This window comes from Stenotrophomonas sp. GD04145, from assembly GCF_029835135.1.
In the GTDB taxonomy this organism is placed as follows: domain Bacteria; phylum Pseudomonadota; class Gammaproteobacteria; order Xanthomonadales; family Xanthomonadaceae; genus Stenotrophomonas; species Stenotrophomonas maltophilia_P.
This window is the reverse complement of record NZ_JAODZG010000010.1, coordinates 1-57,126: the sequence shown is the minus strand read 5'-3', so window position 1 is coordinate 57,126 and position 57,126 is coordinate 1. Positions and strand designations below refer to the sequence as shown.

Below are 57,126 nucleotides of genomic sequence, written 5' to 3'. Positions count from 1 at the left end.
TGCACAAGCCCGTTGAGGTCAGCCCCGCTACCGTGGCGGCAAATCGCTTCCCGCAGGTGCTGGTCGAGACACGGGACCTGACCGCGGTGGCCGTTCTTGGCTACGTTGATGGTGGCCGGCAGCAGTGGTACGCCGGCACGCATGCCGTGATCGAGCTGGACGGCAACGGCGTGCTGCTGGGCTCAAGCGGGCTGGGACGTCAGTTGCAGACGCGGATCATCGGCGCGTCCCCCTTCGACCGCCTGACGTCGTTAAGCGGACCGGCACAGGTGCAACGCCAATACGACTGGATGTCGTCGTATCAGCTCGGCGTTGTCGTCACCGGCACGCTGACACCCGGCGCCACCGAGGAGGTCAGGATTCTCGGCCGCACCCGCACCCTGCAGCGATTCGTCGAGCATCTCCAGGGCGGCGGAATGGAAGCGCAGAACATCTACTGGGCGGACCCGGCGACCGGATTCATCTGGAAGAGCCGGCAGCATCTTGCCCCCGGGTACGTCGTGGAACTCACCCAGCTCAAGCCCTACCGTGCCCCGAAGGGATGACAGGCATGAACACTCGAATTCTCTGCCTGATTCTGTCGGCACTACCGTCACTGTGCTTGGCGCAGGCACCGTCTACCGTGCGCGTCGAGGGTGCGGTCGCCCATCCCGGTGACCAGGCCATCCAGCCGGAGCGGCGACTGGCCGATGCGGTTGTCCAGGCCCAGCCTGCCGCCGACGCCTATCTGCTCGGCAGCAGCTATCTTCGCCGCCAGGCGCTCGTTGAACAGGTCCGACTGCGTGCCGGAATCCTGCATGGCCTGACGCAGCTTCAGCTCAACGCGGATCCGGCCGTCGTCGAAACCGCGGCGGCCCTCCAGCAATGGGTGCAGGCGCACGCTGCAACCGGACGTGTACCGACGGTGATCTCGCCACGCCTGATGCAGGTGCAGCCGCAGAGCAATCCGGTGCTCATGGCCGACGACGTCCTCCGCATTCCCGCCCGACCTGATCACGTCACGGTCCTCGGCGCGGTCCGAACCAGCTGTACTGTCCACCACTCCCCGCAGCGCGATGCGCGGGACTATCTGCGTGACTGCCCACCCAACGCGGCCGCCGATCCCGACTCGCTCTATATCGTGCAACCCGATGGCCGGGTTCAGAAGCAGGGCATTGCGCTCTGGAACCGCGCAGATCCCCAGGCGGTCGCCCCTGGCGGTTCGATCTATGTTCCGCTGCGCGAATCGGTGCTGAAATCCATCGACCCGGCATTCAACAACGACGTTGCCACCTTCATCGCCACCCAGCCTGTCAGCCCGTAATGACCGACATTCCCCAGCGTGCACGCGTGCCGCGCCCAGCCCGCTTTGCGCTGACCGCGCTCGCCTTGTCACTGAGTGCCGCGTTGCAGGCCCAGGAAGCCCCTCCGCCGACCGCCAACGAATGGGGCGGCATCGGCCTCCTGCAGACACCGACGGCACGCATGGCGCCCGACGGCGACCTCAGCTTCACGGCCTCGCACAATTCCCCGTACAGCCGCTACAACCTCACGCTGCAACCGTTCCCCTGGCTTGAGAGCACGTTCCGCTACATCAACGTGTCCAACATCCGCTATGGTCCGAACATCGCGGGAGACCAGAACTACAAGGACAAATCGATCGACTTCAAGCTGCGGCTCTGGCAGGAGTCACGATGGCTGCCGGAGCTTGCCTTCGGTGTACGCGACCTCGGTGGTACCGGCTTCTTCTCCAGCGAATATCTGGTTGCCAGCAAGAATCTGGGGCCCATCGACGCCTCCATCGGCCTTGCGACCGGCTACATCGGCAACCGCGGCGATTTCGCCAATCCGCTGGGAGCGATCGACGATCGATTCAAGAATCGACGCCCCATCGCGGGCAGCAACATCAACGACGCCGGTCGCTTTGGTCTGGACAACATGTTCAAGGGGCCGGTCGGCGTCTTTGGCGGCATCACCTATCAGACGCCGCTGGATTCGCTGCTGGTCAAGGTCGAGTACGACGGTAACGACTACCGCCGTGAGCCGCGCGGGAACAATCTGGAACAGCGCACCCCCATCAACGTGGGGCTGGTCTACGTCCCCAACCGCAACGTGGAACTCACCGCCGCGTGGGAACGCGGTGACGCGGCGATGTTCTCGCTGACCTGGCGCGGCAATCCCGGCCATGCAGTGTCTGCGCCCAAGCCTTTCGATCCCCCGCCGCAACGGATCGTGCCTCGCGACCCGCAGGCAGCCGCGGTTGCGGCGACCGCAGCGCCCGACGCCGGCGCCACGACAGCAGAAGGCGGCCCGGACTGGGCTGCCATCAGCGCCGACCTCACCCGGAATGCAGGCTTCCGGGTCGAGCGCATCTCCCGTCGCGGCGATGAGCTCTACGTGGACGGCTACCAGAACCGATACCTCCACAACGCCAAGGGCCTGGGCCGCGCCGGCCGCATCCTGGCCAATGCGACGGGCGATGAGTACGAGTGGTTCACGCTGCGGACAACGCGACTGGGAATGCCCATCGTGGACACGTCCGTCTCCCGCAGTGCCCTCGTGGGCTATCTGGATGGTCGGGTCAGCGAAGACGTGCTACGTCGCAGCACCGAGGTGCAGTCTCCCGACGACGTCACTCGCCAGAGTTTGTATGAGCCCAGGACACGCCCCTATGGCGGCGGCTTCAACATCGGCTACCGACAGAATCTCGGTGGCCCGGATGGTTTCATCCTTTACCAGATTGCCGCCAATTATTCCGGAAGCCTGTTCGTACGCCCCAACATGTGGCTTACAGGAACCGTCAGCGCCAACCTGATCAACAATTACGACAAGTTCAAGTACAACGCCCCAAGTCGACTCCCGCGCGTGCGCACCGATCTGCGCAGGTACATGGTGGACTCGGACGTGGTGTTGCCAAATCTGCAGTTCAATGTGGCTGGGCGCCTGGGCCGCGATCTCTATGGCATCGCGTACGCGGGTTATCTGGAGTGGATGTATGCCGGCGTAGGCGGTGAACTGCTGTATCGTCCCGGCGGTGAGCGATGGGCCGTCAGCGCGAACCTGAATCGCGTGCAGCAACGCGACTTCGATCAGCGCTGGGATCTGCGCGACTACAAGGTCACGACCGGGCACGCCACCTTCTACTACAGTTTCGACGCCCGCGAGCGCATCGTCGGCTCGCTGTCCGTCGGCCAGTATCTGGCCGGGGACAGGGGCGCAACCCTGGACGTCGCCCGCGTCTTCGACAATGGCGTCACGATGGGTGCCTATGCAACGAAGACCAACGTTTCCGCACGCGATTTCGGCGAAGGCAGCTTCGACAAGGGAATCTACATAAGCGTCCCGCTGGACGGATTCCTGCCACGGTCGACACGCGGACGAGCCGCGTTCAACTGGAATCCCCTGATCCGCGACGGTGGCGCGATGCTCAGCCGCAAATATTCGCTGTACAACATCACCGGCGATCGCGACGAGCGATTTTTCTACGACAACATCCGCTCGATCGACGATTGACCTGCTGCACGTTCGCCCGGTGAAGACCTACAGGTACCGCACCCAACTTTCGATGCCTTCGGCCATCAATCTGTAGACATGCTCGAAAGCAGGACGCTGCTGGCGATAAGGATCGGGGATTTCCCGGTCCTGCTGCCACTTGCCCAGCAGGAAGGTCTTGCCCGACGCCTGCGGCGCGATCTCGGTGATGCGGTGAATGTGCTTACGCTCCATGGCCAGCACCAGATCGGCCGCCCCAAGGATCGCATCATCGATCTGGCGTGCGCGGTGAGCCAGCCCATCCATGCCCTGCTCCACCAGCAGCGCCTGGGCAGTGGCGTCGATACCATGCCCGACGAGTGCTCCCAGACCTGCGGAAGACACCTGGATGCCTCTGCCCTGAACCGCCCGTCGAAGCATCACTTCAGCCGAGGGACTGCGGCAGATATTGCCGACGCAAACAAAAAGTACGTTATTGAACACTGACCTGGATCCTGTGGCATTCCATGCAGGCCCCGCCGCGAAACGGGCGGAGCGCTGACAGCTGCACAGATTACCTTACAGCGCCGCTGCTGGCGAGAAAATAGCCATGCAACTCATGGAATTACGTCGCAGTTCGCAGTTCTGCAGGCTCAATAAGCCGACTTCTGCCCGAGAACCTTCAGCGCCGTCAAGGCAATGATCCGAACATCGAGGGTCGGGCTCCAGCGACGGATGTAGTCGATGTCGTACTGCACGCGCTTCTTCATCGACCGAAGTTCCGGCGTCTCGCCCCGCAGCCCGTGCACCTGCGCCCAGCCGGTGATGCCCGGCTTGACGTAATGCCGGTGCATGTAGCGTTCGATCACCCGTTCATAGTGATTGTTGTGCTGGATCGCATGCGGACGCGGGCCCACCACCGACATGCTGCCGCCCAGCACGTTGAAGAACTGGGGCAGCTCGTCCAGGCTGCTGCGCCGCAGGAGGGCACCGAACCGGGTCACCCGCGGGTCGCCCCGGGTCGCCTGCGTGATCTGCCCCGTCCCTTCCTCATGCACGCGCATGGAGCGGAACTTCAGCATCCAGAACTCCTTCCCGCCCAGGCCGTGGCGGCGCTGGCGGAACAGGATCGGGCCAGGTGAACTGAGCTTCACGCCGATCGCCAGCACCACGAACAGCGGCGCCAGCAGGATGACCGCCACGCCGGCCACGAGGATGTCCTCGATGCGCTTGAACAGGCGGAAATTGTGGTCCACCAGGCCCTGGCGCACGCCGATCATCGGCACATCGCCCACCTGGTGCACGCCCGGGTTCAGTGCTCCCAGGCCCGTGGTATCGGGAATCAGGCGGATCGGCACCGGGAACCGCTCGATCTGCTTGAGCATGTCACGGATGGGCGCGGTATCTCCCAGCGGCAGGGACACCCAGACCTGGTCGAACTCCCCCCGGTGCGCATCCAGGTAGCGCGGCACATCATCCAGTGCGCCCAGGCGCTGCGGGGCATCGCCGCCACGCCGGGTGGCAATGTCGCCCTTGCTGGTGAAGTAGCCGATCACTTCCTTGCCCATCTCCGGCTTGCCGCGCAGCAGGCGATGCAGCCTGAGCGCCGGCGCCCGGAGGCCGACCAGCAGGATCCGCTCGTGATCCAGTCCCCGCGAACGCAACCGATGCAGCTGGACACGCAGCAGTACGCGCAGGCCGACCATCGAGGCCAGACCGCCGATGTACCAGCCCACCAGCCAGCGCGACGGAACGGCATCGGCCAGCCCCACCAGCACGGCATACAGGGAGAACAGGGCGAAGCTTCCGGACCAGGCCAGCAGCAGCAGCCAGAGGTCGGCCAGCAGGCCACGCAGGCGCCAGTTGCGGTAGACCGGTGCGATGGAGAAGCAGACGATGGCGCTGAGAATCACCGCACCGAAGACGATGCGCTGGGACTGATTGGGCGCCGCCGTCCCGTAGCACACGACGTGGGCCAAGGCAGCCATGCCGGGCAGGAGCAACAGGTCTCCGAGGCGAAGCCCCAGTTCCAGGGCCGCCCGGGCTTCGACCCGGCGGCGGCCGGCGTCGGCACGCTCTGCGGGGAGGTCATCTACCGATCCATGTAGCACTGCACTTCTCCAAGCTGTTTTCCGATCCAGCACTACAATGTGATGGCTGTCGCATACCAAGCCTCCCCAAGCCGGTGCGAACAGACGGAATTGCGTCAATAAGTCGAACGTGATTGTGAATGATGTGAAAGGCAATTGGTAGGAAGCGGCAGCCCGTCGTGCGCCCATTCACCCGCCCGCCCCCCCCTAAGTCATTAGAACTATTCCTATTTTTTAATATTTCAAAATGCGTCAAAATGATTCTCACTGCGTCCGACAGCGTCCAGAAATTGACGTTTGATGCACGGAATCATCCCATCACGCCCCGAAGGATCAACCCGATTGGCGCCGCCGGGACGTCCCGTCCCAGCACGTCCGCCAGGCCTGGCACCCTGCACTGCACCAAGGCCGCTCATCGCCCTCTGCTACCATCGGCGGTTCTGTTCATCGCCCCCCACCCGCCCGCGATGACGCCAAACAACGTAACGAAACACAGGAGTCTGCATGTCTTCCGAGCTGCTCAAGTCCCTTGGCCTGGACGCGATCAACGCTGGCACGTACCTGGGCAACGGGGAGTGGTCGAGCGCTGCCAGCGGTGAGCTGATCACCCCGGTCAACCCGACCACGGGCGAGCCGATCGCACAGGTGCGTGCGACCACCGAGACTGAATACGAAACGGTGATCGCCCGCGCCCAGGAAGCGTTCAAGCAGTGGCGCACCACCCCTGCCCCGCGCCGTGGCGAAGCCGTGCGCCTGTGCGGCGAGGCGCTGCGCAGGCACAAGGACGCGCTGGGCTCGCTGGTTGCCCTGGAGATGGGCAAGAGCAAGCCGGAAGGCGATGGCGAGGTGCAGGAGATGATCGACATCGCCGACTTCGCCGTCGGCCAGAGCCGCATGCTGTATGGCTACACGATGCACTCGGAGCGCCCCGGCCACCGCATGTACGAGCAGTACCACCCGCTGGGCCTGGTCGGCATCATTTCGGCCTTCAACTTCCCGGTCGCGGTGTGGAGCTGGAATGCATTCCTGGCGGCGATCTGCGGCGACGTGTGCATCTGGAAGCCGTCCAACAAGACGCCGCTGACCGCCATCGCCTCGATGAAGATCTGCAACGACGCGCTGCGCGAAGCCGGCTTCCCGGACATCTTCTACCTGGTCAACGATGCCGGCACCGCACTGTCGGAAAAGCTGGTTGATGATCGTCGCGTGCCGCTGATCAGCTTCACCGGCTCCACCCAGGTCGGCCGCACCGTCAATGAAAAGGTGGCGCGCCGCCTGGGCCGCTGCCTGCTGGAACTGGGTGGCAACAATGCCATCATCCTCGACGAAACCGCCGACCTGAAGCTGGCTGTGCCGGGGATCGTGTTCGGCGCCGTCGGTACGGCCGGCCAGCGCTGCACCACCACCCGCCGCCTGATCGTGCACCGCTCGATCTACGCCGACGTGCTGGCCACGCTGGTCAAGGCGTACAAGCAGGTGGAAGGCAAGATCGGCGACCCGACCGATGCCGCCAACCTGATGGGTCCGCTGAACAGCGAAGGTGCCGTGCAGCAGTTCCTCGACGCCATTGCCCAGGCCAAGGCCGCCGGCGGCACCATCGAGACCGGCGGCACCCGCATCGACCGCGCCGGCAACTTCGTGCTGCCGGCCATTGTCAGCGGCCTGAAGAACAGTGATGCCGTGGTCCAGCACGAGACCTTCGCGCCAATCCTGTACGTGATGCCCTACGACAGCATCGACGAAGCCATCGACATGCAGAACGGGGTGCCGCAGGGCCTGTCCTCGTCGATCTTCACCCAGAATCTGAAGACCGCCGAACGCTTCCTGTCGGCCGCGGGCTCGGATTGCGGCATCGCCAACATCAACATCGGTACCTCCGGTGCGGAGATCGGTGGCGCGTTCGGTGGCGAGAAGGACACCGGTGGTGGCCGCGAGTCGGGCTCGGACGCATGGAAGGTCTACATGCGCCGGCAGACCAACACCATCAACTACTCCGATTCGCTGCCGCTGGCCCAGGGCATCAAGTTCGACCTGTGATGCATCCCGGCACGGACGGCGCCGAGGGTGGGGCCCCGGCGGGGGCTCCAATCCTCGACTTCAGCGGCCGCCGGGTGCTGGTTGCCGGTGGCAGCAAGGGCATCGGCCGTGAGATGGCCCTGGCCTTCGCTGCGGCCGGCGCCCATGTCTCGGTCTGCGCACGAGGACAGGCGGGGCTCGACGCCCTGCTGGCCGACGCAGCGGCCCAGGGGGCATCACTGCACGCCTTTGCCGCCGACCTGGCCGACCCCGGCCAGATCGACGCCTGGCTGTATGCGGCCGCAGCGTCCCTGGGCGGCATCGACGTGCTGGTCAACAATGCCACCAGTTACGGCATGGCCGACGATGAAGACGGCTGGGCCGCCAGCCTGCAGGTCGACCTGATGGCCGCGGTGCGGGCCTCGCGGCTCGCCCTGCCCTGGCTGCGCGAATCGAGCGACGCCTGCATCCTCAATCTCTCCTCGATCGCCGCGCAGCAACCCCGGCCGGGGGGCGCTCCCTATGCGGCTGCCAAGGCCGCTCTTTCGCACTACACCACGTCGCAGGCGCTGGCACTGGCGCCGGACCGGATCCGGGTCAACGCGATCGCCCCGGGCTCCATCGAGTTTGCCGACGGTCTGTGGGACCGGCGCAAAACCAGCGACCCGGCGCTGTATCACGGCACCCTGGCAAGAATTCCGTTCGGCCGCTTCGGCCAGCCACGCGAGATTGCCGATGCCGCGCTGTTCCTGTGCTCGCCGCTGGCGCGCTGGATCACCGGTCACGTGCTGAACGTCGATGGTGGCCAGGTACTGATGGGCTGAACCGCTCGGGCCGGGCACTGCCCATGGGATTGCCCGGACGGAGGCACTATCATGTGCGTACTGCAAGGAGGACCCGATGAGCGTGGCACCCCGACAGACAAGCGCCCTGGCCGTGGTCAGCCTGGTCATGGGCATTGCCGCCTGGACTGTCCTGCCCTTCGTGGCCAGCATCGTCGCCATCGTCACCGGCCACATGGCCCGCGCCGAGATCCGCCGCCGCCCGCATGAACTCGAAGGCGATGGCCTGGCCGTCACCGGGCTGGTGCTGGGCTGGGTGATGGTGGCAGCCGCCCTGGCGGCAGTCCTGGCCTTCATCCTCTTCTTCGGTGGCCTGGCCTGGCTCGCCGCACTGTCGAACTGACCGCCATGACCTCCTCCGACAGCACCGAACGCTTCAGCAGCCGCGTCGCCGATTATGTCCGTTATCGGCCTGACTACCCGCCGGCGTTGATGGAATGGCTGCATGGACCGATGGGCGTCGACCACGATGCACGGGTGGCCGACATCGGCGCCGGTACCGGCATCTCCAGCCGTCTGTTCCTCGACACCGGCCATCCTGTGGTCGCGGTCGAACCCAACGCCGCCATGCGCGCCGCCGCCGAAGGCTGGCTGGCTGCATATCCGTTGTTCCAGGCCGTCGATGGGCGTGCCGAGGCCACCGGCCTGGCAGAGCACAGCGTCGATCTGGTCAGTGCCGCGCAGGCCTTCCACTGGTTCGACACCGACGCCGTCCGTGTTGAATGGCAGCGCATCCTCCGCCCCGGCGGACTGGCGCTGATCTACTGGAACTCACGCCTGCTCGATGCCAGCCCGTTCCTGGTCGGCTATGAGCAGCTGCTGCTCGATTACGGCACGGACTATTCCGCCGTGGCCGAACGCTACCAGGATGACGCCACGATGCAGGCATGGTTTGGTGCCGGGTTGCGCGGCCAGGTGGAACTGCCGAACGTGCAGCATCTGGATCTGGACGCCCTGCGCGGCCGCCTGCTGTCGTCCTCCTATGCGCCACAGCCCGGGCATCCGCGCCATGCGCCGATGCTGGCGGCACTGCAGGATCTGTTCGCGGCCCACGCGGTCAACGGCCAGGTCGCCTTTGAATATCGAACCCGAGCCTTCCTCGGCACGCTGGACTGAACCGACGCATGTATTCGCTTGCCCGCCCCTTCCTGTTCTCGCTCGACGCCGAGCGCGCCCACGGCCTCGGCCTGTCCGCATTGGACGTGGCCTACCGCACCGGCACCACGCCGCTGCTGGCCGCACGCATCGCGCCGCTGCCGAGCACCGTGTTCGGGCTGACATTCCCCAATCCGGTCGGCCTGGCGGCCGGCCTGGACAAGAATGGCGAGCACATCGATGCGCTGTTCGCGCTGGGTTTCGGCTTCGTCGAGATCGGCACGATCACGCCGCGGCCACAGGCGGGCAACCCGACGCCGCGGCTGTTCCGGCTGCCGGCGCACAACGCCATCATCAATCGCATGGGCTTCAACAACGCCGGCGTGGATGCACTGGTGCGCAATGTCGAGCGCGCGCGCAACCGTCGCGGCCTGCTCGGCATCAACATCGGCAAGAACAAGGACACCCCCAACGAGCAGGCCGTCGACGACTATGTGGCCTGCCTCGACAAGGTGTACCCGCTGGCTGACTACATCACCGTCAACATCTCCTCGCCCAACACCGCCGGCCTGCGCGAGCTGCAGGAGGAAACCGCACTGCGCCAGCTGGTCAGCCAGCTGCGTGACCGCCAGGAAGACCTGGCCGCGCGGCACGGCCGGCGCGTACCGATGCTGGTGAAGGTGGCGCCTGACCTCAGCGAGCGCGACATCGACGCTGCTGCGCGCGTGCTCGGCGAGCTGCAGGTGGACGGCGTGATCGCGACCAACACCACGATCGACCACAGCAAGGTGGCCGGCGATCCGCTGGCGAACGAAGCCGGCGGTCTGTCCGGTGCCCCGGTCCTGGAACAGTCCACCCTGGTCCTGCGGCGGCTGCGCTCGCGCCTGCCCGAGTCGGTGCCGCTGGTCGGTGTCGGCGGCATCCTGTCCGGCGCCGACGCAGTGGCCAAGATGGCGGCGGGCGCCTCGCTGGTGCAGTGCTACAGCGGCCTGATCTTCCGCGGGCCGGCGCTGGTATCGGAATGCGTGGAGGCGATCCGCCGCCGCCGCGAAGCGCCCAGCCGTGGCGCGGTGGCGCCGCTGTGAGCGCCCCCATGGATGGACTCGACACCGCCGCGCCGCTGCGCTGGACACTGACCCGGAACGCGCCGCTGCAGGCGCTGAACACCTTCCACGTGCGTGCCAATGCCGCGCAGCTGCTGGAGCTGCATGACGCATCGCTGCTGCCGGAAGTGCTGGCGCTACCGGAGGTTTCCGGCGGACCGCTGCTGGTACTGGGCAGCGGCAGCAATGTGCTGATCGCCGACGATCTGCCTGGCACCGTGCTGGTGTTCGGCAACCGCGACATCAGTTTCCTGGAGCATCGCGCCGATCATGCGGTGATCCGCGCCGGTGCCGGCGTGCCCTGGCACGGCCTGGTGATGTGGTCGCTGCAGGAAGGCCTGTCCGGGTTGGAGAACCTGGCCCTGATTCCAGGCACGGCCGGTGCAGCGCCGATCCAGAACATCGGCGCCTATGGCGCACAGGTCGGCGAGTTCATCCAGGCAGTGGAAGCCTGGGACTGCCGCGAGCAGGCCTGGGTGCGGCTGGACAACGAACAGTGTGGCTTCGCCTACCGCGACAGCGTGTTCAAGCAGCAGGCAGACCGCTACCTGATCACCGCCATCGAGCTGAAGCTGCCCTTGCTGCACGACCTGCGCATGGACTATGCCGGCATCCGCGAAGAACTGCAGGCGCAGGGCGTGGAGCTGCCCAGTGCCGTGGACGTGGCCAACGCAGTCATCGCGATCCGCCGCCGCAAGCTGCCCGATCCGGAGGTGCTGGGCAATGCCGGCAGTTTCTTCAAGAATCCGGTCCTGCCCCTGGAGCAGGTCGACGTGCTGCTGCAGCATTTCCCGGACCTGCCGGTGTTCCCGGCCGATTGTGAGGACCGGCGCAAGGTCTCCGCAGCGTGGATGATCGAGGCCTGCGGCTGGAAGGGCTTCCGTGAGGGCGATGCAGGCGTTGCTGCCAGCCATGCGCTGGTCCTGGTCAACCATGGCAACGCCACCGGGGCCGAGCTGCTTGCGCTGGCGCGGCGCATTTCCGCGTCGGTGCTGGAGAAATTCGGCGTGCCAATCGAACCGGAGCCCCGCCTGCTCGGCGCACAGTGGTGAACACCCCCGCCCTTTCCACCGGCGCCACCCCGATGCGGGCGGCGCTGCTGATGCTCGGCAGCACCCTGGCGTTCGGCATGATGGCGGTGGCGATCCGTTACGCCACCCGTTACGTACCGACCCAGGAGGTCGCCTTCTTCCGCAACGCGTTCGGCCTGCTGGCACTGCTGCCGATGCTGCTGCGGCCGGGCCATGCGCCGCTGAAGACCCAGCAGCTGCCACGCTATTTCGTGCGTAGCGCGATCGGCCTGGGTTCGATGCTGTGTGCGTTCTGGGCGTTGGGCCATCTGCCACTGGCGCAGGCGGTATCGCTCTCGTACTCCACACCATTGTTCGTCACCATCGCCGCCGTGCTGTGGTTGGGCGAAACCGTGCGTGTGCGCCGCTGGGCCGCAGTGGTGGTCGGTTTCATCGGTGTGCTGGTGATCGTGCGGCCGGGCACCACCGGCTTCACCGCTGGCAGCCTGGTCGCCGTCGCCGCTGCGGTGCTGAGTTCACTGGTGGCCATCCAGATCAAGCAGCTCACCCGCGTGGACAGCGCCGATACCGTAGTGCTCTATACCTACGTCTTCTGGGTGCCGCTTTCGCTGGTTCCGGCAGTGTTTGTCTGGGTCTGGCCCAGTGGCGTGGCCTGGCTGTGGCTGCTGGTCACCGGCGTGATGGGCACGGTCGGCCAGCTGCTGTGGACGCGCGCGCTGCGCCTGGGAGAAGTGTCGGCGCTGACGCCGATCAGCTTCCTGCAGCTGCCGCTGGTGACCCTGTGCGGGTGGCTGCTGTTCAACGAGACCGTGGACCGCTGGACCATCGTCGGTGCGGGCATCATTCTGGCCGCCAACGCTTACATCGCCCACCGCGAGGCCGTGCTGTCGCGGCGGGCGGCGACGGCGGCGGCGTCAGCGGCGGCCAAGCCCGCCGAATGATCCACCGTCAACGCTGCAGCGGCGACGCGTCCAGCGCGCGATACGCGCGTTCGGCTGCGTCGAACACATTGCCCGGCGCGAACTGTTCGCCCAGGTAGTGCAGCGACTGACGGCGCAGCTGCGGCGAGCGCTCCAGCGCGTCGCCCCCCAGCAGCACCTGTTCGAACTCGATCAGGTCCTGCAGGATCCGCCAATGCCGGTACCAGGCGATCCAGCGTGGGTCCCCCAGGTCCGGGCCATACCCTTCCACGAAACCGAGCGGACGTTCGCGCCCCCAGCGTCCACCCACCGCCGCGCCGGGGAACATCAGATCCCGCTCGCGCGGCGCCAGGGACAGGCCATCCCAATCAATCAGGTGAAGGTTGCCCTCGTTACCCATCAGCAGGTTTCCCGCATGCAGGTCGGTATGGCACAACCGCAGCGGCGGCCGTTCGTCGCGCAGTTCATCGTGCAGTTCCGACGCGCGGCGGTGGACCTCGGCAATGCGTTCGCGGCGCAGCTCCCAGACGGCCAGGAACGCGCTGCCCAACCGATCCTGCGCGACCGGCAAGGCATCGCCCGGCTGCAGCCAGCGCCCAACGGTGGTCAACGCATCCGCTTCAAGGCGCAGGGTCGGCAGCGCGCGTTGCAGCGATTCGGGCACCTCAGCGTCATGCAGCCGGCGCAGCACGTTGCCCAGGCGCAGCCACTGCGCATGGCTGAGCGGCGCCTCGAAACCGGACTGGCCCTCGATGTAGGGAAACAGCGTGAACTGCAGGCCCCAGCGCTGGACCGACGCGCCGCCGGTCAATGCCGGCCAGGGCGCCACGATCTCCTCGATGCCCAGGGTGCCCCGCAGCCAATGCAGCGTGTCCCAGACCGCCGGTTGCACCTGGTAGGTGCGGCATTTCAACCACCACTGACCGCGTCGCGCGTCGATGCGGTAAACGCTGGCATTGGCGTCTGCGCCAACCGGGCGAGGCACCACGGCGGCGGTGGTGATGCCATAGGACTGTTGCAGGACTTCGCCGATATGGCGCGCCGAAGCGGATGACATGGAAGCAATCGTGCATTGATACCCGACGTCACTATCGCAGATGGCGCATCGACGGCACAGACATGTCCGTCACAGCACTGTGCTTGCGGGCCGGGCGAGCCATGCCGACGCGGTTGCCATGGCGTCAGCGCGCGTAGTGGCCCAGGAACATGGCGACCGCCGATGCCGCCACCCGCGCGCGCTCGTCGGCCCCCAGCGGCGCCTGCCCCATCGTTACCTGCGGCCAGAAGGCGAAACTCTTCACCAGTCCATGCAGCTGATGGGCGGCGAATTCGGGATCGACCGCACGCAGCCGGCCATCGGCGATCGCTGCACGGATCCAGGCGCTTTCCCCACTCTCCTTCTCGCCCATGCGACAGACGATTGCCTGCGCACGTTCGGGTGAATGGATGATCTCCGCCATGGCAACGCGGGCCAGGTCGATGAAATTGGCATCACCCAGCAGTTCCAGCTTCTGCTCCAGCAACGCGAGCAGCTGCGGCTCCAGTGGCTGCTCCGCACGGTAGGGCAGCTCGACGCCGGCCATGCTGCGTTCCCAGAGTTCCTCCAGAATCAGCGAGAACAATTCTTCCTTGCTGGGGAAGTGGTTGTAGACCGTGCGTTTGGATACACCGGCCGCTGCCGCGATCCGGTCCATGCTGGTGGCTTCATAGCCGGCCGTGCGGAATTCCTCCACCGCCGCGCGCACGATGGCCTCGCGTTTGCGGTCGGTCAGGCGCTGCGGCGGACGGGACATGGCGACACCAGATAACTGAACGGATACCCCCATTTTACACCGATGAGTATACTTTTCCGCAGCAGGAAACTACACTGTGCAGTGTACCCTGCGGACGTCACCCATGAAGCGCCTGCTCCTTGTCCTCCTGCTTGGAATCCTCGCCGTGACCGCCTACACCTTCTGCAAGTCCTGGTCCCTCCCCGACTTCCCCGACTCCCCGCAGTACCGCGAGGGCAAGTTCCACAACGTACTGCCGCGGCCGGCGATGGGCCTGCGCAACGGGCTGGAGATCTGGTGGACGTTCCTGTTCAACAAGCCGAAGGGGACCGTACCCGCGGGCGCCATTCCGGTGCAGGCGCTGGATCGTGCCGCGCTGGAAGCCGCGCCGGATCGCAGCCTGTTCCGGCTGGGGCATTCGACGATCCTGCTGAAGCTGCGCGGCCAGTATTGGCTGACCGACCCGGTCTTCTCCGAACGGGCGTCACCGGTGCAGTGGATGGGCCCTGCGCGCTTCCACGCCCCGCCGATCAGCATCGAACAGCTGCCGCCGATCGCCGGCGTGATCCTCTCGCACAACCATTACGACCACCTGGATCACGCTGCGGTGATGCAGCTGGCGGGCAAGACCACGCGCTTCATCGCGCCGCTGGGTGTGGGTGATCAGTTGATCGCCTGGGGCGTGGACGCGGACAAGGTCGAACAGCTGGACTGGTGGCAATCGACCGAAGCCGATGGCCTGCGCCTGACCGCCACACCCGGCCAGCACTTCTCCGGCCGCGGCCTGGGCGACAGCGACCGCAGCCTGTGGGCCTCGTGGGTCATCCAGGACGGCGACTTCCGCATCTTCTTCAGTGGTGACACCGGCTACTTCGATGGCTTCAAGGCCATCGGCGAGAAGTACGGCCCGTTCGATCTGACCATGATCGAAACCGGCGCATACGATCCGCGCTGGGCATTCGTGCACATGCAGCCGGAGCAGACGCTGCAGGCCCACCTGGACCTGCGCGGCAAGTGGCTGCTGCCGATCCACAACGGCACCTTCGACCTGGCCCTGCACGACTGGCAACAGCCCTTCGAGCGCATCACCGCGCTGGCAGCCGCGCACGATGTGCCGATCGCCACGCCGATGATGGGCGAGGCGCTGGACATGCAGGCGCCGCAGGCAGGCACGCGCTGGTGGGAACAGGTGGCGCTGCGCTGAGCTTGCCTGGCAACGGTATCGCGCGCATGGATCCTCTGTCGGACATTCTTTCCACGTTGGCCAACCAACCGCTGTACTTCGGCGGGCTCAGGGCCGGTGGCGCGTGGGCGCTGCGTTTCTCCCCGCTGGATGCACTGAAGTTCAATGCCGTGCTGCACGGCGCGTGCTGGCTGCGGGTGGACGGCATGGACACGCCGATACGATTGCAGCAGGGTGACTGCGTGCTGCTGTCGCGGGGACGCCGGTTCGTGCTGGCCAGTGACCTTGGGCTGCCTGTGCGGGACGCGGACGATCTCTATCGCGACGCGGTGGAGGGTGTCGCACAGTGCGGCGATGGCCAGGACCTGCAGTTGCTCGGCAGCCGCTTCAGTTTCGGTGAGGCTGCCGATCTCCTGCTCGGCAGCCTGCCGCCTGCCCTCGTCATCCGCGGCGATTCCGAGCAGGCGGCGGTGTTGCACTGGGCGCTGCAGCGTATTGCCCGGGAACTGTCATCCCCCTCCCCGGGTACGGCCGCCATGACCCAGCATCTGGGACACATGATGCTGGTACAGGCGCTGCGCATCCATCTGAGCCAAGCTCCGCCCGAGTGCCCCGGATGGCTGGCCGCGTTGTCCGAGCCTCGCCTCGCGCCGGTGATGCATGCCATCCATGCCCATCCTGCGCGCCGGTGGACGGTAAGCGAGCTATCCGCCCTCGCGGGCACGTCACGATCCAGCTTCGCTTTGCGCTTCAAGCAGGTCTGTGGACTGTCACCCCTGGAATACGTGACGCGCTGGCGCATGCACCTCGCATCGCGGTGGCTGCGGGACGGGCAGTTGACGATCTCGGTGATCGCCGAGCGTCTTGGATATGAGTCCGACAGCGCCTTCAGCAGTGCCTTCAAACGCACCATGAAGCAGACACCCACCGCCTACCGCGCCCGGCACTCCTGCGGGGCACGGCACCGGCTGCCTAGCGGCTGATCATGTCGATGCCGGTAAGCCTGGCCGACAGCTCCCAGAGCCGTTGCGCCTGCACACGATCGATCGCGTACGGCTTCACGCCGGACAACGCCTGCGGATCATCGGAAGCCAGCACGGCAACGTCGCAGTCCTCGCAGTAGCGTCCGCCCTTGCCTTCCAGCAGGGGCGATGTCGCTGCCCAGACCTGTGTCGCGGCACCCTGTTGCGGCGTCTTCAGCGCATCGGGGTTGGCCGGCGCGCCATCCTCCCTCATCCAGCCCAATGCGATCATCTCCTCGCGCGGGACGTGGCGCTGCAGCGGCGTGATGATGGCCCCCGGATGCAGGGCGAACGCGTGGATTCCCCGTTCCCGGCCAAGCAGGTCCAGATGCACCGCAAACAGCACATTGGCGGTCTTTGATTGCCCATAGGCCTGCCATTTGTCGTAGCCCTGCAGGAAGTTGATATCGTCCCAACGGATGGGCGAGAAATGATGCCCTGCGGACGATACCGAAACGACCCTGCCGCCATCAGCAATGGCTGGCCAAAGCAGATTCACCAGTGCGAAATGCCCCAGGTGGTTTGTCGCGAACTGCAGCTCGGCACCCGGGCCAACACGCGTCTGCGGGCACGCCATCACGCCAGCACTGTTGATCACGTAGCGGACTCGCCGGCCTGACGCAACGATGTCCTCGGCAAAGCGGCGGACACTGGCAAGATCGGTCAGATCAAGCGAGCGTGCCTCGACACGGTCCAGGCCCAGCAGCGCCTGCCGCGCCGCATCCACATCGCGTGCGCCGACAATGACGTGGGCACCTGCGCCAGCCAACGCGCGCGTGGTCTCCAGCCCCAGGCCGGAATGGCCGCCGGTGACCACGGCCGTACTGCCGGACAGATCCTGCCCGGCCAGTACCTCGTGCGCGGTGCTGTGTGCGCCGAATCCAGATCCGATGGGGGTTTGAGCACTGCTCATGGGTGTGATTCCTTGAATGACGGGGGACACGATGCCGATGCGAGCGATGCATCGCTGCGTGTCATTGTGGAAACCCACCTGACGGCACGGAATGCGCAGGACGCCGTGATTCCATCGAGAACGTCCAGCGCCAGGGCATCATCCGCCGATGTGCAGCCCTGGACCGCTTTCCTTTCGGCGAGGTCCGGCCGCAGTGCCAGCGAAGGCACTACGTCCTGGCCGGCCGCCGCGATCATCCACGGCTGAAGCGCCGACCGACACTTGCGCAGTTCTGCACGCCGGAACGTGCAATCGTGTCGCCGGACGGGGGGGTGGCTTCCAGGGAGGCACCGATCAGGCCCTTGCCGCATTCGGGATGCAGCGCACCATGGCGCTGCCGGTGCCGCCCCTATTGCAGCGCGTCATGTAAACGATTACACCCCCTGCTAGCGTAGCGCCTGCCCGATCCTGGCCGAACCTCCAAGGCTGTCGACATGACGCTGCGTGCTGATCGCTTCCGCCCCTCCTGGGCCTGCCTGCGCTACGTCGCGCGCGCTCTGCTGCCGCTGGCCGTGATGGCCCCCGCCGCGCAGGCGCAGACACTGCCACCGCGCAGCCAGTGGCAGGCCAGCAGCTCATCACAGCAGGTCCCGGCGATGGCCATCGGTCATCTGATCGACAACGACCCGAAGACGGTCACCGGCGGCGCCTTCAGCCCCGGACACTGGTTCCAGATCGATCTGGGCGCGCCTGCCCTGCTCGGGGGCGCGCGCCTGACCTGGGATGTCTCCAATCCCGAGGGCTACACGCTGCAGACCTCGATGGACGGCCGGCAGTGGCAGACCGCCTACACCATGGCCGACTCGCTGGGCGATGTGGAGACGCTGTACTTCGAACCGCGCCAGGCGCGCTATCTGAGGCTGGCCAGTCCCCAGCGCACGTCGGACTGGGGGGTCTCCATCTTCGAGATGGAACCCTTGGACGCCACGCTCAGTGCACGCGTGCACGGACTCGACAGCGCACAGGCAGCCGCGTTGTGGCAAGGCGGTAGCGGCGTCGCCCTCCCTACCGATGGCAAGGGCAGCCATGTGCTTGAAATCACCCTGCCGCGCGCTCAGCCGGGCACCGGCCTGGCGGTGGAGTGGGCGGGCCAGCGTGGCGCCGCACGCCTGCAGGCCCAGGATGCGCAGGGGCGCTGGCAGCCGCTGGCGCAGGACACGCACGCCGCCAGCCATGCCCAGAGTTGGTTGGCCAGCGATACGGTGCACGATGTGCGTGCCCTGCGGCTCATCGTCGACGGGCCCTCGCCACAGGTCACGCGCCTGCGCCTGCTCGGCCCGAAGGCCGTGATGACGCCGATGAAGCAGTACCAGATCGCCGCCAGCGGCGCGCAGCGTGGCTTGTTCCCGGCGTCGTTGCAGATGCAGCAGACGTACTGGACCGCGGTGGGTGTGCATGCCGGACGGCAGAAATCGATCTTCGACGAATACGGCAATATCGAGGCATTCAAGGGCGCGCCGCTGGTGCAGCCGATCTGGCGCAATGCCGATGGGCGTGCCGCCGGTGCCGCGGAACAGACCGTGCAGCATGCCCTGCGCGACGGCTGGAAGCCGATGCCCTCGGCCACCTGGTCGCCGCAGCCCGGTCTGGAACTGCGCAGCGAAGCGTTCGCGATCGAGCGCGACGGCCAGCCCGTCACCTTCCTCCGGCATCGACTGCGCAATACCGGTACCACGCCGGTCGAGGGCACGCTGAGTCTGGTGGTGCGGCCGATGCAGATGAACCCGCCGTGGCAGAACGGTGGCCTGTCGCCGATCCGCGACGTGGCCATCGACGGCCAGAGCGTGCGCGTCAATGGTCATACCCTGCTGCACTCGCTGTCGGCGGTCAGCGCCTCCGGCGCGGCACCGTTCGGCCCGAACGGCGAAACCGAGATCACCTCCGCCATCGCTTCGGGCCGGTTGCCCGGCGCACGCCAGGTCACCGATGCGCGTGGGCTGGCGGCGGCGGCGCTGGACTACCGGATCACACTGGCGCCCGGCGCCAGCCAATCCGTGGTCGTCGCCTTCCCGCTGGGTACGGCGGCGGCCGACGCCAAGGGTGTACTTCCGGAGCCACCGGCACTGGACCTCGCGCGCCTGCCAGGCGATGCCGATGCCGGCTTCGAGACGCTGGCCGCCGAAGCCTCCGCGGACTGGCAGGCACGATTGGGCCAGGTCGGCCTGCGCCTGCCCGATCCGTCGCTGGTCGACATGCTGCGTGCCCAGGCCGCGTACATGCTGATCAACCAGACCGGCCCGGCCATGCAACCCGGCCCACGCAACTACAACCGCTCCTTCATCCGAGACGGCATGGCCACCTCGGCGGTGCTGCTGCGGATGGGCGAAGCCAAGGTCGCGCGCGACTACCTGGCGTGGTACAGCGAACACGGGGTACATGCCAACGGGCTGGTGTCGCCGATCCTCAATGACGATGGCAGCGTCAACACCGGCTTCGGATCGGACATCGAGTACGACAGCCAGGGCCAGTACGTCGCGTTGGTGGCCGATGTCGCGCGCCTCGACGGTGGCCCCGAGTCCGTGCGTGCGTACCTGCCGAAAGTGAAGGCCGCGCTGCGCTTCCTGCAGGAACTGCGTGAGCGCACGCTGGTACCCGGTTACAAGGCCGATCAACCGGCGCCGGAACGCTTTGCCGGCATCCTGGCACCGTCGATCAGCCACGAGGGCTATCCCTCTCCCACCCACAGCTACTGGGACGACTACTGGGGCCTGAAGGGCTGGCATGACGGCGCATGGCTGGCTGAATCACTCGGCGACCACGCCACCGCCACCTGGGCACGCGGGCAGTACAAGGCGCTGTATGACGCGCTGCACGCTTCGATCCGCGCGACGATGGCGTGGAAGGGCATCGATTTCATTCCCTCCTCCGCCGATCTTGGCGATGGCGACCCGACCGGCGTCTCCATCGCGCTGGATCCCACCGGTGCGCAGAGCGTGCTGCCGGCTGATGCGCTGCGCACCACCTTTGCCCGCTATCTTGACGACGTCCGCAAGCGCAACCAGCCCGGTGCGCTGTATGCGTACACCCCTTATGAAATCCGCAACGTCCTGAGCTATGTGCATCTGGGCCAGCCCGCAGCGGCCGACGAACTGCTGCAGGGCCTGCTGCGCGACCGTCGCCCGCTGCAATGGCAGGTGCTGGCCGAAGTCGTGCACTCACGGCTGCGTTTTCCGCGCTACCTGGGCGACATGCCGCACACCTGGATCGGTGCCGAATACGGCCGCACCCTGTTCGGGATGCTGATGCGCGAGGACGACGATGCCCTGTCACTGCTGCCGGGCACGCCGCCCTCCTGGCTGGCCGGCGATGGCCTTGCGGTGGAGCGCCTGCCGACGGCGTACGGCACGCTGCGGATGCAGGCACAGCAACGCGACGGTACGCTGACCGTGACGCTCGGCGAAGGGCTGCGCAGCGCCACGGCCGTCAAGGTCTGGTGGCCCGCGCGCACGGCACCGAAGCAGGTGCGCGTGGACGGCCGTAGCGTTTCCGACTTCGATGCCGAGGGTGTACGGTTGGCGAAGCCGTTCAGGACGCTGGAGGCGCGCTGGTAGAGCAGCTGAGCATGGCTCGGTTCTAAGGAAGCCGGCTTGGTGCCGGGGCACGCCCGGCCTCAGAGATCCGGCAAGCCCGGCGGGTTGGTCTGCGACTGCGGCACGGCTTCCTCGGTCACGTTCCAGCGCGCCAGTGCCTGTGCGTAGGTGCCGCTGCCGATCTGGGTATTGAGCGCCTGGGTCACCGCATCGGCCAGGCCGCTGCCCTTCCGCGTGGTGACCGAGATCGCAGCAGCGTTCGGCCAACCGCCCGGAAACAGGCCAACGCGCCGCACCTTGCCATCGCGCGCGGAGTACGCGCCGGTAGCGTTGGGTTCGAACGACACATCGGCCCGGCCGGTGATCACGGCCAGGCGGCCGACCACCGAATCATCGAAGTACTGGTATTGCACCGGCTCCAGCCCGGCCGCGATGTTCTGTGCATCCCACTGCCGCAGGATCTGGTCCTGGTTGGTGCTGGCACCGACCACCACCTTCAGGCCAGCGACATCGGCCGGCTTCTCGATCTTCTGGATGGGCCCGTCGGTGCGCGTATAGATGCCGAGCAGGTCATAACGGTAGCTGGAGAAGTCGAACTTCTTCTTGCGCTCTTCGGTCACGGTTACGTTGGACAGCACTGCGTCGTACTTGCCCGACTCCAGTCCCAGCGGCCAGTCGGCCCAGGCGACCGGCACCACCACCAGCTTCAGGCCCAGCGCATCGGCCACCAGCCGTGCGATGTCCGGCTCGATGCCGATCACTTCCTTGCTGTCGGCGCCATAGTCGGCCAGCGGCAACTGACCGGGATGCGTCGCGACGGTCAACGTGCCCGGCGTCACGAAGCGGAAGTCCGCCGGAACCAGCGCCTGCGCTTTCGGATCCACGGTCCCCCGCAGCGCTGGCGCGCCGGCACCGGCCAGGCTGCTGGTCGCTGCGGGCACGGCCTCCGGTCCCTGCCGTGCACGGGAATAGACGATGCCGGCAATGCCGATGACCAGCACAGCGATGACCAGCAGGGTGCTGCGCGAGGGACGACGAGACGTTGCAGGACTCATGGGGGTCACATCCGGATCAGAGGGTCTTGGCGAGAAAATCGGCGGTGCGCTGCTGGCGCGGGTGTTCGAATATGGCCTCGGGCGTGCCCTGCTCGATCACCCGGCCCTGGTCCATCATCACCACGTGGTCGGCAACGCGGCGGGCGAAGCCGAGTTCGTGGGTGACGATCACCAGCGTGGTGCCGGAACGGGCGAGCTCTTCGATCACGCTGAGCACTTCGGCCACCAGTTCCGGGTCCAGCGCCGACGTCGGCTCATCGAACAGCAGCACCTTCGGCTGCAGGGCCAGTGCACGGGCGATGGCGATGCGCTGCTGCTGGCCACCTGACAGCTGGCGCGGGAACGCATCGGCCCTGTCCGCCAGACCGACGCGCTCCAGCAGCACGCGCGCCTGCTGTTCGGCCTGCGTACGCGGCACACCGCGCACCGCCATCGGCGCCTCGATGATGTTCTCCAGCGCGGTCAGGTGCGGGAACAGGTTGAAGCCCTGGAACACCATGCCCACCTCGGCACGACGGCGGCGGATCTCGCGCTCCGGCAGCTCGTACAGGGTGTCGCCGTCACGGCGATAGCCGATCAGCTGGCCACCGACGCTGACGAAGCCGGTGTCGGCGCGCTCCAGGTGGTTGATCAGCCGCAGCAGGGTCGACTTGCCGGCACCGGACGGGCCGATCAGCACCGTTACGCTGCCGCCGCGCAGTTCCAGGGTGATGTCCTCCAGTACCGGCTGCCCGTCGAACGCCTTGCCGACACCGTGCAGCGATATCGGCGCTCCCTGTCCGGCCTCGGCCGCGCCCGCGATGCGCGGCCGCACCGCAACCGGCGATGCCGCACGCGGCGCGGGCGAGGATACCCGCGACACGCTGCGCTCACGCTGCAGCTGGCCACGCGCGAAGCGCTGCTCCACACGCCGCTGCAGCAGCGACAGCACGGTCAGGATCACCAGGTACCAGACCGTGGCCACCATCAGCAGTGGCACCACCTCCAGGTTGCGGCGGTAGATCACCTGCACGGTGTAGAACAGCTCCGGCAACGCCAGCACGTAGACCACCGACGTGCTCTTGGCCAGGCCGATCACATCGTTGAAGGCGGCCGGCAGGATCGAGCGCATCGCCTGCGGCAGGATGATGCGCCGCACCTGGCGGCCACGCGGCAGGCCCAGCGCGGCCGCTGCTTCATACTGGCCGTGATCGACCGAGAGGATGCCACCGCGGATCACCTCAGCCGAGAACGCCGCCTGGTTCAGTGTCAGGCCCAGCACCGCAGCCGTGAACACACCGATCAGCTGGGTGGTGGGATACGAGAACAGGCTGATGCCGGTGAACGGAATGCCCAGTTCGATCGTGCTGTACAGATAGCCCAGATTGTTCAGCAGCAGCAACAGCACCAGCAGTGGAATCGAACGGAACAACCAGACGTAGCCCCACGATACCGCCGACAGCAACGGCGAGCCGGATACCCGTGCCAGCGCCAGCAGCGTGCCCAGCGCGAAGCCCAGGCCGGTGCCGAGCGCGGTCAGCAACAGCGTGCGACCCAACCCTTCCAGCACCGGGCGGGCGAAGAACCACTCGGCGAAGGTGCCCCAGCCCCAACGTGGATTGCCGAGTACCGACTGCAGCCCGATCAGGATCAATGCCAGCGCCAGGACCGTGCCGAACACCTGCAGCGGATGCCGCGCCGGCACGATCTTCAATGCCGGTGCCGGACGCGCGGCCAGACCCTCGATCGCGGTGGACGGCGTACTCATGCGTGGACTCCCTGCACGGCGGCGGCGATTGATGCCGGCGGGCGCGCAGATGCCCGCAGCTGCTTCTCGAACGGCAGATGGGCGATCGATTCCGGGTCGGCAGACAGATCGAACAGTGCGGTGTAGCCATGGCTCAGGTACAGGCCGACCGCCTCGGGCTGGCGGAAGCCGGTGGTCAGGTACACGCGGCGATAACCCTGGCGTGCAGCCTGATCTTCAAGCTCCTGCAGCACCCGCCGGGCGATGCCCTGGCGGCGCAGGCCAGGCAGTGTCCAGATGCGCTTGAACTCGGCCGTATCCGGGTCGCGGTGAGGCATGAACGCGCCGCCGGAAATGGCCACACCCTCACGCAGCAGCAGCACGAATGCTCCCACCGGCGCAGCGAATGCCTGCGCCGGGTAGCGTTGCAACTCCTCGCGCGCACTGCCACCGATGCGTCGCCGCACATCGGCGTAACGACTGTCGTACTCCTGTTCGAGCCCATCGAACAGTGGCCGCGCCAGTGGATCGTCCACCGAGGTGTAGAGGAAGCGCTCTTCGAACGGTGCCGTACTCATGCTGCGTCCTCCACCAGATAGTGTTCGGCCAGCCGCGCCCAGAGGCTGGCGGCAGGGGCGATGGCCGCATCGTTGAACGCGTAGCGCGGGCTGTGCAGCGGCGCACTGTCACCGTTGCCGACGAACACGAAGCTTCCGGGCCGGGCCTGCAGCAGGAAGGCGAAGTCCTCGCTGGCGGTGCGCGGCGCGAAGGCATCCAGCACCTGCCCTGCGCCGAATCCCTGCAGCGCCACCTCACGGATATAGGCGGTCTGCTGCGGATGGTTGATCACGCTCGGGAAGCCACGCGGGAAATCGATCTCGGCGCGCGCCCCGAACGCGGCGGCGGTCTGCTCGGCAAGCTCGGTCACGCGACGGCGCAGCCTGTCGCGAACGTCGGGCAGATAGGCGCGTACGGTCAGCGTCAGCTCCACCACATCGGGAATCACGTTGGCTGCCTGCCCACCGTGGATCGAACCGACCGTCACCACGCCCATCTGCCGCGGGTCCACATTGCGCGACACCACACTCTGCAGTGCGGTGACGATGTGCGCGGCGGCGAGGATCGGATCCACGCTTCCCTGTGGTTCCGCACCATGCCCGCCCTTGCCGATCACCCTCAACCGTGCCCAGTCCACCGATGCCATCGCCGGTCCGTCGACAAAGCCGAAGTGCCCCGCCGGCACACCCGGCCAGTTGTGCAGTCCATAGATCGCATCCACCGGAAAACGCTCGAACAGACCGTCGGCGAGCATCCTTGACGCACCGGAGCCGGTTTCTTCCGCCGGCTGGAACACCAGTTGCAGGGTGCCATCGATGCGCCCGTGCCGGGCCAGGTAATGCGCCGCCGACAGCAGGATCGCGGTGTGTCCATCGTGACCGCAGGCATGCATCCGTCCTTCGTTCTGGCTGGCATAAGGCAGCCCGGACGCCTCCTGGATCGGCAGCGCATCGATGTCGGCGCGCAGCCCGAGCCGGCGGCTGCCCTGCCCCCGCTGCAGCGTTCCGACCACGCCGGTTCCGCCGACGCCCGTGGTCACCGTATAGCCCCACTGCTGCAGCAGTTCGGCTACGCGTGCGCTGGTGCGATGCTCCTCAAAGGCGAGCTCCGGGTGTCGATGCAGGTCGTGGCGGATGGCGATGGCCTCATCGGCGCGTGCGGCTATTTCAGGCAGCACGCCCGTCGGCCCGGTGGGCGCCACAGTCAACGATGCCCGGCGCAGTACGTTCATCGCCTCACCCCACCTTCCGCGCCGGTTCGGCGGCCGTCGAATGACGGCTGGCCTTGTAAGGCAGGCCCAGGTGGTCGCGCAGCGTCTTCCCTTCCAGCTCGCGCTGGTGATACCCGCGCGCCTGCAGGATCGGCAGTACCAGGGTCACGAAATCGTCCAGCCCCTCGCGCTGCGCCGCGAACCCCAGAATGAAGCCATCGCTGGCGCCCGCCTCGAACCAGCGGATCAACTCGTCGGCCACGTGCTCGGGTGTACCGATGAAGTTGGGCCGCGGGCTCACCGCCTGCAACGCGACCTGGCGCAGGCTCAAGCCCTGCTCGCGGGCATCCTGCTTGATGCGGTCGGTGGTGGAGCGGAACGAATTGCTGCCGATCCCGCCCAGCTCGGGGAACGGCGCGTCGGGATCGTACTGGCTGAAATCGTGATGGTCGAAGAAGCGCCCGAGGTAGGCCAGCGCATCGTCCAGGCCCGCGAGTGCGGCAATCGCCTGGTACTTGGCTTCCGCCTCCTCGGCGGTGTGGCCGACAATCGGCCCGATGCCCGGAAAGATCTTAACGTCATTGCCGCTGCGCCCGTGGGCGATGGCCGAGTTCTTCACCTTCTGGGTGAAGGCACGGGTTTCTTCCAGCGAGGGCGAGTGGGTGAATACCGCATCGGCATACTTGCCGGCCAGCGCGATGCCGTCGTCGGACGAGCCCGCCTGGAAGATCACCGGCTGCCCCTGCGCGGAGCGCTGGATGTTCAGTGGGCCTTCGACCTGGAAGAAGCGGCCCTTGTGGTCGAGGCGGCGGAACTTGTCGGCGGCGAAGAAGGTGCCCTGTTCGCGGTCGCGGATGAAGGCATCGTCATCCCATGAATCCCACAGGCCCTGCACCACCTCCAGGTACTCGTCGGCGATCTGGTAGCGCAGCGCATGTTCCGGATGCGGGCGGCCGTAGTTGCGGCCTGATCCTTCCAGCGGCGAGGTCACCACGTTCCAGCCGGCGCGCCCACCGCTGATCAGGTCCAGCGAGGCGAACTGCCGGGCCACGGTGAACGGATCGCTGTAGGAGGTGGACAGCGTGCCGGCCAGGCCGATCTTCTTCGTCGCCGTGGCCAGCGCGGACAACAGCGAGATCGGCTCGAAGCGGTTGAGGAAGTGCGGGATCGATTTCTCGTTGATGTACAGCCCATCGGCAACGAAGCCGAACGCGATGCCGTTGTCTTCGGCCGTGCGCGCGATGTCGATGTAGAAGTCCAGGTTCACGCTGGCATCGGCCGGGTTGGACGGATGCTTCCACGCATGCATGTGGCTGCCCGGTCCCTGCAGCATGATGCCGAACGGGATGGTGCGCGGTGTCTTGCTCATGGGTATCGCTCCTGCAGGTCAGGCCACCGCCGCGCGTGGCGCGGGCGACAGCAGTTCAAGGGATGCCAGGCGTGCGTCGAGGTCGGCCACCGGCGCATCGAGGATGAATTCGCCCACGCCGAAGCGGCGGTGCAGTGCGTCCAGTTCCCCGCGCACCTGCTGCGCGTCGCCCGACAGCACGCTGGGCCGCGTCTCTTCGATACGGAAGTCGGTCACGCCGACCTGGCGGGCATACTCGGCCGCGGCGTCCGGGCTGGGCAGGTTCACCGTCTGCCCCGGGCCGAGGTGCAGCTTGTAGACACGCAATGCGCCGACATGGCGCGCCGCCGCTTCGCTGGTGGGCGCCGCGAAAGCGACGGTGGCCAGCAACGGCGGCTGCGTGGATACGGCGCGATAGGCCTCGAACGCCGCTTCGATGTGCTTCGGGTCGCCGTCGAAATGGGCGGCATAGACGAAGCGCCAGCCCAGCTCCGCCGCCTGCCGTGCGCTCTGCGGGCTGGCGCCCAGCAGGAAACGCTCGGCCGCCACCTGCGGCACCGGCCGCGCCTGCGCATTGGCATGCGCATGATCTTCGGCCAGCGAGCCGGACAGGAATCCTTCCAGATCGCGCAGCTGCTGATCGAAATCGGCGAAGGCCGGTCGCCCCGCGGCCAGCGCTGCGGTGGACGCCGGCAGGCCACCGGGTGCCTTGCCCACCCCCAGGTCGACGCGTCCGGGCGCCAGCGCCGCCAGCAGGTTGAAGTTCTCGGCCACCTTGTACGGCGCATAGTGGCGCAGCATCACGCCACCGCTGCCGATGCGGATGCGCCGGGTCTGTGCCAGCACCCATGCCGCCAGCACCTCCGGCGCCGGACTGGCCAGGGTCGGTGCGGCGTGATGCTCGGCAAACCAGTAGCGGTGGTAGCCCAGCTGTTCGGCACGCTGGGCCAGCTGCAGGCTGTTGCGCAGCGCCTGCTCGGCGCCTGCGCCTTCGGCCACCGGGCTCTTGTCCAGCACGCTGATGAGGTAGCTCATGTCCGCGTCCTCGCTCAGGGGTGGGCCACAGGAATGCCAAGCAGGCCATTGAGTGCGGCCAGGATCGGCTCGGCACCGGTCACGTACTGCCGGTCCTGGTAGGCACCGTTGGCGTGTTCGCTGCGCACGCCCTGCGGCAGCACCAGCTTCGGCAGCGACTGGTCCTGCTCGCCCACCGCCGCGATCACCTCGCGGCGTGGCCGCGCGAAGCCGATGCGGCGCACGTCCAGCTGTGCATCCAGGCCGTCGATGCTGGACAGCGCGCCTTCCAGCAGCAGGCTGTGCCGGCAGAAGAAGCGCTGGCCCGGCAACTGGCCGTCGACGAACTCGCGATCAAGCAGGAACAGGATGGGTTTGGGGGAGGCAGCTGCAGCCACGGGTTCGTCCTCGTCTGGGCCGGCAATGAAGTGCCGTTTCGCTATCGATGCTAGAGAAGCTGTGCGCCGCGCCCGTACCTGCTGGCGACAATCGCCGGTCGGATCCGGCCACGCAGATGCAGGTTGGCAATAAGCAGACTGCTGGCCGTTATGGGCAGCTCAGGCGATGCGGCGCAGGGGCGCCGGCCCGCTGGCGGCATGCGGCAGCAGATGCCCGGCAGCGCGCTCGGCAGCCAACTGGATGCGCGCCTGCAACGCCGCGCTGTTGATCTGCTCGCCATCGAAATCGGCTGGTGTGGCGTACACGCCGATGGGCAACGTATGCGCCTGCAGAAAGCTGAACAACGGTCGCAGCTGATGGTCGATCACCAGCGCATGCCGCTCGCTGCCCCCGGTGGCCGCCAGCAGCACAGGGGTGTCCACCAGCGCCTCGAGGTCGATGAAGTCCACCAGGTGCTTGAACAACCCCGGGTACGAGCCACGATGGACCGGTGCGGCCACCACCAGCAGCTCGGCGTCCTCGAGGGTGGCCAGCGCCTGTTCCACCGCGGGCTCGGCCTCGCTGCGCGACAGCGTCTGCCCCAGCGCGCGTGCAATCGGCGCCAGCTCCACCAGTGTCACGCTGGCATGCAGGCGCTGCTGCAGCGCCTCCAGCAGGTGCCGTACCAGCAACAGCGTGCGCGAATTCACCGATGCCGTTGGCGATCCGATCAACGCAACAATCTTCAACCCAGATGACATGCCACTCTCCTCGGTAACGCCGGACGCTGGCCGGCGACGCCATGCCTGAACCTCAGAACCGGTAATTGACCCGCCCGTACCAGAACGCGCCGATCCTGCTGAGCACGTCACCGCTGTCCCAGGTGGTCTCGATGCTGGCCACGTCGGTGGCGCTGCGCGCGTACTCCGGCACCTTGCGGGTGCGCTTGTCGAACACGTTGTTGATGCCCAGCGCCGCACTCCAGCCCGCGCCCAGCTCCACACCGCCGGACAGGTTGGTCACCAGCACCGGTGGCTGCCTGTATTCCACGCCGTTGTTGAGGCGCTTGATCGACCCGTAGTAGGTAACGTCCACATTCGAGCGCCAGCGTCCGTTCTGCCAACCCAGTCCGGCCACCTGGGTGTAGCTGGGCGTACGGAAGCGCAACGCGTACTCGCCGGACTTCGTCAGCAGGTTGATGTTGGGCAGCCCCTGCAGCGCCGCAGGAATGGCGCTGACGCTGCGGATCGTGGTGCGTCCGACGTTGGCGGCGTAGCTCCAGCGCAGCTTGCCCCACGATGTGTCCTGGTTCGCCTCCAGCGTCAGCTCCACGCCGCGCGTGCGGGTGTCGCCCACGTTGGTGAAGTAGCTGGCATAGAACGCGTCGCCCGGCAGGATGCTGATGCCGGCCGAACCCAGCAGCGCATCGATCGTGTTCTTCTGCGCGGAGGTCAATACGGTGCCGCTGTTGTCGGTGATGCGCGCCGGATCCTGCGCGTTGTAGCCGATCTGGCTGGACTGGCCGAGCTGGCCGCGGATGTCGATCTGGTAGGCATCCACGGCCAGGTGGAAGGCCGGGCTCGGGTCCCAGGTCACGCCGATGCTGTAGTTGGTGGCCTTCTCCGGTTTCAGCGGGGTGGCACCCAGTGCCACCGCAGCGGGCGAGGACACCTGCGCCACCAGCGTCGTACCGCACGGGCAGCTGCCCGTGGCCTGGTAGAACTGCGCGCCCAGGCTTGGCGCGTGGAAGCCGTTGCTGACCGTCGCACGCACGCCCAGTGCGTCGGTGATGTCGAAGCGGCTGGTCAAGCGTCCGGTCGAGACGCTGCCGAAGTCCGAATGGTCTTCCCAGCGCGCGGCCGCATCCAGGTACCAGCGCGAGGTGACGTTGGTCGCCGCCCCCACGTACACCGCCTTGCTGTTGCGCGTGGCCTTCACCGCATCGGCGGTGGAGTAGCCGACAAACGCAGCGGCGCCAAATCCGGTGTGCGACTCCCACTGCCCTGCCCCGCGCTCGTAGCGCTCGTGCTGGTACTCGGCACCGGCACTCACGTCCAGGGGTGAGGCAAAGGCCGCTACGTCAAAGCCCCGACGCAGGTCCAGGTTGGCAATGCCCTGCTGGTAATCCAGCTTGCCGTCATAGAAGTCGGTGGGCGAGCCCGGGTACGGCAGCGAGTAGTTCACCGAGTTGCGGGTATAGGTGCGCACCGTGCTGCGGTTGCCGGTCAGGCTGGCGTCGTAGTCCCAGCCAGCCACCTGCCCCTTCACGCCGGCGGTGCCGGTGTACTGCTTCTCCTTGGTCTCCAGCACCGGCAGGAAGCCGTCGGGAAACACGCTCAGCACCCCCGGTGTCCGGTACGTGGTGAAGATCGTGGCCGGCAGGCGGAAGTTCTGGATCGCCTGCGCGGTGCGGTCACTGGCAGTGGCGTTGGCGTAGAACTGCGCGCTCTCACCCAGGCCATGGCCCACGTTCACCGCAAACGCCTTCAGCGCATACGACGGTGAGCTGAGGATGGTGTTGGCTTCGGCATCGCGCGTGGCCTCGGCAGGGTCCGGCGTCGCACCGGCCGGCAGGCGGTTGTTCGGCCGCAGCGCGACCCGGTTGCCATTGGCATCGATCGCCGGATAGCTCAGATAGCCATCGATGTAGCGTCGCGTCCGGATCGCGTGGTGCTGGCGCGTGGTCTCGCCCGAGAGGTTGACGAAGCCGTCCTTGCCCCAGGGCAGGCCGACGTTGGCGCGCACGCTGGTACGCGTACCGTCGCCATCGATGCTCTGCCCGCTCTCCACCGACACCTCACCGCCCTGTGCCTGCGATTTCAGGATGACGTTGACCACACCGGTGATCGCGTCCGAGCCGTAGATGGCGGAGGCACCATCGCGCAGCACTTCCACGTGGTCGATGGCCGACACCGGAATCAGCGCCAGATCCGCCCAGGCGTGGCCAGGAAAGCCGCCGCCGTTGGCACCGCTCACATAGGCACTGGCGTTGCGGCGCTTGCCGTTGACCAGCACCAGCGTGTAGCCCGGTGAGAGATTGCGCAGCTGATAGCCGCGGATCAGGCTCTCCTGGTCGCTCTGGTAGCCACCGATCTGGCTCAGCGACGGCAGGCTGCGCTGCAGCGCTTCGAGCAGGTTGGCCTGCCCGGTCGCAGCAAGATCCTCGGCGGAGATCACGTCGATGGGCGTGGAGCTGTTCTTGACCGTGCGCGTGCTGGTGCGCGAGCCGGTCACCACCACTGCGTCCAGGGTGGATGCAGCGACGTTGGCGGCGGCCGCTGTGGTTGCCGGCTGCGCATCGGCGTCTGCCGCATGCACGGGGGCCGCTACCAGGGCGGCGGCGATCAACACAGCAAGAGGACTCAGGACGGGGGCGTAGGCGGCAGGCATGGGGGCTCGTGGGGTGGGCCGGAAACACGCTTCCATTCAAGGGCCTGTTCACCCGCCACGACAGGCGTGATCGCGTCACCCAGCCGTAACATCCGGCCACCCACATGACCGCTGGTAATGACGTTAGGCAGCGCGCTTGCATGGGGTCGGATCCCTTTCGAAGGAAACGGATCCGACCCCAGCCGCCATATATCCCGCAGGCATCACCTCATGACCGCATGCCACGCGGCGGCATGCACCATCACCGGTAGCATCAGGCCATGCCCATCCACGCTGCCGATCCCACCGCGCCGACCGTCGCCATCGTGGCCTGCCACGGCCAGGGCCTGTTCGAGTTCGGTTGTGCGGTGGGCCTGTTCGCACCGGTGCGTCCGGAACTGGGCGTGGCGTGGTACCGCACGCAGCTGTGCGCGGGCGAACCCGGCGCGCTGCGCATGCTCGGCAATACGCAGGTGCAGTTGCCGCATGATCTCAACGCGGTGGACGATGCGGACATCATCGTCATTCCCGGTTGGCGCGAACCCAGTGAACGCCCGCCGCAGGCGTTGCTTGATGCGCTCGTCCGCGCCCACGCGCGCGGCGCCCGCATCGCCTCGATCTGCTCGGGCGCCTTCGTGCTGGCCTGGGCCGGCCTGCTCGATGGCCGCCAGGCCACCACCCACTGGCGGCTCACCGAAACGCTTGCGCAGCAGTTCCCCCGCATCGGCGTGCGCGACGACGTGCTCTACGTCGACGCCGGCAGCATCATCACCTCGGCCGGTTCGGCCACCGGCATGGACATGATGCTGCACATGGTGCGCAAGGATTACGGCGCGCGCGTGGCCAACCTCGTTGCCGAGCGCCTGGTGCTGGCGCCCTGGCGTGATGCCGGGCGCAGCCAGCGCGTCAGCCGCGCCATTCCCAGCGGCGAGCCGACGCGCCTGGCCAAGCTGATGGAATGGATGCGGCGCAATCTGCGCGAACCGCACTCGCTGGGCAGCCTGGCCGAACAGGCCGCGTTGAGCCAACGCACCCTGCAACGGCAGTTCCTCGACGCCACCGGCCTGTCACCCATCGACTGGCTGATCCGCGAGCGGGTGGCTTTCGCCCGCGAGCTGCTGGAAACCACCGACCGCCCGCTGCACTGGGTCGCCGAGCAGGCCGGTTTCGGCTCACAGGAATCATTCCGCCGCCATTTCCGCGGGCTGGTCGATGCCAGCCCCACCGAGTACCGTAGCCTGCATCGGCAGGGCATCGAAGCCGATCGACTGGTCGGCTGCTGAGGGTAGGCCTGCGGCAACGTCCGCCTTTCCACTCCGCCATCGGACCGGCAAGATATCGCCATGTCCCGCAGGCCGATGGAACGGTGATGACTGACCGCCCTTACAGGAACTACCGCTTCGGGATAGGCGTGTCGCTGGTGCTGGCGGCGTTCATCGCCACCCTTTCGCTCATCGCTGTGGCCACCCCCAATCTGGGTTGGGGCGTTGTGGCGCTGGCCACCCTGGCGATCTGGGTGGGCGTACCGTTGCTGCTGGTGCTTGTGCTGGCGTGGCTGCGCTACATGGTACGGGACCGTGGCCAGGTGCCCGGCCGCGTGCACGCCGTGATGTTCGTGCCCACCGCCGCAGCCATGCTCATCGTTCCGCTGTGGCAGTCCCTGCAGAACACCTGGGACAGCCTCGCCGGCGGCTCGCGTGCCGCCATCGCGGAACTGCACGTCAATCTCAGCGGGCAGCCGCTGTGGCTGGACACCTCGCCGTATGCATCCACCGGCTCTGGCGCTGGGCCGGACCTGCCCATGCAGAGCGACACGCCCGAACGTTTCATCGCCTTCCACCGCTACCCCAACGCGCAGTCCGATGCAGACAGGGCATTCCCGTATGAAGACGGGCGCCTGAAGCGCTCGGTGGACCACTACCGCTACGCCACGCCCTCCGGAGATCGTGCCGTCACCGACGTGCCCTTGCTGCGCCACCCCTATCCGGACCTTGCGCCCTTCAACGCGTCATGGAGGCGCCCGGGCACGCCGGAACTGGTGCACCTCTATTACCACTACCGCGATCATGTGGAGGTCGCGCCCGCGCTCGCACGCCTCAGCGGCACTACCGCAGATGATCTGCAGCGCAGCCGCTTCGAAGGCCTGGTGCTGTTCAAGGTCCACAACTACGGCGGCGCGCCCATCGTGCGGATGGAGGTCAATGGCCTCACGCTGGACATCGGTGACGGCGCCATCGCCAACATCCCGACGCCACCCGCGGACTGCACCGCCTACGGCTACCCGGACGGCGCCGCGCTGCTTCCGCTCGATCAGCCCTTGCAGGTCCGCTGGCAGACCAGCAGCGAGCCGATGCGCTGGCACAGCGCCCGCGTGCAGGTACCGGCGTTCCGCACGCCGCAGCCGATGGAGGGCCAGTCAACCCTCCAGCGCGTGCTGCTGTATGTGCTGCCTGATGACGCGCTGGCCGCCGAACGCTACGCGGAAATATTCGACCGCGATACGCGGCGCGGCATCCGCGCTACTGGCCTGCCCGCGGCGGCCGCTGCGGTGGCCACCTGCGGCAGCGCCTACGCCACCTATGGCGAAGACGCGCCGTCGCCGCTGGCAGACTGAGCAGTGTCGCCGCGGCGCCTGTTCTCAGCGGCGGCCACGCATCCGCCAGCACTGTGCGATGAAGCCCAGCACGAACACCACGAAACACCCCAGCAGGGTCTGCAGCACGACCGGAGCCATCGGCGCCGCCGCAATCGGATGTGCCACCGGGATGCGGGTCAGCGTTTCATTCACGCCCGGCACCAGCGACAGCAGGAAGCTGAACGACAACGCGAAGGTGGACAGATACCGCGCCGCCCGCCCCAGGAAGCGCAGGCGCGCGGCTAGCACGCCGCCGAAAGCAACCAGCAGCACGATCACGCCAAAGGCGTGGCCGGGATTGAGTCCGCCCGTGCTGGACACGGTGAACGAGGTTGCCACCGACAACACCAGGCCCAGCAGATAGAGCTTGCCGGCACGCGTGGCCGGATCGATGGCGCGGTGGCGGACGAAGCCATAGAGACCGGCCACGATGGGAAGCAGGCTGACGGCAGTGTGGATGACGCCGAGGGCGGACAGCGGGTGTGGCATGGGAGTGCTCCGTTGGGATTAAACAAACCTACTAGTAGGTAGGCATGGTGGACAAAAAGAAGACCCGCGTTGCGGCGGGCCTTCCGCATACAGTTCTCAGGAGGCGCTCACCCGCGCGATCGCCAGCCGCGCCAGGGCCGCGAAGGTGGCCGCATCGCCAAACCCCCGCGCCGCCAGCATCGCACCGTGCACGGACGCCATGAACGCCTTGGCTTCGTCGTCCGCCGGGCCCTGCAGGCGCAGCTGCCCCTGCGCAGCGCCCTTCTGCAGGGTGCGGGTCAACCACTCGGCCAGGTCCTCGAAGTGGCCGCGCACCTCCTCGGCAATCTCCACCGGGAGCATCGGTGCTTCCGCGGCCAGCATCGCGCAGATGCAGAACGACGCCGTTCCGCCGGCAATGCAGCTGGACCAGTAATCGACATAGGCGTTGAGCTCCAGCAGCGGATCGCCCAGTTGCCGGTCCAGCAGCGCCAGCCCCTCGCGTGCCTCGGCCCGGTACAGCACCACCACCGTGCGCACCAGATCGGCCTTGCTGGGGAAGTGGTGATGGATGCTGGCCTTGCTGATGTTCACCCGCGCGGACACGTCCGCGTAGCTGAAACCGTTGTAACCACCGGCTTCCAGCAGGGAACGGGCCTGCGCCAGGATCTCCAGCGCCTTCGGGGACAGCGACTCTTTCATGGGCGCAAACCTACTAGTAGGTAGATAGCCTGTCAACGGGCCGACCCGCGCCGTTCAGTGGGAAGACACATACAGCGCACCGGCTGGCGCGGGTGGCACCGCGAAGCTGCGCCGCATCCGCGCCACTTCCGCCGCCGGCGGCAGGCCGAACAGACGCTTGAACTCCCGGTTGAACTGCGACGGGCTGGCATACCCCACCGCCAGCGACGCCGCCTCGGCGGTCATCCCCTGGCGCAGCATCAGCAACCGCGCCTGGTGCAGGCGCGTGGACTTCACGTACTGCATGGGCGAAGTGCCGGTGACGTCACGGAAGTGATCGTGGAAGGTCGCCACGCTCATCCCCGCCTCCGCCGCTAGGTGTGCCACGTCCAGCGCCGTGGCATAGGCCGCATGGATCTGCCGCAACGCCCGGCCGATGCTGCCGAAACGGCCGCGCATGGCCAGCGCCTCACGCATCGCAGCGCCTTGGGCGCCGGTCAGCACGCGGAAGTACACCTCGCGCACCAGCGCCGGGCCCAGCACCGCCGCTTCCCGCGTGTCGCCCAGCGCATGCAGCAGCCGTATCACCGTGGCCTGCATCGGCGGGTCCATCGGGCTGGCCATCATGCTGCGCGCGTGTGTCTGCCCCGGCGCCTCATGCGCGTCCAGCGCAAGCAACAGCTCCGCCGCCAGTTGCAGGTCCAGGTGCAGGTAGATCGCCAGCAACGGCGCCTCCGCCGACGCGTCGGTTTCCATGGTGAACGGCACCGGCACCGACACCGCCAGGTAGTGCTGCGCGTCGTACTGGTAGACCTGCCCGCCCAGGTAGCCGCGCTTGACGCCCTGGCAGACGATCACGATGCCCGGGTCGTACAGCACCGGCGTGCGCGCCAGCGGCCGGTTCGAGCGCAGCAGGCGTACGCCCGGCACGGCGGTGAGCGTGTAGCCCTCCTCCGGCGCCAACGCCTGCAGCAGCCCCACCATGCGCGCCTGCGCATCCTGCTGCACCGGATCATCGCCAGACCGCACCGCACACCTCAGAGGAATAGGCAAGATCGGCCGAAGCTTAGGCCTGTAGGGCATCCCCCACAAGCACTACTGTGCAAGCCCGCTTTCCATGAGGCCATCACCATGTCCCCCTCCCGTCTGCTGCTCATCACCGGCGTCAGCAGCGGCTTCGGCCGCGCCCTCGCCGAACAGGCCCTGCAGGCCGGCCACCGCGTGGTCGGTACCGTGCGCAACGAACCGGCCCGCCAGGCGTTTGAATCACTCGCCCCCGGCCGCGCGTTCGGCCGCCTGCTGGACGTCACCGACCACGCCTCCATCGACGCGCTGGTCGATGCCATCGAAAGCGGCATCGGGGCCATCGACGTGCTGGTCAACAACGCCGGCTATGGCCACGAAGGCATCCTCGAGGAATCCACGCTGGACGAACTGCGCCACCAGTTCGAGGTCAACGTGTTCGGCCCCGCCGCGCTCATCAAGGCCGTGCTGCCGCATATGCGCGCGCGCCGCCGTGGCCACATCCTCAACATCACCTCGATGGGCGGCTTCATCACCCTGCCCGGCATCGCCTGGTACTGCGGCAGCAAGTTCGCACTGGAAGGCATCAGCGAGGTGCTGGGCCAGGAAGTGGCCGCGTTCGGCATCCACGTCACAGCCGTCGCGCCGGGATCGTTCCGCACCGACTGGGCCGGCCGTTCGATGGTGCGTGCACCGCGCAGCATTGAAGATTACGACGCCTTATTCGATCCCATCCGCAGTACGCGCGAGGCCAAGAGCGGTCATCAGCTGGGCGATCCGGAAAAAGCGGCGCAGGCCATGCTGAACATCATCGACAGCGACGCACCGCCCAGCCACCTGCTGCTGGGCAGCGATGCCGTGCAACGCGTGCGTGACAAGCTGCAGGCCATGTCCAGCCGCATCGACCAGTGGGAGGCCGTGAGCCGATCCACCGACGGCGGTTGACATGCAGGTATTTGCCTGCCTATTCTGTCCACCATGGATGCAGACAAGGTGTTCAAGGCCCTGGCCGACCCCACGCGCAGGACGCTGCTGGACCTGCTCTGCGCAGACAACGGCCAGACGTTGGGCCAGCTGTGCGAACACCTGGACATGGCCCGGCAATCGGTCACCCAGCACCTGGGCCTGCTGGAAGACGCCAACCTCATCAGCACGGTGCGCCGTGGCCGCGAGAAGCTGCACTTCATCAACCCGGTGCCGCTGCATGACGTCTACGAGCGCTGGGTACGCAAGTTCGAGCAGCAGCGCCTGAGCCTGCTGCATGACCTGAAACGAGAACTGGAAGGAGAATGACGATGTCCGCAGCGTCCACCCGCTTCATCCACGTGATCTACATCGCTTCCACGCCACAGAAGGTGTTCGAGGCCATCACCCGGCCCGAGATCGCCCGCCGCTACTGGGGCCACGAGAACGTGTCGGACTGGAAACCCGGCTCGCGCTGGCAGCATGTGCGCGCCAATGAAACGCGCTCGGTAGAACTGGTCGGCGAAGTGGTGGAAAGCACCCCACCCTCGCGACTGGTCATCACCTGGGCTGCGGCCTCGCAGGCCGACAACCCGGACAGCTACAGCCGCGTCACCTTCGAGATCGTGCCCTACCAGGACATGGTGCGGCTGACCGTCACCCACGACGATCTGGAACCCGGCAGCGGCATGGATACCGGCATCCGCCAGGGCTGGCCGATCGTGCTGTCCAGCCTGAAATCGTTGCTGGAGACCGGCAAGGGACTGGACGTGTTTGCGAAGCCAGCGTAGTCGTCGGGATGGCTGCCCGCGCAGGCGGCACCAGGGAGATGCCCCCCCCCTGTCGCCGCCTCGGCAAAACTCCCAATCGATCCCAATAATTGCATTCTATGGAACAATAGGGAGCACATGGTTCTCGAGTTCCGATATGTCCCCCGCGTTGCTAACCGTCGAACAGGCTGCCCAGCAGCTCAGCCTGCACCCCAAAACCGTCCTTCGGCATATCCGTAGCGGCCAACTGCGTGCGACCCGCATCGGCAAGTCCTATCGCATCACCGCTGAAGACCTCGACGTGTTCACCGGCACCGTGCGTGAGCCCTCCGCTGCGCGCCCACAGCTGACCACGGTGGTGGATATTCCCGGATGCGGTGCGGCACGTGCCGCCGACCTGGTCCGTGCCCTGCATGCGCGCGTCACCGGCCGCGAGGCCGACGATGAGCCGCTGCGCATGGAGACGATCTATTCGCCCGAGCACGATGTGCTCAAGCTGATCGTGATCGGTGGCCTGGCAGGTTCCACGGCGCTGCTGGTCAGCCTGCAGCGTCTGCTGCAGGACCACAGCGCATGAAGCGGCGCCGCCCCGGCATTCCCACGCAGCGCGTACTTGCCGCCTACCGCCAGGTGCTTTCGGACTGTCCGGTACCACACGAATCGCACCTTCTCGCCACCCGCGCCGGTTCGACATTTGTGGTCAGCTGCGGCCCCGAACACGGCCCTGCCCTGGTGCTGCTGCATGGCACCCTCAGCAATGCCGCCAGCTGGATGTTCGATGCCGCACGTTGGAGCGAGTACTACCGCGTGCATGTCGTCGACATCATTGGCGAACCGGGTCTCAGCGAAGGCACGCAACCTGCGCTGGACAGCGATGCGCATGCGCAATGGCTGGATGATGTCCTCGACGCACTCGGCGTGGAAAGCGCTGCATTCGTGGGCCTGTCGTTCGGCGGATTCCTGGCACTGGATTACGCGTTGCGAAGGCCTGCCCGGGTTAACGCACTGGTTCTGGTCAGCCCCTCGGGTATCGGGCGCCAGCGTGCATTCCTGCTCAAGGCGCTCCCACTGTTGCTGCTTGGCCGATGGGGGCGCGAGCGCCTGCGCCGTGCGGTCATGGGCCCCGAGCCACTGCATGCACCTGCACGTGCGCAGCCGCTGCTCGACCTGTTGGCATTGATCCGTGCCGAGGTCCGACCACGTCCGCTGCGCATTCCCCGCATCAGCGACGAGCGCTTGGCTACGTTGCATCCACCGGCAGCCCTTGTCATGGGCGCGCGTGATGCCCTCATCGACACCCCTGCCGCCGCCGAACGCATGAAACGGCTCGTCCCGACGGCGGACGTCACCCTGCTGGCAGACGCCTACCACTACATCCCCGGCCTGCGCGAAGACATCCTCGCCCGGCTGCGTCGACTGCAGAGCCTCCAGCATGAATGATTCCATTGAGTACATCGGCACCATCCGTCTCCTGCGCATCGAGCCGCAGGGCCCGACACTCGATGCCAACGGCCTGCGCGACCTGGTCGGCGATGCCCTTGGGCATCAGGCCGAGTGGATCGCCATTCCGGTGCAACGCCTCTCGCCGGACTTCTTCGATCTGCGTTCGGGCGTGGCCGGGCAATGGGTGCAGATGCTGGTGAACTACCGCCTGCGTTTTGCCGTGCTGGGGGATGTCAGCGCCCACCGGGCGCGCAGCGAATCACTGGATGCGTGGATCACCGAGTGCAATCGCGGCCGCGAAGGCTGTTTCGTGGCCGACTGGGACGCGCTGCGGGCGCGGCTTGCGGCGCCGGCCCGCTAGCGCGCGGTCCAGCCCCCATCCACCGGCAGCGCCGTGCCGGTCATCTGCGCCGCGGCGTCCGAAGCCAGAAAGACCACGGTCTGCCCCAGCTGCTCGGGGGTGACGAACTGCAACGAGGGCTGCTTTTCGGCCAGCAGCGCACGCGCGGCAGACTCCTGATCGATGCCCTCGCGCTCGGCCAACGCGGTGATCTGCTGCTCGACCAGCGCCGTGCGAACCCACCCCGGGCAGATGGCATTGGCGGTGATGCCGGTGCCCGCATTCTCCAGCGCGGTCACCTTGGTGAAGCCAACCACGCCATGTTTGGCTGCCACATAGGCCGACTTGTTCACCGAGCCCACCAGCCCATGCGCCGAGGCGATGTTGATGATGCGGCCGGCGCCCTGCTGCTTCATGTAGGGCAAGGCCGCCGCCGTGGCATGGAACACCGCCGAGAGATTCAGCGCCAGGATCGCGTCCCACTTCTCGACGGGAAACTCCTCGATCGGTGCGGTGTGCTGGATGCCCGCGTTGTTCACCAGGATGTCGATGCGGCCCATCTTCGCGGCGGCGTTGGCGATCATGTTCCGTACGGCCTCGCCGCGGGAAAGTTCGGCGCCGTCATGCGCCACCCGCACACCGAACTCCGCTTCGAGGTTGGCGCGGAGGCTCTCGATCTGCGCCGCATCGCCGAAGCCGTTCAGCACGATGTCGGCGCCCTGTCGCGCCAGCGCCGTGGCGATGCCAAGGCCAATACCACTGGTGGAACCGGTAACCACCGCGACCTTTCCGTTCAACATGGGCAAGCTTCCATCACGTGCAGGGGGCCAGTGTAGCTCCGCAACTGCACGCCACGCGTGGATGCGCCCCTCTCGGCAGGAATTCATATTGGCTCTATAGTCGGCGCCATCCACCCAAGGATGGCTCGATGAACCCCAGCAAGGCCCTGCTGCCGGCGGCCCTCGCCGCACTGCTCGCTCCTGCCCTCAGCCAAGCCGCATCGCCCGAGCAGCTGGCAACGCCGCTCACCACTGGCAGTGTGCGCCTGGATATCGCCAGTGGCCGCGTGGAGGGCGATGCATGCCTGTCCAATCGCCCCGCCGACGCACAGGGCCACTTCGTGCTCAATGCCGGTCTGAACGTCGCACGGGTCACCGATGACGAGGGCAAGCCGGTCGGGTTCGATGGCTGGTACGACCCGGGCGTGGATGGCGAGGCGCGCGTCTACACTCTGGCCGAGCCCACGGCCACGCTCTGCGTGCAGTACGTGGGCGCGTTCCCGCTGTACCCGAAGCACGATGCCATGGGCGACTTCAAAGGCATGATGGCCTTCAACGGCGACAGCGCTCGTTTTACCGAGCAGTCTGCGTGGCTGCCTCAGGCGTTCGACCCCAAGGCCCGCGTGCGCGGCAGCGAAAGCCGCTACGACCTGCAGGTGGACTGCCGCGGCTGCCGCTTCCTGTACCTCAATGGCAGCCCCGCCATCGAAGGCACGCAGGGCCGCTTTCGCAGCGACAACGCGCGGCCCATCCTGCTGTTCGGTGGCAGCGGCCCGATCACCCACACCGCGCAGGTCACCCTCCTCAACGAGAGCCTGCCCACGCCCAAGGTCGACGCGCTGTCCCGCGTCGTGCAGCAGGTGGCCGACGTGCACGCGCGCTACATGGGCGTGCCGCTGGCCGACCGCCCCACCTTCCTGCGCATGGTCACGCTCAACCAGGCCGAGCGCGACCGCGACGGCAGCGAATGGGGCTTTGCCACCTGGCCGACCATCGCCATGAGCGGCAGCATCGGCAACGTGGCCGATTCGCTGCTGGCCGGCGGTGAACAGGCCGAACGGCGCGTGCAGTACATCGCGCACGAAATGGGCCATTACTACTTCGGCACGCTCAACCGCCCGCAGGGGCCGTACTACTGGGTGCTGCTGGAATCCAGCGCCGAATTCCTGTCGATCAAGGCGCTGCGTCAGATCAGTGGTGACGCTGCGGCGGACCACTATGTTGCAAGGTTGCAGGCCACCGTCGATGCGCTCGATACGCCGCTGCCGGCGCTTGATGCCGTCGATGGCCACTCGGACCTGGGCGAGATGTATCGCTACGTCTATGGTCCGTTGCTGCTACTTTCGCTGGAAAAGCAGGTGGGTGAGGCGAAGATGCAGGCCTTCATGCGCGGGCTGCTGGCCGCGCCTTCACCGAAAGACTGGGCGGAGCTGCAGGCCATTGCACTGAAGGCCAGTATCGATGCCGAGGCCTGGCAGCACTGGCAGGCCAGCTGTGTGGCAGGGGGCAGGCCGAGGTGCCAGTAGATCCGCACCATGTGTGGACGGCCCTACCCCAACGCCCCATCACTTCCAGTGATCCGGCCCCAGAAACGGCAGGCTCAACACAAACACCGGAACCGCCACAGGAATCAAAGCGGCACCCAGCACCTTGCCGGCCGCTGCCCCCACGCCCGGCGTGTCCTCCCTCTGCGGCAGGATGCGCTCGGCGCGCGCGTTGATCGGCTGCGCCAGCGCCGCCTTCTCCGCCAGCGCCGCAGCGTGCGGCAACTGCACGCGTTCGCCATCGCCCTCGAACAACGCGCTGTAATAGCTGCCGCCCTTCTTTGAAAGGTCGCAGGCGCGATCAAAGGCCAGCGAGTAACGGGTCCGCTCCAGCGGCAGGTAGTAGCGCGCGCGCTCATCGACCACCTTGGCTTCGCGCGGTGTGACGTCAATCCGTTCCAGCCTGAACTGCGCCGCCTGTTGCGGCGTCACCTGCTCCGGCCGCAGCAGCAGCGCGTAGCTGCCATGCACCTTGGCCTTGTTGGCCGGGTCGCGCCAATCCTCGTGGAAGTACATCTGCGCGCACACCACCGCCTCGCGCAGCGGGCTGTCCATCAGGGCGCGGTAGTCACGGAACGGCGCGGCATCGAAGCGCATCGGTTCGTCGTAGCGCGGCAGCAGATACAGCTGCCCATCGTCGGCCACGAAGGCGCCGGTGATTTCGCGGATCGAGGTGTGCTGCTCCGGGCCGCTGGCGCACCCGGACAACAGGCCCAGGCACAGGGCGGAGAGAATGAAGAAGGACGTTTGCATGTCGTGTCGAGGGCTTCCCTGGCAAAGGGCCTCGCCAGAACGCGCGAGGCCAATCCGCCATGGTGCCACGCCGGCCATCACACGCCCAATCCACCGGCCTACTTCAACCGTTCAAGCAGCCGCTGCCCCACCTCCAACGCCGAGGCCGGGTTCTGCCCGGTAATCAGCTCGCGGTCCACCACCACATGGCCGGTCCACGGCGTGGTGTTGCTGCTGAACTTCGCACCCGCCCGCTGCAACGCGGTCTGCGGGTAGAACTTCATCTCGCCGCCGCCCAGCAGCGGCTTGGCCTGTTCTTCTTCCTGGTTGCTGATCACCGTCATCTGGTAGCCGCTGTAGATCCAGTTCGGCGTAGCCGGCGTCGCACCCGCGTCCAGCTTCGCGACGAAACCTTCTGCATCCGGCAGCGTGGACAGCAGCGCGATCGGCCCGTGGCAGACCAGCGCGGTGGTCTTGCTGCGCTGGTGGAAGTCGGCCAGCAGCCGGCCCAGCGCCGGGCTCTTCAGCAGGTCCTGCATTGGCGCGTGGCCGCCGGGAATGTAGACCGCATCGAACCGCGCGTAACCCTGCTGCTCGATGCGCGCCAGGCTGACCACCGGCGAGGCCGTCGGCGAGGTCAGCGCCAGTTTCTCCAGCAGGTCCTTGTGCAGCTTCAACTGCGCGGCATCGTTGCCGAAGTACGCCGCCGTCACCGAGGACGCATCCACCGTCGGCGCCCGCCCCTGCGGCGTGGCGAAGGTCACCGCGTGGCCCGCGTCCAGCAGCAGTTTGACCGGCTGCATCAGCTCGTTGAGATAGAAGCCGGTGGACAGCACCTTGCCGTCCTTCAGGTCCAGGTGGTTTTCATCGGACAGCACCACCAGCACGTTGGCGGCGTGGGCGCCGCTGGCGGCCAGGGTCAGGGCCAGCGCTGCGGCCAATCGGGTCATCAGGTTCATGGGAAGCTCCTATCGGGGAATGGCCGCCACTTTATTCATCGCCCCAGCGGCGATAAATTGGCCGCATCGCAAAACATCTGTTCCCCGGAGAACCAAATGAGCCGCAAGTTCGACTACCTGGGCGATGTGGAGGTGTTCCTGGCGGTGGTGGAGCACGGCTCGTTCACGGCGGGCGCGGTGGCGCTGTCCACCACGCCGTCGGTATTGAGCCGCGCGGTCACGCGCCTGGAAGCGCGGCTGGGCAGGCAGCTGCTGCAGCGGACCACCCGCCGCGTGGGCCTGACCGACACCGGGCGGCTCTATCGGGAACAGGTGCGCACGGCCTTTGGCCTGCTGGACGACGCCGAGCGCGACGTACAGGGCCAAGACGGCGCGCTGGCCGGCCGCGTGCGCCTGAGCGTGCCGACCACCTATGGCCACTACCGGCTGCCGCCCGTGCTGGCGCGCTTTGCGCAGCAGTACCCGCAGGTGCAGGTGGAGCTGAACATCACCAACCGCAACGTGGACCTGGTGGCCGAGGGTTTCGACCTGGCCATCCGCCTGGGCCAGCTGCCGGACAGCGGGCTGGTGGGGCGAAAGCTGGAAGACGCGCCGCTGCTGCTGGTGGCCGCGCCGGACTATCTGGAACGCCGTGGCACGCCGCAGACGCTGGACGACCTGCAGCAGCACCTGTGCCTACCCTTCGTGATGCCGCGCACCGGGCGGCTGGCGCCGTGGATCTTCCGCGACAACGGGCGCGACGTCGACTGGCTGCCGCGTTCGTCCATCGAGACCTCCGACGATGTGCTGGGCGTGGTGTCGCTGGCCGAACAGGGCATTGGCATCTGCCAGAGCTATGAGTTCATCGTGCGCGAGCGGTTGCGGCGCGGGCAGCTGGTGGAGGTGCTGCCACAGCTGCGGGGAAGATCGCGGCCGTTCTCGGTGATCTATGCGCCGCATCGGCGGCAGTCGGCGGCGGCGCGGGCGATGATTGAGTTGCTGGTGGGGAATGCGGGCGCGGTTGAGGGCGGCGTCGGTTGAGGGTGCGATGCCTGCTGGCAGTGTCGTGATTGAACCGATTTTTCAGGTGCGCGGGTGATCGGGCAGCGTCGCCATTCGATTTTGAGCCGAAAGGGGTGTTAAGAAGGCTGTCGCGCTATTCGCTTGTGGCGTGGGCGATTACGCCAGTTTGATTCGCAATCAGCAGGGTGGCTGCGCGAATGCGTCTGGCGATGTCGCGTGCTGCACTAATGGTGCGTGCCACAATAGTTCTTCGCTCTCGGTTCCTGCGATTTCTTCGGGAATTTCTATTGGCATTTGAAGCGACGGCGTAAACACCATGGCGCGCCACCGACAACGGGTGGCACCGGGTCTGCAAACCCGTGACGATTGCTGTGCCTGTTGTTTACGCTTGCCCGTCGGCACCGTACCTGAACGGTGCCGGCGGGCAATCCGTCGGCCTTTATGGCGGGCGGTGCGTGGGGGTTTTCGGACCCACCGGTTATGGCGCTACTTCGTCCCGGTTTGCAGCCACGCATCGTCCGCCACCCCGCTTACGCGGTGGCGCTGTCACGCACAGCCAGGGAAACCGACGCCATGAACGACTCCGAGAACTTCTCCTCGTATACATCCGTTGAGCCCATCAACGACGACACCCCACCGCCCGACCTCAACTCCTTGATTGGCATCCTCAAGCGCATCCGCCGCTGCGAAGGCGCTGACGGGTTGCCTTGGCCGGAGAACGATGTATCACCCGGGCGCCGCGTCAGCCTCGCCAGGAGTGAGCGCGCGATGGTGGGGGCGCTGACGGTGCTGGAGGTGCTGCACGCCGCGGATCGATGCCGGGTGGCTGCGGACCCGGAGCGGCATTTGGATGAGGGGGTGGTGGATGGGTTGTTTCTGGCTTGCCGGGGGTTGCTTGAGTGGGCTTGTCGGGAGGTTCGGCCGGAGTAGTCGGCCAACTCAAAAGACGCGAAAATTGCAAATGGATGCACCCTCTTCTTCCGAGGGTGCCCATGCTATTTCGCCTATTTCCTAGGATTGCACGGGAAACCCCATTTCCGCCAGAAACCTAGAGGGGCTCTTCGCGTAACCACGATATCGCTTGGCACGAGTTAACACCAATTGTTCCTTTGCCCTCGTTATCGCAACAAAGCAGTTACGGCGCTCCTCCTCCAACTCCTGACTATCTGCGCCAGCCTTCAGGCTAAAGTAGGAAGGAAGAACTTCCTCAGCAAGACCAATCAGAATCACTAGATCAAACTCTTTCCCTTTAGCACCGTGTATGGTCATCAGCGAGACCGTCTCCTTCGGAACTGGGGGTTCTTTCGATTGCAGCGCCATATGCTGCAAGAACTGATCAAGCGGAAGATTCCTTCCATAGGTTGTTGAGATGCTTCTCGACAGCGACTTCCAAGCCCTCGCATCCTCAGCAAGATCACTTTGCTCATCCGTCGGCACTCCGAACGTACCCGAGACATCAGCGACAAAGCCAAGATACTTACTTAGATCCGCACTCAGCCCATAAATCTTCCGAGCAATCTCAGAAAGCCACTGTTCTGGCGCCCCCGATAGCAACAGCAGCCATTCATCAAGTAGAGATCGCGTAGAACCCTCCGCAGCCGACGCAATTAGATCCGAAGAGTACTTTGTCCCGTGCATGCGATTGAATGAGGAAATCATGCTGTCAAAATTCCTCCTGTCCTGAGGCCGAACGGTCTGCCTAAGCACAGCGTGAAGCCAGCAGTACTGCGGGGAGAGAAAATCGTCGCGACGCTGCGAGATCACGCAGTTCACATTGAGCGCCTTTAGCGAGGACTGCACGCCTTCCAACAAGGCCTTGGTACGCGCAATCACAGCGATCTCTCCCCGCGCCGATTTCGGTTTTGACGCAACGAGCGAAGCGACTGCGCCAGCTTCCTCCTGATCGTTTTCATAAGCGCCAATCAATATTGACTGATCTTGTGGGACCTGAAGCTCGACCTTCCCAGCCACCAAAGGCAACTTGGATTGAGTGCGATTTACATTGTGACGAACCAGATTGTTCGCAGCATTAACTATCGCTGGAGGACACCTATAGTTAGTGGGAAGCTGAATCAGCGAGGGGGTGAAATCCTCCTTAAACTTAAGGAGCTGCGCAAAACTGGCACCATTCCACTGATATATTATTTGATCATCATCGGCCACGACAAACACATTTCCAAAGGCGTCGCCTGCAAGCGCCTTCAAAAATTTGTACTGGGCTCGATTCGTGTCTTGGAATTCGTCGACGAGCCAGTACTTGTATGTCTTTCGATACCTTGCGGCGATGCCATCAAAGCTACTAACCAGCTGATAAGCCTTAAGCATTAATGAGTTAAAATCCAGTACACGAGCTCGCTTCAACTCATCTTCGTAAGCTTGGTACACCCGCGCTATATTCTCCCCCTCCTGCGGATCTTTGAACTTCCCCGCTGCCTGAGGAACATCGATAAGCAAACCCTTCAACTTATCAATCAACTGGAGATAGCGCACTAACGATCCATCATTCATCGCGCCAGCAGAACGGCGAAGGCCGTCCTTGAGAAGCTCCTTTCGATCCGCGTCTTGGGAATAGATTGTAAAATCACTGGGCACTCCTATATGAGAACCGTGCTGCTGCAACATCTGCATACAGAATGAATGGAACGTTCCAATCTGCGCCCGCTCTTCCAAACCATTGCAGAGGAGGTTGAGCCGAGCCTGCATCTCGTCAGCGGCCTTGTTTGTGAAAGTCAGGCCCAGCACCCGGAAAGCCTTTCCTTCAGATTCCCTAAGAATCCTCGCAATGCGGCTGGTTAGCACACGGGTCTTGCCCGAGCCAGGCCCGGCCAACACCAGCAACGCGCCCTCATCCCAATTCACCGCGTCGCGCTGTGCTTCCGTTAGTGTCTCGTATTGCTCCTCATATGCGTCCATATCAGTTCAAGTCCCGAAGTCGTTGAATCGCAGAAACAAACTTGCTTGGCATGGTAGCCACGATTTCTTTCTTTGCCGCGAGCCTCTTGCTCAGCTCTACGGCCAAGCGGGTCTTCTTGCTCTTCAAATGGGCCAATAGCTGCTCCTTTGATGCTGTGGCGGCATCTCGCAGGCCAAACTCAGCACCAATTGACCTCAGCAGCTCCTCATTCCCCAAAGCATATAGCTCCTGCTCAAGATCTCCGTGCTCATGCATAGCGCAGCGCAGGGCAACTTCCTCATCAGAAAACCCCTGCCCTGATATCGAACCAATATATTTTTCGCCTGCCGCATCCCTATCGAAGACCCCCAGCCATGGGATACGTAGCGCACGCGCCAGCACACAGAAGTTTGAGGGACTTCCATTGTTCTGGGCATCTATAACGGAGACTCCATGAGCATCTAGCGAATAGTCTAGCGCTTCACCTATCGCATGCATAAGAATGTAGTCACTCTGGCCTTCAACAATCAGCCACCGCCTGGCAAAGAATATTTCGCCACGAATTCGCCGCGCGTGCTCCTCTAGGTCGGCCAGAACCTCATCTGAAACATAGTTCTGAGATTCAAAATAGGCTGAATCAATTCGCGCGCTAATAAGCTCATGATCCGCGTGATTTCGATAAATAGCCATCAAATCCCTGCGATGATTTTGGTGCATTTTTCCTGAAACAATTAGACGCTGCGTAGTTTTTTCGTACTGCAGATCACGCTGCCGCCTTTCCACGAAAGCACTAATTTCATCAACGAATGGCAAATCGATCTCGTAGCTAGAGGGGAGAGAGCTGAACGATGTACCCTTCGCGTCTGTTCTTATCAAACGCAAGTCTCTGAACGGAACGTTCTGTACAAAATATGGAGAATGCGTGGTAACGATCTTCTGACCGGGCAGGTCTGATACATGCCTCCACAACGTACGTGCCGCCTGCGGATGAAGATGAGTCTCCGGCTCCTCTAACGCTAAGAATGGCTTACTGTCCGCGTGAAATAGCTCCCCAAGAAGCTCATTTACGAATGCATGGAACAGGAACAGAACTGAAAGACTCTGAACCCCTCGGCCGTGCCTGTTGAGCGGCAACCACGGATGGGCCTGAGACGTCTTCAGTATAACTTGAGCCCTCGATATGAGGTCCCAAGCTTTTAGCGGAACCATCCTGATGCCGACAGCCCCCGGATCATCCTCCATCGCTACGCGACCAACACCCTCCAGCGTTTCCGCGATACTGGCGATTTTTGGATCTGCATCTAGCAGGCGGCGATTTAATCTATCAAGCACCTGCTGCGATCTCTTCGATAGGGCTTGAGGAATATTTACTGAACGAAGCAGCCTACCCCAGAACTGAGACCGGGCAGCGAACTCGTCATCTGCGTCTCGTAGCGCATCGAGATAAAAGACAGGGATGTATTCGAAAAATCGACTCATGTTAATGAGACGGGCACCCTTCCCCTTCAACGGAAGCCTGTCTGACCCTAAAAATTCCCATTTAGGAACATAGCTCTCTTCCGCCTCAGCCCAAGAGCAACTTACCTTCATTATTACAGACACGCGATTGGTCATAGGATCGACCTGGAGAATATCTTCGAGATCCGCCTGAAGATCCTCACCCCATTCCCCAGCAACTTGTTCTGTTAGTTCAATTTCTATTTCGATTGGGGGCGCCTGCCGTGGATCGCTGTCATCCTGACTAAGACGGCAGTCGTACTCAGTAAAGCCGGTGCCGCGCTGCCCCCATCTACGCGTAAGCGCGATTCGAAGAGCCTCCAGAATTGCGGTTTTTCCAGAGTTGTTCGGCCCAATGAGAACCGTAGTCTTCGCAAGCGGCAAATCAATCTCACGGATAGATCGAAAGTTCCTTATCTTCAAGCGCGTGATATGCACCACTGATCTCCTGTACGCCCCCTGCGTGACTCAATCATAGATTGATAGACGACCGCGGACTAGACGAATCGACACTCTCCTTCTTGGATGATTGGTCTAAAGTGCCCGCGACTCAATCATCTGACGACGCGCACTCACATCGACAACGCGCACGCACCAATTTCCGATACTCGACCTTACCAGTCTGTACATTAGCCTCGCCCCTTAAAAAGAGAAGGGCGCCTTTCGGCGCCCTCGTTCTTTCAACTCACTCCCACTCAATAGTAGCCGGCGGCTTCCCCGAGATGTCATAAACCACCCGCGACACCCCCCGCAACTCATTGATGATCCGGTTGCTCACCGTCCCCAGGAACTCATACGGCAGATGCGCCCAATGCGCCGTCATGAAGTCAATCGTCTCCACCGCCCGCAGCGCAATCACCCACTCATAAGCCCGCGCGTCGCCCACCACGCCCACCGACTTCACCGGCAGGAACACGGCAAACGCCTGGCTGGTCTTGTCGTACAGGTCGGCCTTGCGCAGCTCGTCGATGAAGATGGCATCGGCCTTGGCCAGCAGTTCGGCGTATTCCGGCTTCACCTCACCCAGAATGCGCACGCCCAGGCCCGGGCCCGGGAACGGATGGCGGTAGACCATGGTGCGCGGCAGGCCCAGCTCAACGCCCAGACGGCGCACTTCGTCCTTGAACAGCTCGCGCAGCGGCTCCACCAGGCCCAGCTTCATGTGCTCCGGCAGGCCGCCCACGTTGTGGTGGCTCTTGATCACATGCGCCTTGCCGGTCTTGCTGCCGGCCGACTCGATCACGTCCGGGTAGATGGTGCCCTGCGCCAGCCACTTGGCGTTGCTCAGCTTGTTCGACTCTTCGTCGAAGATCTCAACGAACAGGTTGCCGATGATCTTGCGCTTGGCTTCCGGGTCGCTCACGCCTTCCAGCGCCTTGAAGTAACGGTCGGCGGCGTTCACGCGCACGACCTTCACGCCCATGTGCTCGGCGAACATCGCCATCACCTGGTCGCCTTCCTGCCAACGCAGCAGGCCGGTATCCACGAACACGCAGGTCAGCTTTTCGCCGATGGCCTTGTGCAGCAGCGCAGCCACCACGGACGAATCGACGCCGCCGGACAGGCCCAGGATCACTTCGTCATCGCCCACCTGTTCGCGCACGCGGGCGATCTGGTCGTCGATGATGTTGGCGGCGGTCCACAGGGTCTGGCAGCCGCACACGTCCACCACGAAGCGGCGCAGCAGCGTCTGGCCCTGCAGGGTGTGGGTCACTTCCGGGTGGAACTGCACGCCGTACCAGCGCTTTTCTTCGTTGGCCATGGCAGCCACCGGAATGCGGTCGGTGGTGGCGGTGATGGTGAAGCCCGGCGGCGCAACGGAAACGTGGTCGCCGTGGCTCATCCAGACATTCAGCTTCGGCTCGCCGCCGTGGTCGCTCAGGCCCTTGAACAGCGCATCAGGGTTGATCACGTTCACTTCGGCGTGGCCGAACTCGCGCTGGTCAGCGGCTTCGGTGGCACCGCCCAGCTGGGCCGCCAGGGTCTGCATGCCGTAGCAGATGCCGAAGATCGGCAGGCCGCTGTCGAACACTTCCTGCGGTGCAGCCGGGGCGCCCGGCAGCGTGGTCGATTCCGGTCCACCGGACAGGATGATGCCCTTGGCGCCGAAGCCGGCGATCTCGGCCGGGTTGTGGTCCCACGCCCAGATTTCGCAGTAGACGCCCAGTTCGCGGATGCGGCGGGCAATCAGCTGCGTGTACTGCGCGCCGAAATCGAGAATCAGGATCTTGTCGTTATGGATGTTGGTCATGGTGCCGTTCCAGTGGTGTTTTTCGCAGCGCCCGGCGCTTCAAGGCTCTGTGTCAGCGTGGCGATGAACGCCTCGCGTTGTTGAATATGTGAGGGGTCTTCCTCGTCCCAGCGCAGCATCAGCAGGCCGTGCGGTGCGGTGGGGTTGGAGCGGTCAGCGCGCGGCAGCTCGGCGATTTCCTGCACTTCGGTGCCGGGCACGATGCGCCGTTGAAAGGCGTGCATCGGGTAACCGGAATCCACGGCGTTGCCCCAGAACGCGGACTGCACGCTCATCCGTTTCGGCTCCAGCGGCCCCAGCTCGGCGGTGACCACAGGATCTTCAAGCCTGTCACCCAGATCGGTAACGCACCGCAGGATGACCTGCAACGGGCGCTCGCCGGTGCCTTTCAGCAGCCAGCGCTGTTCGCCGGCGGCCTGCACCTGCCAGCCCTTAGGCAGCGAGAACGCGTTCTGGCACGCCTGCACGTGCTGCAATTGCGAAACCGCCGCGCCCGGAGACCCGGAGCGCGGCGGCGGTTCGGACAACGAACAGCCTGCCATCAGCAGGCTGCCCGTAATCGCAATAGCAATTAGCAAGCGCATCAGGCGCGGTAGTTCGGCGGCTCTTTGGTGATCGTCACGTCGTGGACGTGGCTCTCACGCTGGCCGGCGCCGCTGATCTTCACGAACTTGGGCTTGCTGCGCATGTCGTCGATGGTGGCGCAGCCCACGTAGCCCATGGTGGCGCGCAGGCCGCCCATCAGCTGGTGGATGATGCCGCCCACCGGCCCGCGGTACGGCACGCGGCCTTCGATGCCTTCCGGCACCAGCTTGTCGGCGGTGGCGGCGTCCTGGAAGTAGCGGTCCTTGGACCCCTTCTCCATGGCAGCCAGCGAACCCATGCCGCGGTAGCTCTTGTACGAACGGCCCTGGTACAGCTCGGTCTCGCCCGGCGATTCCTCGGTACCGGCCAGCAGGCCGCCGACCATGATGGTCGAGGCACCGGCAGCCAACGCCTTGCCGATGTCGCCCGAGTAGCGGATGCCACCGTCGGCGATCAGCGGGATGCGGTCCTGCAGCGCTTCGGCCACCAGGTCGATGGCGGTGACCTGCGGCACGCCGACGCCTGCGACGACGCGGGTGGTGCAGATCGAGCCCGGGCCGATGCCGACCTTGACCGCGTCCGCGCCGCTGTCCAGCAGCGCCAGTGCGGCTTCGCCGGTGCAGATGTTGCCGCCGATGACCTGCACCTGCGGGAAGTTCTTCTTGACCCAGCTGACGCGGTCCAGCACGCCCTGCGAGTGGCCGTGCGCGGTATCGACCACGATCACGTCCACGCCGGCGGCGACCAGCGCTTCCACGCGGCGATCGGTATCGCCACCCACACCGACGGCAGCGCCGACCAGCAGGCGGGTCGACAGATCCTTGGCGGCGTTCGGGAAGTCGGTGTTCTTCTGGATGTCCTTGACGGTGATCAGGCCACGCAGTTCGAACGAGTCATTGACCACCAGCACCTTCTCGATGCGGTTGCGGTGCAGCAGCTGCAGCACTTCGTCGGACGCGGCGCCTTCCTTGACCGTGATCAGGCGATCCTTCTTGGTCATGATGTGGCGGACCGGATCGTCCAGCTCGGTCTCGAAGCGCATGTCGCGGTGGGTCACGATGCCGGCCAGCAGGCCGTCGCTGCCCACCACCGGCACGCCGGAGATGTTGTGTGCCTGGGTCAGGGCCAGCACGTCACGGATGGTGGTTTCCGGGCCGACGGTGATCGGGTCGCGGATGACACCGGCCTCGAACTTCTTCACCTTGGCCACTTCCGCAGCCTGCTGTTCCAGGCTGAGATTCTTGTGGATGATGCCCATGCCGCCGAGCTGGGCCATGGCGATGGCCAGGCGGGCTTCGGTGACGGTGTCCATCGCGGCGGACAGGATCGGAAGCTTGAGCTTCAGGTCTCGGGTCAACCGCGTTTCGAGGTTGACGTCCTTGGGCAGGATGGTCGAGTGGGCGGGGACGAGCGAGACGTCGTCGTAAGTGAGTGCTTCAGCCTGGATGCGCAGCATCGGCATACCCGAGATGTGGGGAAGCGCGACATTTTACCTTGTTTTCGCGCCGCGTGGCAGGGGGTGGATGCGACGCAGTGTCGCGCGGGCGGCGGTCCATTCAGGGGGCGGGCTACCGCTTTGGTGGGTGCCAACCTTGGTTGGCACAAACAGAGAGGCCTTCACCCCATCTGGGGTCCAGGCACCTGAAGGATCGTGCCAACCAAGGTTGGCACCCACCACAGGCAGACCGACGACCGTTGGCACCCACCACAGGCAGGCCGACGACCGGCTCCTGGTAGGTGCCAACCTTGGTTGGCACAAACAGAGAGGCCTCCAGCCCATCTGGAGTCCAGACGCCGGACGAATCGTGCCAACCAAGGTTGGCACCCACCACAGGCGGGCCGACGACGGTTGGCACCTACCAACAACCGCTCGCTGCGATCAGCTCAGCGCTTCCGCCGCTTCCAGGGTGTTCTGCATCAACGTGGCCACGGTCATCGGGCCGACACCGCCCGGCACCGGGGTGATCCAGCTCGCCCGCTGCGCCGCTGCGTCGAAGCCGACGTCGCCCACCAATCGACCATCGTCCAGGCGGTTGATGCCAACGTCGATCACCACCGCGCCCGGCTTCACCCACTCGCCCGGCACGATGCCCGGGCGGCCCACCGCCACCACCAGGATGTCGGCGTTGCGCACGGCCTGTTCCAGCACGTCCTTCGGGGTGAACTTGTGGCAGCTGGTGACGGTGCAGCCGGCAATCAGCAGTTCCAGGCCCATCGGGCGGCCGACGTGGTTGCTGACACCGACGATGGTGGCGTTGCGACCGCGCACCGGCTGGTCGGTGTGGCCCAGCAGCGTGGTGATGCCGCGCGGCGTGCACGGGCGCAGGCCGAACTCGCGCAGAGCCAGATGGCCGACGTTTTCCGGGTGGAAGCCATCGACATCCTTGCGCGGGTCGATGCGCTGGATCAGCCGGCGCGCATCGGGGATGCCCGGCAGCGGCAACTGGATCAGGATGCCGTTGATCTTCGGATCGGCATTGAGCTGGTCGATCAGGTCCAGCAGTTCGGCCTCGGTGGTGCCGGCCGGCAGGTCGTAATCGTGTGCTTCGATGCCGACCTTCTCGGCGGCACGGCGCTTGTTGCGCACGTATACGGTCGAGGCCGGGTCGCCGCCCACCAGCACCACGGCCAGCCCCGGACGGCTGCCACCGGCCGCGATGCGGGCGTCGACACGCACCTTCAGGCTGTCGAGCAGGTCTTCAGCGATGCGGCGGCCATCGAGGATGCGGGCAGGATGCGGGGCGGCGGAATCGTTCATCGAATGCGGGGGCGGCGGCGGTGGGGAGGCTATTGTCCCCGATTCAGGCCCCCTCGCCCACCGCCAATGCAGCCGCTGCGCTCGCCGGGCATGGCCCGGCGCTACCTTGGAACGCTGACCCCGGGTGACGTTACGGGTCGCATCCCTCATTCTTCCTCTTCGGGCACGTCCTGCGGGTTCAAGGTCTTGCTAGCCCGCTTCGGCGCGGTGAACGGGGTCGGCGTCGGTACGCCCTGGCCGGAGTTGCCAAACACCATCTTGGCGCCGGCGTTCAGGCCGCCGCCGGCGATTTCCAGCTCGAAACGCTCGGCGTCGCGGCGACGGATCTGTTCGGCGATCTCGATCGCGTCGTCCTCGTCGGCGCCCAGCTCGACCAGGGCGGCCTGACCGAACAGCACGGCCGATTCAAAGGTCTCGCGGATCTGGAAATCGACGCCGGCATGGATCAGCCGCAGTGAATGCTCGCGGTCGAACGAGCGCACCATCAGTTTGGCCTGCGGGAATTCGTGCGCGACCAGCTCGACGATGCGGTCGGCGGCGTCGGCCTTGTCCACGCACACCGCGATCGCGCGCGCGGTCGCCGCGCCGGAAGCATGCAGCACGTCCAGGCGGGTGCCATCGCCGTAGTAGATCTTGAAGCCGAACCGGGCCGCGCTCTGGATCATCTCCACATCGTTGTCGATGATGGTCACGTCCACGTCGCGCGCCAGCAGCGACTGGCTGGCCACCTGGCCGAAGCGGCCGAAGCCGATCAGCAGCACGCTGCCGGACAGGCCGTCGGCCTCGTCCACGCCCTCCAGGTTCACCGTCGGCTTCGGCGCCACGCGCTTGTAGACCAGCACCACCAGCGGGGTCAGCGCCATCGACAGCACCACCACGGCGGTGAAGTTGGCATTGATGTCCACGTCGATCACACCAGCGGCCGCCGCCGCGGAGAACAGCACGAAGGCGAACTCACCGCCCTGCGCCATCAGCACGCCACGGTCCAGCGCCTGCGCGTGGTCGCTGCCCATCAGACGCGCAACGACATAGATGCACAGTGCCTTGGCCGCCATCAGCGCCAACACCAGGCCGGCGATCAGCTGCCAGTGCGAGGCCACCACGCCCAGGTCCAGCGCCATGCCGACGCTGAGGAAGAACAGGCCGAGCAGGATGCCGCGGAACGGTTCGATGTCGGCTTCGATCTGGTGGCGGAAGGTCGATTCGCTCAGCAGCACGCCGGCCAGGAACGCGCCCATCGCCATCGACAGGCCGGACAGCTGCATCAGCAGTGCCGCGCCCAGCACCACCAGCAACGCGGCGGCGGTCATCACCTCGCGTGCCTTCGATTCGGCCAGCAGGCGGAACAGCGGGTTGAGCAGGAAGCGACCGACCAGTACCAGGCCGACGATGGCACCGACACCGATCGCCACCGACAGCCAGCGCGAGCCCTCGCCGTCGGCGCTGCCCGCGCTGGGCGCCATCCACGCCACCAGGGCCAGCAGCGGCACGATCAGCAGGTCTTCGAACAGCAGGATGGAGACGATCTTCTGCCCGGACGGCAGCGCGATATCACCGCGCTCGGCCAGCAGCTGCATCACCACGGCGGTGGAGGTCAGCACGAAGCCGGTGGCACCGATGAAGGCCACCTGCCACGGGAAGCCGAACAACTTGGCGATGCTGGTCAGCACCAGCGCGCAGGTGACGATCTGCAGCGTGCCCAGCCCGAAGATTTCCTTGCGCAGGCTCCACAGGTGCGAGGGCCGCATCTCCAGGCCGATCACGAACAGGAACATCACCACGCCGAGTTCGGCGGTATGCAGGATGGCCTGCGGATCGGAGAACCAGCCCAGCCCGAACGGTCCGATCGCCAGGCCGGCGGCGAAGTAGCCCAGCACCGACCCCAGGCCCAGCCGCCGGAACAAGGGCACCATCACCACCGCCGCGCCCAGCAGGGCAACCACCTTGACCAGCTCGCTGGTCGCTGCTTCTACCGCCATGCGGTGCTTTCCCCGGAATCCAGAATCGCTCACCACGATAGAGCAATGTGGATGACGGCAATAGCACGCATGTTGCGCCGGATTGTCTTGGAGGTAGAACGATGCCGGCAGCCACCCCATACATCATTCTGAAACGATCAACGGTAGCGCCGGGCCATGC

51 protein-coding genes (1 of these 51 only partly in view) are annotated in these 57,126 nt (G+C 65.8%); 24 read left to right on the top strand and 27 right to left on the bottom strand.

Annotation, left to right across the window (positions count from 1 at the left end):
• The 3 genes in view from N7367_RS07870 to N7367_RS07860 are tightly spaced (at most 5 nt apart) and all read left to right on the top strand, a layout consistent with a single transcriptional unit that may run on beyond the window.
• Positions 1 to 545, top strand: partial view of a YjbF family lipoprotein gene (locus N7367_RS07870; RefSeq protein WP_262101312.1) — the 3' portion only. 82 nt of this gene lie to the left of the window's left edge; only the last 545 of its 627 coding nucleotides appear in the window; the start codon falls outside the window, past its left edge; it ends in the stop codon at positions 543 to 545.
• A gap of 5 nt (positions 546 to 550) precedes the next feature.
• A complete protein-coding gene (locus tag N7367_RS07865; RefSeq protein ID WP_279942122.1) occupies positions 551 to 1,303 on the top strand; it encodes a capsule biosynthesis GfcC family protein in 753 nt (250 codons plus the stop codon).
• Positions 1,303 to 3,492, top strand: a complete 2,190-nt coding sequence (locus N7367_RS07860) for a YjbH domain-containing protein (RefSeq protein WP_279942121.1) — start codon at positions 1,303 to 1,305, stop codon at positions 3,490 to 3,492. The genes N7367_RS07865 and N7367_RS07860 overlap by 1 nt, the downstream gene beginning before the upstream one ends.
• A gap of 27 nt (positions 3,493 to 3,519) precedes the next feature.
• On the opposite strand, the gene N7367_RS07855 is transcribed toward N7367_RS07860, so the two are convergent.
• Positions 3,520 to 3,954, bottom strand: a complete 435-nt coding sequence (locus N7367_RS07855; protein ID WP_053516763.1) for a low molecular weight protein-tyrosine-phosphatase — start codon at positions 3,952 to 3,954, stop codon at positions 3,520 to 3,522.
• A gap of 149 nt (positions 3,955 to 4,103) precedes the next feature.
• Positions 4,104 to 5,561, bottom strand: coding sequence for an undecaprenyl-phosphate glucose phosphotransferase (locus N7367_RS07850; RefSeq protein WP_279942120.1), 1,458 nt, complete (start codon positions 5,559 to 5,561; stop codon positions 4,104 to 4,106).
• A 483-nt stretch (positions 5,562 to 6,044) separates the two neighbouring features.
• Between N7367_RS07850 and N7367_RS07845 the strand changes: the two genes are divergently transcribed.
• The 7 genes from N7367_RS07845 (at position 6,045) to N7367_RS07815 (ending at position 12,568) form a co-directional block, all read left to right on the top strand.
• A complete protein-coding gene (locus tag N7367_RS07845; protein ID WP_065175566.1) occupies positions 6,045 to 7,577 on the top strand; it encodes an aldehyde dehydrogenase family protein in 1,533 nt (510 codons plus the stop codon).
• Complete coding sequence (locus tag N7367_RS07840) at positions 7,577 to 8,380, top strand: SDR family oxidoreductase (protein WP_279942119.1); 804 nt, start codon at positions 7,577 to 7,579, stop codon at positions 8,378 to 8,380. Before N7367_RS07845 ends, N7367_RS07840 begins: the two co-directional genes overlap by 1 nt.
• A 76-nt stretch (positions 8,381 to 8,456) precedes the next feature.
• Positions 8,457 to 8,741: a DUF4190 domain-containing protein gene (locus N7367_RS07835; RefSeq protein ID WP_053517549.1), complete on the top strand. Its 285-nt coding sequence runs from the start codon at positions 8,457 to 8,459 to the stop codon at positions 8,739 to 8,741.
• A 5-nt stretch (positions 8,742 to 8,746) separates the two neighbouring features.
• Entirely contained in the window at positions 8,747 to 9,514 is a 768-nt protein-coding gene (locus N7367_RS07830) for a class I SAM-dependent methyltransferase (protein WP_053517550.1), read from the top strand.
• 8 nt (positions 9,515 to 9,522) lie between these two features.
• Positions 9,523 to 10,578 (top strand): quinone-dependent dihydroorotate dehydrogenase, encoded by a 1,056-nt coding sequence (locus N7367_RS07825; protein WP_065181373.1) that lies wholly within the window; start codon positions 9,523 to 9,525, stop codon positions 10,576 to 10,578.
• An 8-nt stretch (positions 10,579 to 10,586) separates the two neighbouring features.
• On the top strand, positions 10,587 to 11,648 hold the full coding sequence (gene murB / locus N7367_RS07820) for a UDP-N-acetylmuramate dehydrogenase (RefSeq protein ID WP_279942118.1): 1,062 nt from the start codon (positions 10,587 to 10,589) through the stop codon (positions 11,646 to 11,648).
• A gap of 32 nt (positions 11,649 to 11,680) precedes the next feature.
• Complete coding sequence (locus N7367_RS07815) at positions 11,681 to 12,568, top strand: DMT family transporter (protein ID WP_065175629.1); 888 nt, start codon at positions 11,681 to 11,683, stop codon at positions 12,566 to 12,568.
• A 7-nt stretch (positions 12,569 to 12,575) separates the two neighbouring features.
• Here the strand turns inward: N7367_RS07815 and N7367_RS07810 are convergent, their stop codons facing one another.
• Together N7367_RS07810 and N7367_RS07805 are read right to left on the bottom strand one after the other, a co-directional pair.
• Positions 12,576 to 13,604 (bottom strand): aminoglycoside phosphotransferase family protein, encoded by a 1,029-nt coding sequence (locus tag N7367_RS07810; protein WP_053517554.1) that lies wholly within the window; start codon positions 13,602 to 13,604, stop codon positions 12,576 to 12,578.
• Positions 13,605 to 13,728: 124 nt separating this feature from the next.
• Entirely contained in the window at positions 13,729 to 14,340 is a 612-nt protein-coding gene (locus tag N7367_RS07805) for a TetR/AcrR family transcriptional regulator (protein ID WP_065175563.1), read from the bottom strand.
• Positions 14,341 to 14,443: 103 nt separating this feature from the next.
• Between N7367_RS07805 and N7367_RS07800 the strand changes: the two genes are divergently transcribed.
• Positions 14,444 to 15,523: an MBL fold metallo-hydrolase gene (locus N7367_RS07800; RefSeq protein ID WP_065181371.1), complete on the top strand. Its 1,080-nt coding sequence runs from the start codon at positions 14,444 to 14,446 to the stop codon at positions 15,521 to 15,523.
• A gap of 26 nt (positions 15,524 to 15,549) precedes the next feature.
• The gene (locus tag N7367_RS07795) at positions 15,550 to 16,485 is read left to right on the top strand and encodes an AraC family transcriptional regulator (RefSeq protein ID WP_279942117.1); all 936 of its coding nucleotides are present in this window, start codon (positions 15,550 to 15,552) and stop codon (positions 16,483 to 16,485) included.
• On the opposite strand, the gene N7367_RS07790 is transcribed toward N7367_RS07795, so the two are convergent.
• Positions 16,475 to 17,437, bottom strand: a complete 963-nt coding sequence (locus tag N7367_RS07790) for an SDR family NAD(P)-dependent oxidoreductase (protein ID WP_279942116.1) — start codon at positions 17,435 to 17,437, stop codon at positions 16,475 to 16,477. The two genes, N7367_RS07795 and N7367_RS07790, sit on opposite strands and share 11 nt — an antisense overlap.
• A 473-nt stretch (positions 17,438 to 17,910) precedes the next feature.
• Between N7367_RS07790 and N7367_RS07785 the strand changes: the two genes are divergently transcribed.
• On the top strand, positions 17,911 to 21,027 hold the full coding sequence (locus N7367_RS07785) for a discoidin domain-containing protein (protein ID WP_279942115.1): 3,117 nt from the start codon (positions 17,911 to 17,913) through the stop codon (positions 21,025 to 21,027).
• A 59-nt stretch (positions 21,028 to 21,086) separates the two neighbouring features.
• On the opposite strand, the gene N7367_RS07780 is transcribed toward N7367_RS07785, so the two are convergent.
• From N7367_RS07780 to N7367_RS07740, 9 genes are all read right to left on the bottom strand, one after another.
• Positions 21,087 to 22,061 carry an ABC transporter substrate-binding protein gene (locus tag N7367_RS07780; RefSeq protein WP_128990415.1) on the bottom strand — a complete coding sequence of 325 codons (975 nt, stop codon included), beginning with the start codon at positions 22,059 to 22,061 and terminating at the stop codon, positions 21,087 to 21,089.
• A 16-nt stretch (positions 22,062 to 22,077) separates the two neighbouring features.
• The gene (locus tag N7367_RS07775; RefSeq protein ID WP_279942114.1) at positions 22,078 to 23,808 is read right to left on the bottom strand and encodes an amino acid ABC transporter permease/ATP-binding protein; all 1,731 of its coding nucleotides are present in this window, start codon (positions 23,806 to 23,808) and stop codon (positions 22,078 to 22,080) included.
• A complete protein-coding gene (locus tag N7367_RS07770; protein WP_279942112.1) occupies positions 23,805 to 24,365 on the bottom strand; it encodes a GNAT family N-acetyltransferase in 561 nt (186 codons plus the stop codon). Before N7367_RS07770 ends, N7367_RS07775 begins: the two co-directional genes overlap by 4 nt.
• Complete coding sequence (locus N7367_RS07765) at positions 24,362 to 25,576, bottom strand: M20 family metallopeptidase (RefSeq protein ID WP_279942111.1); 1,215 nt, start codon at positions 25,574 to 25,576, stop codon at positions 24,362 to 24,364. The genes N7367_RS07770 and N7367_RS07765 overlap by 4 nt, the downstream gene beginning before the upstream one ends.
• A 4-nt stretch (positions 25,577 to 25,580) precedes the next feature.
• Positions 25,581 to 26,924, bottom strand: coding sequence for an LLM class flavin-dependent oxidoreductase (locus N7367_RS07760; RefSeq protein WP_279942109.1), 1,344 nt, complete (start codon positions 26,922 to 26,924; stop codon positions 25,581 to 25,583).
• A gap of 18 nt (positions 26,925 to 26,942) precedes the next feature.
• Positions 26,943 to 27,938: an LLM class flavin-dependent oxidoreductase gene (locus N7367_RS07755; protein WP_053517564.1), complete on the bottom strand. Its 996-nt coding sequence runs from the start codon at positions 27,936 to 27,938 to the stop codon at positions 26,943 to 26,945.
• 14 nt (positions 27,939 to 27,952) lie between these two features.
• The gene (locus tag N7367_RS07750; RefSeq protein WP_053517565.1) at positions 27,953 to 28,315 is read right to left on the bottom strand and encodes a DUF3088 family protein; all 363 of its coding nucleotides are present in this window, start codon (positions 28,313 to 28,315) and stop codon (positions 27,953 to 27,955) included.
• 159 nt (positions 28,316 to 28,474) lie between these two features.
• Entirely contained in the window at positions 28,475 to 29,056 is a 582-nt protein-coding gene (msuE, locus tag N7367_RS07745; protein ID WP_053517566.1) for an FMN reductase, read from the bottom strand.
• 52 nt (positions 29,057 to 29,108) lie between these two features.
• A complete protein-coding gene (locus tag N7367_RS07740; RefSeq protein ID WP_279942107.1) occupies positions 29,109 to 31,685 on the bottom strand; it encodes a TonB-dependent receptor in 2,577 nt (858 codons plus the stop codon).
• A gap of 260 nt (positions 31,686 to 31,945) precedes the next feature.
• On the opposite strand from N7367_RS07740, the gene N7367_RS07735 reads away from it, so the two are divergent.
• On the top strand, positions 31,946 to 32,947 hold the full coding sequence (locus N7367_RS07735; protein ID WP_065175558.1) for a helix-turn-helix domain-containing protein: 1,002 nt from the start codon (positions 31,946 to 31,948) through the stop codon (positions 32,945 to 32,947).
• An 86-nt stretch (positions 32,948 to 33,033) separates the two neighbouring features.
• Positions 33,034 to 34,278, top strand: coding sequence for a hypothetical protein (locus tag N7367_RS07730; protein ID WP_279942106.1), 1,245 nt, complete (start codon positions 33,034 to 33,036; stop codon positions 34,276 to 34,278).
• Positions 34,279 to 34,302: 24 nt separating this feature from the next.
• Here the strand turns inward: N7367_RS07730 and N7367_RS07725 are convergent, their stop codons facing one another.
• The 3 genes from N7367_RS07725 to N7367_RS07715 all read right to left on the bottom strand — a co-directional run bounded on the left by N7367_RS07725 (position 34,303) and on the right by N7367_RS07715 (position 36,477).
• Positions 34,303 to 34,788: a hypothetical protein gene (locus N7367_RS07725; RefSeq protein WP_053517571.1), complete on the bottom strand. Its 486-nt coding sequence runs from the start codon at positions 34,786 to 34,788 to the stop codon at positions 34,303 to 34,305.
• A 96-nt stretch (positions 34,789 to 34,884) separates the two neighbouring features.
• A complete protein-coding gene (locus tag N7367_RS07720) occupies positions 34,885 to 35,469 on the bottom strand; it encodes a TetR/AcrR family transcriptional regulator (protein ID WP_279942105.1) in 585 nt (194 codons plus the stop codon).
• 54 nt (positions 35,470 to 35,523) lie between these two features.
• On the bottom strand, positions 35,524 to 36,477 hold the full coding sequence (locus tag N7367_RS07715; RefSeq protein WP_279942104.1) for an AraC family transcriptional regulator: 954 nt from the start codon (positions 36,475 to 36,477) through the stop codon (positions 35,524 to 35,526).
• A gap of 102 nt (positions 36,478 to 36,579) precedes the next feature.
• On the opposite strand from N7367_RS07715, the gene N7367_RS07710 reads away from it, so the two are divergent.
• The 6 genes from N7367_RS07710 to N7367_RS07685 all read left to right on the top strand — a co-directional run bounded on the left by N7367_RS07710 (position 36,580) and on the right by N7367_RS07685 (position 40,008).
• Entirely contained in the window at positions 36,580 to 37,416 is an 837-nt protein-coding gene (locus N7367_RS07710) for an oxidoreductase (protein ID WP_279942102.1), read from the top strand.
• Between the two features lie 33 nt (positions 37,417 to 37,449).
• Positions 37,450 to 37,764 carry a metalloregulator ArsR/SmtB family transcription factor gene (locus N7367_RS07705; RefSeq protein WP_053517574.1) on the top strand — a complete coding sequence of 105 codons (315 nt, stop codon included), beginning with the start codon at positions 37,450 to 37,452 and terminating at the stop codon, positions 37,762 to 37,764.
• Between the two features lie 2 nt (positions 37,765 to 37,766).
• Positions 37,767 to 38,225 (top strand): SRPBCC family protein, encoded by a 459-nt coding sequence (locus N7367_RS07700; RefSeq protein ID WP_279942101.1) that lies wholly within the window; start codon positions 37,767 to 37,769, stop codon positions 38,223 to 38,225.
• A gap of 136 nt (positions 38,226 to 38,361) precedes the next feature.
• Positions 38,362 to 38,781, top strand: coding sequence for a helix-turn-helix domain-containing protein (locus N7367_RS07695; protein ID WP_049445792.1), 420 nt, complete (start codon positions 38,362 to 38,364; stop codon positions 38,779 to 38,781).
• A complete protein-coding gene (locus N7367_RS07690) occupies positions 38,778 to 39,644 on the top strand; it encodes an alpha/beta hydrolase (RefSeq protein ID WP_279942099.1) in 867 nt (288 codons plus the stop codon). Before N7367_RS07695 ends, N7367_RS07690 begins: the two co-directional genes overlap by 4 nt.
• Positions 39,637 to 40,008 (top strand): DUF4180 domain-containing protein, encoded by a 372-nt coding sequence (locus tag N7367_RS07685; RefSeq protein WP_279942098.1) that lies wholly within the window; start codon positions 39,637 to 39,639, stop codon positions 40,006 to 40,008. The genes N7367_RS07690 and N7367_RS07685 overlap by 8 nt, the downstream gene beginning before the upstream one ends.
• Here N7367_RS07685 and N7367_RS07680 read toward each other — a convergent pair.
• On the bottom strand, positions 40,005 to 40,787 hold the full coding sequence (locus tag N7367_RS07680; protein ID WP_279942097.1) for a 3-hydroxybutyrate dehydrogenase: 783 nt from the start codon (positions 40,785 to 40,787) through the stop codon (positions 40,005 to 40,007). The genes N7367_RS07685 and N7367_RS07680 overlap by 4 nt on opposite strands.
• Positions 40,788 to 40,915: 128 nt before the next feature.
• On the opposite strand from N7367_RS07680, the gene N7367_RS07675 reads away from it, so the two are divergent.
• Positions 40,916 to 42,292, top strand: a complete 1,377-nt coding sequence (locus N7367_RS07675) for a hypothetical protein (protein WP_279942096.1) — start codon at positions 40,916 to 40,918, stop codon at positions 42,290 to 42,292.
• A 39-nt stretch (positions 42,293 to 42,331) separates the two neighbouring features.
• On the opposite strand, the gene N7367_RS07670 is transcribed toward N7367_RS07675, so the two are convergent.
• Together N7367_RS07670 and N7367_RS07665 are read right to left on the bottom strand one after the other, a co-directional pair.
• On the bottom strand, positions 42,332 to 43,063 hold the full coding sequence (locus N7367_RS07670) for a hypothetical protein (RefSeq protein ID WP_279942095.1): 732 nt from the start codon (positions 43,061 to 43,063) through the stop codon (positions 42,332 to 42,334).
• A 98-nt stretch (positions 43,064 to 43,161) separates the two neighbouring features.
• Positions 43,162 to 44,001: a type 1 glutamine amidotransferase domain-containing protein gene (locus tag N7367_RS07665; RefSeq protein WP_279942094.1), complete on the bottom strand. Its 840-nt coding sequence runs from the start codon at positions 43,999 to 44,001 to the stop codon at positions 43,162 to 43,164.
• A gap of 96 nt (positions 44,002 to 44,097) precedes the next feature.
• Between N7367_RS07665 and N7367_RS07660 the strand changes: the two genes are divergently transcribed.
• Both N7367_RS07660 and N7367_RS07655 read left to right on the top strand, forming a co-directional pair.
• Positions 44,098 to 45,021 carry a LysR family transcriptional regulator gene (locus N7367_RS07660; RefSeq protein ID WP_279942093.1) on the top strand — a complete coding sequence of 308 codons (924 nt, stop codon included), beginning with the start codon at positions 44,098 to 44,100 and terminating at the stop codon, positions 45,019 to 45,021.
• 555 nt (positions 45,022 to 45,576) lie between these two features.
• Positions 45,577 to 45,933, top strand: coding sequence for a hypothetical protein (locus tag N7367_RS07655; RefSeq protein WP_065181349.1), 357 nt, complete (start codon positions 45,577 to 45,579; stop codon positions 45,931 to 45,933).
• An 81-nt stretch (positions 45,934 to 46,014) separates the two neighbouring features.
• Here the strand turns inward: N7367_RS07655 and N7367_RS07650 are convergent, their stop codons facing one another.
• The 7 genes from N7367_RS07650 to N7367_RS07620 form a co-directional block, all read right to left on the bottom strand.
• A complete protein-coding gene (locus N7367_RS07650) occupies positions 46,015 to 47,916 on the bottom strand; it encodes an ATP-dependent helicase (protein WP_279942092.1) in 1,902 nt (633 codons plus the stop codon).
• 1 nt (position 47,917) lies between these two features.
• The gene (locus N7367_RS07645; protein WP_279942090.1) at positions 47,918 to 49,831 is read right to left on the bottom strand and encodes an AAA family ATPase; all 1,914 of its coding nucleotides are present in this window, start codon (positions 49,829 to 49,831) and stop codon (positions 47,918 to 47,920) included.
• 247 nt (positions 49,832 to 50,078) lie between these two features.
• Positions 50,079 to 51,644, bottom strand: coding sequence for a glutamine-hydrolyzing GMP synthase (gene guaA / locus N7367_RS07640; protein ID WP_049483147.1), 1,566 nt, complete (start codon positions 51,642 to 51,644; stop codon positions 50,079 to 50,081).
• Positions 51,641 to 52,120 (bottom strand): hypothetical protein, encoded by a 480-nt coding sequence (locus N7367_RS07635; protein WP_164153017.1) that lies wholly within the window; start codon positions 52,118 to 52,120, stop codon positions 51,641 to 51,643. The genes guaA and N7367_RS07635 overlap by 4 nt, the downstream gene beginning before the upstream one ends.
• A 107-nt stretch (positions 52,121 to 52,227) precedes the next feature.
• Positions 52,228 to 53,685 carry an IMP dehydrogenase gene (gene guaB / locus N7367_RS07630; protein ID WP_279942087.1) on the bottom strand — a complete coding sequence of 486 codons (1,458 nt, stop codon included), beginning with the start codon at positions 53,683 to 53,685 and terminating at the stop codon, positions 52,228 to 52,230.
• A gap of 423 nt (positions 53,686 to 54,108) precedes the next feature.
• Positions 54,109 to 54,987, bottom strand: a complete 879-nt coding sequence (folD, locus tag N7367_RS07625; protein ID WP_065181342.1) for a bifunctional methylenetetrahydrofolate dehydrogenase/methenyltetrahydrofolate cyclohydrolase FolD — start codon at positions 54,985 to 54,987, stop codon at positions 54,109 to 54,111.
• Between the two features lie 146 nt (positions 54,988 to 55,133).
• The gene (locus N7367_RS07620) at positions 55,134 to 56,966 is read right to left on the bottom strand and encodes a monovalent cation:proton antiporter-2 (CPA2) family protein (RefSeq protein ID WP_111186653.1); all 1,833 of its coding nucleotides are present in this window, start codon (positions 56,964 to 56,966) and stop codon (positions 55,134 to 55,136) included.
• Positions 56,967 to 57,126: the final 160 nt, after the last annotated feature.

Bases quoted from the DNA above. Each gene is read 5' to 3' on its own strand.
- N7367_RS07760 (WP_279942109.1), bottom strand. From the start codon at position 26,924: ATGAGCAAGACACCGCGCACCATCCCGTTCGGCATCATGCTGCAGGGA.
- N7367_RS07865 (WP_279942122.1), top strand. From the start codon at position 551: ATGAACACTCGAATTCTCTGCCTGATTCTGTCGGCACTACCGTCACTG.
- folD (WP_065181342.1), bottom strand. From the start codon at position 54,987: ATGAACGATTCCGCCGCCCCGCATCCTGCCCGCATCCTCGATGGCCGC.
- N7367_RS07815 (WP_065175629.1), top strand. From the start codon at position 11,681: ATGCGGGCGGCGCTGCTGATGCTCGGCAGCACCCTGGCGTTCGGCATG.
- guaB (WP_279942087.1), bottom strand. From the start codon at position 53,685: ATGCTGCGCATCCAGGCTGAAGCACTCACTTACGACGACGTCTCGCTC.
- guaA (WP_049483147.1), bottom strand. From the start codon at position 51,644: ATGACCAACATCCATAACGACAAGATCCTGATTCTCGATTTCGGCGCG.
- N7367_RS07830 (WP_053517550.1), top strand. From the start codon at position 8,747: ATGACCTCCTCCGACAGCACCGAACGCTTCAGCAGCCGCGTCGCCGAT.
- N7367_RS07780 (WP_128990415.1), bottom strand. From the start codon at position 22,061: ATGAGTCCTGCAACGTCTCGTCGTCCCTCGCGCAGCACCCTGCTGGTC.
- N7367_RS07845 (WP_065175566.1), top strand. From the start codon at position 6,045: ATGTCTTCCGAGCTGCTCAAGTCCCTTGGCCTGGACGCGATCAACGCT.
- N7367_RS07705 (WP_053517574.1), top strand. From the start codon at position 37,450: ATGGATGCAGACAAGGTGTTCAAGGCCCTGGCCGACCCCACGCGCAGG.
- N7367_RS07740 (WP_279942107.1), bottom strand. From the start codon at position 31,685: ATGCCTGCCGCCTACGCCCCCGTCCTGAGTCCTCTTGCTGTGTTGATC.
- murB (WP_279942118.1), top strand. From the start codon at position 10,587: ATGGATGGACTCGACACCGCCGCGCCGCTGCGCTGGACACTGACCCGG.
- N7367_RS07710 (WP_279942102.1), top strand. From the start codon at position 36,580: ATGTCCCCCTCCCGTCTGCTGCTCATCACCGGCGTCAGCAGCGGCTTC.
- N7367_RS07695 (WP_049445792.1), top strand. From the start codon at position 38,362: ATGTCCCCCGCGTTGCTAACCGTCGAACAGGCTGCCCAGCAGCTCAGC.
- N7367_RS07655 (WP_065181349.1), top strand. From the start codon at position 45,577: ATGAACGACTCCGAGAACTTCTCCTCGTATACATCCGTTGAGCCCATC.
- N7367_RS07805 (WP_065175563.1), bottom strand. From the start codon at position 14,340: ATGTCCCGTCCGCCGCAGCGCCTGACCGACCGCAAACGCGAGGCCATC.
- N7367_RS07660 (WP_279942093.1), top strand. From the start codon at position 44,098: ATGAGCCGCAAGTTCGACTACCTGGGCGATGTGGAGGTGTTCCTGGCG.
- N7367_RS07735 (WP_065175558.1), top strand. From the start codon at position 31,946: ATGCCCATCCACGCTGCCGATCCCACCGCGCCGACCGTCGCCATCGTG.
- N7367_RS07835 (WP_053517549.1), top strand. From the start codon at position 8,457: ATGAGCGTGGCACCCCGACAGACAAGCGCCCTGGCCGTGGTCAGCCTG.
- N7367_RS07675 (WP_279942096.1), top strand. From the start codon at position 40,916: ATGAACCCCAGCAAGGCCCTGCTGCCGGCGGCCCTCGCCGCACTGCTC.
- N7367_RS07775 (WP_279942114.1), bottom strand. From the start codon at position 23,808: ATGAGTACGCCGTCCACCGCGATCGAGGGTCTGGCCGCGCGTCCGGCA.
- msuE (WP_053517566.1), bottom strand. From the start codon at position 29,056: ATGTCATCTGGGTTGAAGATTGTTGCGTTGATCGGATCGCCAACGGCA.
- N7367_RS07700 (WP_279942101.1), top strand. From the start codon at position 37,767: ATGTCCGCAGCGTCCACCCGCTTCATCCACGTGATCTACATCGCTTCC.
- N7367_RS07755 (WP_053517564.1), bottom strand. From the start codon at position 27,938: ATGAGCTACCTCATCAGCGTGCTGGACAAGAGCCCGGTGGCCGAAGGC.
- N7367_RS07650 (WP_279942092.1), bottom strand. From the start codon at position 47,916: ATGGACGCATATGAGGAGCAATACGAGACACTAACGGAAGCACAGCGC.
- N7367_RS07795 (WP_279942117.1), top strand. From the start codon at position 15,550: ATGGATCCTCTGTCGGACATTCTTTCCACGTTGGCCAACCAACCGCTG.
- N7367_RS07685 (WP_279942098.1), top strand. From the start codon at position 39,637: ATGAATGATTCCATTGAGTACATCGGCACCATCCGTCTCCTGCGCATC.
- N7367_RS07690 (WP_279942099.1), top strand. From the start codon at position 38,778: ATGAAGCGGCGCCGCCCCGGCATTCCCACGCAGCGCGTACTTGCCGCC.
- N7367_RS07720 (WP_279942105.1), bottom strand. From the start codon at position 35,469: ATGAAAGAGTCGCTGTCCCCGAAGGCGCTGGAGATCCTGGCGCAGGCC.
- N7367_RS07680 (WP_279942097.1), bottom strand. From the start codon at position 40,787: ATGTTGAACGGAAAGGTCGCGGTGGTTACCGGTTCCACCAGTGGTATT.
- N7367_RS07770 (WP_279942112.1), bottom strand. From the start codon at position 24,365: ATGAGTACGGCACCGTTCGAAGAGCGCTTCCTCTACACCTCGGTGGAC.
- N7367_RS07620 (WP_111186653.1), bottom strand. From the start codon at position 56,966: ATGGCGGTAGAAGCAGCGACCAGCGAGCTGGTCAAGGTGGTTGCCCTG.
- N7367_RS07860 (WP_279942121.1), top strand. From the start codon at position 1,303: ATGACCGACATTCCCCAGCGTGCACGCGTGCCGCGCCCAGCCCGCTTT.
- N7367_RS07825 (WP_065181373.1), top strand. From the start codon at position 9,523: ATGTATTCGCTTGCCCGCCCCTTCCTGTTCTCGCTCGACGCCGAGCGC.
- N7367_RS07790 (WP_279942116.1), bottom strand. From the start codon at position 17,437: ATGAGCAGTGCTCAAACCCCCATCGGATCTGGATTCGGCGCACACAGC.
- N7367_RS07665 (WP_279942094.1), bottom strand. From the start codon at position 44,001: ATGAACCTGATGACCCGATTGGCCGCAGCGCTGGCCCTGACCCTGGCC.
- N7367_RS07725 (WP_053517571.1), bottom strand. From the start codon at position 34,788: ATGCCACACCCGCTGTCCGCCCTCGGCGTCATCCACACTGCCGTCAGC.
- N7367_RS07670 (WP_279942095.1), bottom strand. From the start codon at position 43,063: ATGCAAACGTCCTTCTTCATTCTCTCCGCCCTGTGCCTGGGCCTGTTG.
- N7367_RS07785 (WP_279942115.1), top strand. From the start codon at position 17,911: ATGACGCTGCGTGCTGATCGCTTCCGCCCCTCCTGGGCCTGCCTGCGC.
- N7367_RS07810 (WP_053517554.1), bottom strand. From the start codon at position 13,604: ATGTCATCCGCTTCGGCGCGCCATATCGGCGAAGTCCTGCAACAGTCC.
- N7367_RS07730 (WP_279942106.1), top strand. From the start codon at position 33,034: ATGACTGACCGCCCTTACAGGAACTACCGCTTCGGGATAGGCGTGTCG.
- N7367_RS07800 (WP_065181371.1), top strand. From the start codon at position 14,444: ATGAAGCGCCTGCTCCTTGTCCTCCTGCTTGGAATCCTCGCCGTGACC.
- N7367_RS07765 (WP_279942111.1), bottom strand. From the start codon at position 25,576: ATGAACGTACTGCGCCGGGCATCGTTGACTGTGGCGCCCACCGGGCCG.
- N7367_RS07840 (WP_279942119.1), top strand. From the start codon at position 7,577: ATGCATCCCGGCACGGACGGCGCCGAGGGTGGGGCCCCGGCGGGGGCT.